The 57,671-nt window shown below is 61.3% G+C and carries 40 protein-coding genes and 6 pseudogenes (1 of these 46 only partly in view); 21 read left to right on the top strand and 25 right to left on the bottom strand.

Annotated elements, in window-relative coordinates:
* Positions 1–234: 234 nt before the first annotated feature.
* Together CUJ90_RS19735 and CUJ90_RS19740 are read right to left on the bottom strand one after the other, a co-directional pair.
* Positions 235–1,365, bottom strand: coding sequence for a porin (locus tag CUJ90_RS19735; protein ID WP_235004989.1), 1,131 nt, complete (start codon positions 1,363–1,365; stop codon positions 235–237).
* Positions 1,366–1,448: 83 nt separating this feature from the next.
* Positions 1,449–2,123: a response regulator gene (locus CUJ90_RS19740; RefSeq protein WP_073432007.1), complete on the bottom strand. Its 675-nt coding sequence runs from the start codon at positions 2,121–2,123 to the stop codon at positions 1,449–1,451.
* A gap of 607 nt (positions 2,124–2,730) precedes the next feature.
* On the opposite strand from CUJ90_RS19740, the gene CUJ90_RS19750 reads away from it, so the two are divergent.
* From CUJ90_RS19750 to CUJ90_RS19760, 3 genes are all read left to right on the top strand, one after another.
* On the top strand, positions 2,731–2,982 hold the full coding sequence (locus tag CUJ90_RS19750) for a hypothetical protein (RefSeq protein WP_235004986.1): 252 nt from the start codon (positions 2,731–2,733) through the stop codon (positions 2,980–2,982).
* A gap of 385 nt (positions 2,983–3,367) precedes the next feature.
* The gene (locus tag CUJ90_RS19755; protein ID WP_073432008.1) at positions 3,368–4,483 is read left to right on the top strand and encodes a glycosyltransferase family 4 protein; all 1,116 of its coding nucleotides are present in this window, start codon (positions 3,368–3,370) and stop codon (positions 4,481–4,483) included.
* Complete coding sequence (locus CUJ90_RS19760) at positions 4,480–5,307, top strand: polysaccharide deacetylase family protein (protein WP_073432022.1); 828 nt, start codon at positions 4,480–4,482, stop codon at positions 5,305–5,307. Before CUJ90_RS19755 ends, CUJ90_RS19760 begins: the two co-directional genes overlap by 4 nt.
* A 15-nt stretch (positions 5,308–5,322) precedes the next feature.
* Here the strand turns inward: CUJ90_RS19760 and hpnK are convergent, their stop codons facing one another.
* From hpnK to CUJ90_RS19775, 3 genes are read right to left on the bottom strand one after another with little or no spacing between them, the layout of a single operon-like run.
* Complete coding sequence (gene hpnK, locus CUJ90_RS19765) at positions 5,323–6,147, bottom strand: hopanoid biosynthesis-associated protein HpnK (protein ID WP_073432009.1); 825 nt, start codon at positions 6,145–6,147, stop codon at positions 5,323–5,325.
* The gene (hpnI, locus tag CUJ90_RS19770) at positions 6,137–7,477 is read right to left on the bottom strand and encodes a bacteriohopanetetrol glucosamine biosynthesis glycosyltransferase HpnI (RefSeq protein ID WP_073432010.1); all 1,341 of its coding nucleotides are present in this window, start codon (positions 7,475–7,477) and stop codon (positions 6,137–6,139) included. Before hpnI (CUJ90_RS19770) ends, hpnK begins: the two co-directional genes overlap by 11 nt.
* A 12-nt stretch (positions 7,478–7,489) precedes the next feature.
* Positions 7,490–7,840, bottom strand: coding sequence for a hypothetical protein (locus CUJ90_RS19775; RefSeq protein WP_073432023.1), 351 nt, complete (start codon positions 7,838–7,840; stop codon positions 7,490–7,492).
* Positions 7,841–8,200: 360 nt separating this feature from the next.
* On the opposite strand from CUJ90_RS19775, the gene CUJ90_RS19780 reads away from it, so the two are divergent.
* The gene (locus tag CUJ90_RS19780) at positions 8,201–8,860 is read left to right on the top strand and encodes a response regulator (protein WP_073432011.1); all 660 of its coding nucleotides are present in this window, start codon (positions 8,201–8,203) and stop codon (positions 8,858–8,860) included.
* The gene (locus CUJ90_RS19785) at positions 8,861–10,309 is read left to right on the top strand and encodes an ATP-binding protein (RefSeq protein WP_073432012.1); all 1,449 of its coding nucleotides are present in this window, start codon (positions 8,861–8,863) and stop codon (positions 10,307–10,309) included. It abuts the gene before it with no gap.
* On the opposite strand, the gene CUJ90_RS19790 is transcribed toward CUJ90_RS19785, so the two are convergent.
* The 9 genes and pseudogenes from CUJ90_RS19790 to CUJ90_RS19830 all read right to left on the bottom strand — a co-directional run.
* Positions 10,306–11,370 (bottom strand): lysylphosphatidylglycerol synthase domain-containing protein, encoded by a 1,065-nt coding sequence (locus CUJ90_RS19790; RefSeq protein ID WP_114163740.1) that lies wholly within the window; start codon positions 11,368–11,370, stop codon positions 10,306–10,308. The genes CUJ90_RS19785 and CUJ90_RS19790 overlap by 4 nt on opposite strands.
* Positions 11,371–11,469: 99 nt before the next feature.
* Entirely contained in the window at positions 11,470–12,630 is a 1,161-nt protein-coding gene (hpnI, locus tag CUJ90_RS19795; RefSeq protein WP_073432014.1) for a bacteriohopanetetrol glucosamine biosynthesis glycosyltransferase HpnI, read from the bottom strand.
* Positions 12,627–14,048 carry a hopanoid biosynthesis associated radical SAM protein HpnJ gene (gene hpnJ, locus CUJ90_RS19800; RefSeq protein WP_114163741.1) on the bottom strand — a complete coding sequence of 474 codons (1,422 nt, stop codon included), beginning with the start codon at positions 14,046–14,048 and terminating at the stop codon, positions 12,627–12,629. Before hpnJ ends, hpnI (CUJ90_RS19795) begins: the two co-directional genes overlap by 4 nt.
* Positions 14,049–14,229: 181 nt before the next feature.
* A pseudogene (locus CUJ90_RS19805) lies at positions 14,230–14,934 on the bottom strand (YncE family protein); the annotation flags it as partial.
* Positions 14,935–14,961: 27 nt separating this feature from the next.
* Positions 14,962–15,558 (bottom strand): plasmid pRiA4b ORF-3 family protein, encoded by a 597-nt coding sequence (locus tag CUJ90_RS19810; protein WP_073430804.1) that lies wholly within the window; start codon positions 15,556–15,558, stop codon positions 14,962–14,964.
* Positions 15,559–15,569: 11 nt separating this feature from the next.
* Positions 15,570–17,114 (bottom strand): IS66 family transposase, encoded by a 1,545-nt coding sequence (gene tnpC / locus CUJ90_RS19815; RefSeq protein ID WP_114163742.1) that lies wholly within the window; start codon positions 17,112–17,114, stop codon positions 15,570–15,572.
* A gap of 51 nt (positions 17,115–17,165) precedes the next feature.
* A complete protein-coding gene (gene tnpB / locus CUJ90_RS19820) occupies positions 17,166–17,513 on the bottom strand; it encodes an IS66 family insertion sequence element accessory protein TnpB (protein ID WP_114163688.1) in 348 nt (115 codons plus the stop codon).
* The gene (gene tnpA, locus CUJ90_RS19825; RefSeq protein ID WP_073430870.1) at positions 17,510–17,941 is read right to left on the bottom strand and encodes an IS66-like element accessory protein TnpA; all 432 of its coding nucleotides are present in this window, start codon (positions 17,939–17,941) and stop codon (positions 17,510–17,512) included. The genes tnpB and tnpA overlap by 4 nt, the downstream gene beginning before the upstream one ends.
* Before the next feature lie 71 nt (positions 17,942–18,012).
* Positions 18,013–18,363: pseudogene (locus CUJ90_RS19830) on the bottom strand (YncE family protein); the annotation flags it as partial.
* 638 nt (positions 18,364–19,001) lie between these two features.
* Between CUJ90_RS19830 and CUJ90_RS19835 the strand changes: the two are divergent.
* The 3 genes and pseudogenes from CUJ90_RS19835 to CUJ90_RS19850 all read left to right on the top strand — a co-directional run.
* Positions 19,002–19,949, top strand: coding sequence for an FkbM family methyltransferase (locus CUJ90_RS19835; protein ID WP_114163743.1), 948 nt, complete (start codon positions 19,002–19,004; stop codon positions 19,947–19,949).
* Positions 19,950–20,126: 177 nt separating this feature from the next.
* Positions 20,127–20,417 carry a hypothetical protein gene (locus tag CUJ90_RS19840; protein ID WP_208645274.1) on the top strand — a complete coding sequence of 97 codons (291 nt, stop codon included), beginning with the start codon at positions 20,127–20,129 and terminating at the stop codon, positions 20,415–20,417.
* A gap of 55 nt (positions 20,418–20,472) precedes the next feature.
* Positions 20,473–21,344 (top strand): annotated as a pseudogene (locus CUJ90_RS19850) (IS3 family transposase); the annotation flags it as partial.
* A 7-nt stretch (positions 21,345–21,351) separates the two neighbouring features.
* On the opposite strand, the pseudogene CUJ90_RS19855 reads toward CUJ90_RS19850, so the two are convergent.
* A pseudogene (locus CUJ90_RS19855) lies at positions 21,352–22,763 on the bottom strand (IS30 family transposase).
* A gap of 40 nt (positions 22,764–22,803) precedes the next feature.
* Here CUJ90_RS19855 and CUJ90_RS19860 point away from each other — a divergent pair.
* Positions 22,804–23,082 (top strand): annotated as a pseudogene (locus CUJ90_RS19860) (integrase core domain-containing protein); the annotation flags it as partial.
* A gap of 261 nt (positions 23,083–23,343) precedes the next feature.
* Here CUJ90_RS19860 and CUJ90_RS19865 read toward each other — a convergent pair.
* From CUJ90_RS19865 to CUJ90_RS32425, 4 genes are all read right to left on the bottom strand, one after another.
* The gene (locus CUJ90_RS19865) at positions 23,344–24,492 is read right to left on the bottom strand and encodes a GNAT family N-acetyltransferase (protein ID WP_161553706.1); all 1,149 of its coding nucleotides are present in this window, start codon (positions 24,490–24,492) and stop codon (positions 23,344–23,346) included.
* A 1,511-nt stretch (positions 24,493–26,003) separates the two neighbouring features.
* A complete protein-coding gene (locus CUJ90_RS19875) occupies positions 26,004–27,515 on the bottom strand; it encodes a sensor domain-containing diguanylate cyclase (protein WP_073432906.1) in 1,512 nt (503 codons plus the stop codon).
* Between the two features lie 303 nt (positions 27,516–27,818).
* A complete protein-coding gene (locus tag CUJ90_RS19880; protein WP_114163746.1) occupies positions 27,819–28,064 on the bottom strand; it encodes a hypothetical protein in 246 nt (81 codons plus the stop codon).
* Between the two features lie 109 nt (positions 28,065–28,173).
* The gene (locus CUJ90_RS32425; RefSeq protein WP_152035364.1) at positions 28,174–28,374 is read right to left on the bottom strand and encodes a hypothetical protein; all 201 of its coding nucleotides are present in this window, start codon (positions 28,372–28,374) and stop codon (positions 28,174–28,176) included.
* A gap of 233 nt (positions 28,375–28,607) precedes the next feature.
* Between CUJ90_RS32425 and CUJ90_RS19885 the strand changes: the two genes are divergently transcribed.
* Positions 28,608–29,813: a GNAT family N-acetyltransferase gene (locus CUJ90_RS19885; RefSeq protein ID WP_161553707.1), complete on the top strand. Its 1,206-nt coding sequence runs from the start codon at positions 28,608–28,610 to the stop codon at positions 29,811–29,813.
* Between the two features lie 702 nt (positions 29,814–30,515).
* On the opposite strand, the gene CUJ90_RS19890 is transcribed toward CUJ90_RS19885, so the two are convergent.
* The 5 genes from CUJ90_RS19890 to CUJ90_RS32865 all read right to left on the bottom strand — a co-directional run bounded on the left by CUJ90_RS19890 (position 30,516) and on the right by CUJ90_RS32865 (position 36,433).
* On the bottom strand, positions 30,516–31,949 hold the full coding sequence (locus CUJ90_RS19890; protein WP_114163748.1) for a tyrosinase family protein: 1,434 nt from the start codon (positions 31,947–31,949) through the stop codon (positions 30,516–30,518).
* An 807-nt stretch (positions 31,950–32,756) separates the two neighbouring features.
* Positions 32,757–34,052 (bottom strand): murein biosynthesis integral membrane protein MurJ, encoded by a 1,296-nt coding sequence (murJ, locus tag CUJ90_RS19900; RefSeq protein WP_244220096.1) that lies wholly within the window; start codon positions 34,050–34,052, stop codon positions 32,757–32,759.
* Between the two features lie 82 nt (positions 34,053–34,134).
* Positions 34,135–34,836, bottom strand: coding sequence for a hypothetical protein (locus CUJ90_RS32430; RefSeq protein ID WP_152035365.1), 702 nt, complete (start codon positions 34,834–34,836; stop codon positions 34,135–34,137).
* A 966-nt stretch (positions 34,837–35,802) separates the two neighbouring features.
* Positions 35,803–36,045, bottom strand: a complete 243-nt coding sequence (locus tag CUJ90_RS19910; protein WP_114164663.1) for a reverse transcriptase N-terminal domain-containing protein — start codon at positions 36,043–36,045, stop codon at positions 35,803–35,805.
* Positions 35,966–36,433, bottom strand: a complete 468-nt coding sequence (locus CUJ90_RS32865) for a hypothetical protein (RefSeq protein WP_167449675.1) — start codon at positions 36,431–36,433, stop codon at positions 35,966–35,968. Before CUJ90_RS32865 ends, CUJ90_RS19910 begins: the two co-directional genes overlap by 80 nt.
* A gap of 343 nt (positions 36,434–36,776) precedes the next feature.
* On the opposite strand from CUJ90_RS32865, the gene CUJ90_RS19915 reads away from it, so the two are divergent.
* The 4 genes from CUJ90_RS19915 to CUJ90_RS32870 all read left to right on the top strand — a co-directional run bounded on the left by CUJ90_RS19915 (position 36,777) and on the right by CUJ90_RS32870 (position 38,894).
* Positions 36,777–36,977, top strand: coding sequence for a hypothetical protein (locus CUJ90_RS19915; protein ID WP_114163752.1), 201 nt, complete (start codon positions 36,777–36,779; stop codon positions 36,975–36,977).
* A gap of 247 nt (positions 36,978–37,224) precedes the next feature.
* Positions 37,225–37,800 carry a TIGR01841 family phasin gene (gene phaP, locus CUJ90_RS19920; protein ID WP_114163753.1) on the top strand — a complete coding sequence of 192 codons (576 nt, stop codon included), beginning with the start codon at positions 37,225–37,227 and terminating at the stop codon, positions 37,798–37,800.
* 163 nt (positions 37,801–37,963) lie between these two features.
* Entirely contained in the window at positions 37,964–38,707 is a 744-nt protein-coding gene (gene phbB / locus CUJ90_RS19925; protein WP_114163754.1) for an acetoacetyl-CoA reductase, read from the top strand.
* 28 nt (positions 38,708–38,735) lie between these two features.
* Entirely contained in the window at positions 38,736–38,894 is a 159-nt protein-coding gene (locus tag CUJ90_RS32870) for a hypothetical protein (protein ID WP_167449676.1), read from the top strand.
* Positions 38,895–39,450: 556 nt separating this feature from the next.
* Here the strand turns inward: CUJ90_RS32870 and CUJ90_RS19930 are convergent.
* Positions 39,451–40,617 (bottom strand): GNAT family N-acetyltransferase, encoded by a 1,167-nt coding sequence (locus CUJ90_RS19930; RefSeq protein ID WP_208645275.1) that lies wholly within the window; start codon positions 40,615–40,617, stop codon positions 39,451–39,453.
* Between the two features lie 905 nt (positions 40,618–41,522).
* On the opposite strand from CUJ90_RS19930, the gene CUJ90_RS19935 reads away from it, so the two are divergent.
* The 7 genes and pseudogenes from CUJ90_RS19935 to CUJ90_RS19960 form a co-directional block, all read left to right on the top strand.
* Positions 41,523–43,724: a type I secretion system permease/ATPase gene (locus CUJ90_RS19935; RefSeq protein ID WP_114163756.1), complete on the top strand. Its 2,202-nt coding sequence runs from the start codon at positions 41,523–41,525 to the stop codon at positions 43,722–43,724.
* Positions 43,708–45,132, top strand: a complete 1,425-nt coding sequence (locus CUJ90_RS19940) for an HlyD family type I secretion periplasmic adaptor subunit (protein ID WP_114163757.1) — start codon at positions 43,708–43,710, stop codon at positions 45,130–45,132. Before CUJ90_RS19935 ends, CUJ90_RS19940 begins: the two co-directional genes overlap by 17 nt.
* Positions 45,133–45,222: 90 nt before the next feature.
* Entirely contained in the window at positions 45,223–54,909 is a 9,687-nt protein-coding gene (locus tag CUJ90_RS19945; protein ID WP_114163758.1) for an Ig-like domain-containing protein, read from the top strand.
* A 244-nt stretch (positions 54,910–55,153) separates the two neighbouring features.
* Entirely contained in the window at positions 55,154–56,506 is a 1,353-nt protein-coding gene (locus tag CUJ90_RS19950; protein WP_114163759.1) for a TolC family outer membrane protein, read from the top strand.
* Between the two features lie 546 nt (positions 56,507–57,052).
* Positions 57,053–57,379 carry a hypothetical protein gene (locus CUJ90_RS19955; protein WP_152035366.1) on the top strand — a complete coding sequence of 109 codons (327 nt, stop codon included), beginning with the start codon at positions 57,053–57,055 and terminating at the stop codon, positions 57,377–57,379.
* Positions 57,380–57,395: 16 nt separating this feature from the next.
* Complete coding sequence (locus CUJ90_RS32675) at positions 57,396–57,551, top strand: hypothetical protein (protein WP_161553709.1); 156 nt, start codon at positions 57,396–57,398, stop codon at positions 57,549–57,551.
* Positions 57,499–57,671: pseudogene (locus tag CUJ90_RS19960) on the top strand (tyrosine-type recombinase/integrase) (its annotated part continues 511 nt past the right edge of the window); the annotation flags it as partial. The gene CUJ90_RS32675 and the pseudogene CUJ90_RS19960, both read left to right, overlap by 53 nt.

A 57,671-nucleotide genomic window follows, 5' to 3' on the forward strand; every position in this document is an offset into this window, starting at 1 on the left:
GACGGCAGTCGCCCGCCGCCGCCCGTCTCGCAACATTGGCCGATGCCCCCAGCCATCCTCACGCAGTTGCGCTTCGCTCGATGCGATCAACTCGTGGCGGGACTTTCACCCACAAGAGTGCGCCCATGCTGGGCGCACAAAAAAGCGGCGACGGATTTGTCCGTCGCCGCAACCAGGAGCAGTTTTCGTCAATGAATTCGCCAGCAGGCGCGCCTTCCAGCCTCAGATCCAGGCTCAGAAACGGGTGCGGACACCCGTGGTCAGTTCAAGCTGGTTGGTCGAGCCGAAGGTGCTTCCAACCGTATAGCCACCGTGCAGCCGCATATAGTCGCCGGCGAGATACACTTCGGTACGCTTGGACAGGTGATAGAAGACCGAACCGTACAGCGTCTCCTTGAAGCCGTTGTGCAGTCCCGATGTCGGGTCGAAGGCGCCGAGATTCGCATTCGGAATATCGCCGTCGGCGTTATAGGCGGCGTTCTTCACACGCATCTGCTGATAGCCCAGTTCGTAGTCGAAAGCACCCTTCGGCGACAGTTTGAGCGACGCGGTCCACGCGTTGTCCTGGCGCTGGCCGAGCGCGCCCTGATTGCCGAGGTAACGGAAGTAACCCGCGTTGGCACGCAGGATACCGAAGGTGTAGTTGCCACCCACCGAATACGTCTGGTTGGTGATACCGGCGCGGTTCACGTGGCTATAGAAGCCCGACACGTTGAACGGGCCGCCGTTGTAGCCAAGCGCAGCCTGATACGTCGAGTTGGAGCCGAAGCTGGTCGAGTTGCCGAATGCGTAGCCGGCACTGGCGAAGATGCCATTGCTGAAGAGCTTCTTCCACGCAACACCGTTGTTATAGCGTGTGCCGGTCGGCCCGGCCGCGTAAAAAATCATCTGCTTGAAGTTGTTCGAGTTGGTCCAGCCACCCTCTTCCGTCGTCAGCCTCGCGCTACCGTACGGGTCGCCGTAAATCGCTGCCGCATCGCGGGCGATCGAGTTCTGGAACCCGGCCGTAATCTTGCCGAACGTGTCGTTCTCGATACCGACCCATGCGTCCCGGTCGAAAATCTGGCCCGGATCTTCCATCTGGCCGTTGGCGACGACGAATTCACTCTCGAGTCGGAAGATGATCTTCGTGCCGCCACCAATGTCTTCCGCACCCTTGAGCCCCCAGCGACTGCCGCTGAACCACGGCTCGCCGTCGTTGCCCATGCCGATGACATGATTGCCGTTCGCGTCGGCATGCGTCCGATAAGTCGGAAAGCTCAGGTCCATGAGTCCATAGAGCTGGACGCTCGACTGTGCGTACGCGCCGGTCACTGCAACGGTTCCCGCCGCGGCTGCGATAGCCAGATACCCTTTCTTCAAGATCGTCTCCTCAGGTTACTACGTTGAAATCTTCTTTTGCCGTCTGCTGAAACTGCGCTACGGGTGCGCTTGGCGACCGCCACCATCTACAGTGCGTCCTTGCAGCGCAGGATGTAGCCAAGCCCTCGCAAGGTCACGATCTGTGCGCTCGACCTGTAGAGGTGCCGCCGCAACCGGTGGATATAGATCTCGACGGCATCCGCGCTCGGCTCGTCGTCAAGACTGAACATCGTCTCCATGAGGGTTGCCTTCGGCACCGTCTTGCCCTTTCTCAGCATCAGCGTCTCGAGGACTGTGTGTTCACGACGACGCAAGATCAGCGGTTGGCCGTTATGACGGAATTCGCGTGTGTCGGCGATGTATTGCAGGTCGCCACAAGTCAAATGCTCCGACATTGCGCCTGATTGCCTGCGGATCAATCCCTTGATTCGTGCCACCAGTTCTCGCGCATCGAACGGCTTGACGACATAGTCGTCAGCACCCGCGTCGAAACAGTCGACCTTGTCCTCGGTCGATCCGTTGGCAGTCAGCATCAACACAGGCACGGTGTCGCCACGACGACGCAACCGTGCGAGCACGTTCGTTCCGTCCATGCCAGGTAACCGGATGTCGAGCACCACTACGTCATAGCGTTGCGTCATCAATACCAAGTCCGCGCGCTCACCGTCGAGCACAATGTCGACCGTGAAATTTTCATTGCGCAGCAGGTTCGCGACCCAGTGCGCAAGTTCCGCGTTGTCCTCCACCAGCAGCAGCTTCATCGTTTCCCCCGATCCTTCGAGCGGCGCCACGAAAACCTGAGGCTCGGCAACGAGTGGTTGCCGTCCCACAACGCGTTGGTGCCTTCCAGCGAGCGCATGTCGACGAGCACCTTTACGGCACCGGGCTTGCGCAACGCCGGCACCGTCGGCTGTCGCCATGCCCGCGGCGATGCGCTCGACTATTGAGAAGGAGGCCTAATGGCAGACGTGCAGTAAATGCTACGGCACGAGCAAAAGCCCGAGGTCATCGATCGTCTCCGTAATTGTCCGTCGCGGCGCAATGCCGCCCGGCTGCATCGATGAGGCGATTCTAGGGAAGGAAATCCTTCTGCCGACTTACACCAGAAGCCGTTTTTCATAGGGGATTTCCATGACAGCAAGACCGTCCGAAGTACGCATTGTGGAACGCTGGCGAACACGGGGATTTGTCAGACGGTGGCTCGAAGAAGTGAACGGCCAGAGTTGTAGCCGCTCACAGTCCCTGCTTAAGGTTTCCTTCAGCACCGCCAGCTAGAATCAATTGGGTCAAGCCGGGCGGGACGAGAAGTAAGTTGCGCTGATGCCGACGGTCGAAACAACGATGCAAAGGAGAACGAGAGGAAGTGCCATGACGACTGCGCGCATGATTTACATGCTGGAACTGGCTCGGGGATGCTCCCATATTGCCAGCATGCTGACGGCTGAATCCGAGCAGCGAGCCATCACCGATACCCTTGAAGAATTCCTCCGGCTGTACGGCGTCAAGGAAACCACGCTTTTCCAAGAACTCCTCGCTGACGACCTGCATCGGCGCGAAAAAACGGCTGCTGCTTCAGCCGTGCGCAACTTCAAGGCGATCACGGTCTCAAGGGGGCCCTAGCGCCGCCATGTTCTCGCAAGCAATGGTCATAAAGGCCGTGAATATCGCCGCACCGGGTGCCTAGCGATCGAACCCGAGCCGTTATCGGATTCACTTCACGGTGTGAACGTTGCTCGATGACGCAGACCGTCTTTCGACACGCGTCCTGCCGGCTGCGACGCCTTCAGAAAGCACCGGCAAAACGCGAAATATTTTGTAACAATTTGTCAACGGTTACCACCGCAGGGACGTTAACGCGTGAGACTCCACGCCCGGTCGGCGACGGCTAACGCCGCGGCCGCTCAAGCCAATTCCTTGGCTCAGAACGGATCGCGCCGGATTTAATTTCACGAAATGTCACGTCACGACTCCGTCGATAGAAAGGTTGCCAGGGGACAGTCAGCGCATGAAAGCATTAGGTGTTCTCCATAGCGAGTCATCGCGAGGTTGGGGCGGCCAGGAAGTCCGTACGTTGAAGGAAATGATCGCGCTCCGTGCGCTCGGTCATAACGTGGAACTGGTCTGCCCCGACGACGCGACACTTGGCATCCGCTCGCACGCCGAGGGTTTTACGGTCCATCACGCGCGCATGCGCGGCGGCGCCGACATGCGCTCGATGCTCACGATCCGGTCGGTTCTCGACAAGCGCCGCTTTGACGTGCTGAATACGCACAGCGGCCATGACAGCCTCGTCGCCGGGATGGCGGGCCGTCTTGCGCGAACGCCGCTCATCGTTCGGACGCGCCACCTGGCGCTACCCATCACGTCGCTGGCTACGTATAACTGGATCCCGCATCGGGTCGTCGCGGTAAGTCATTTCGTGCGCAAGTATCTGATTTCGGCCGGTGTGCCGGAAAGTCGCGTGGAAACGATTTACGATGGCATCGTCAAACCGGAGCCACTCGCGCACTCCACGCTGCGCGACGAACTTGGACTCGATTCGAGCGCGGTCATCGCGGGAATCGTGGCCATGCTGCGCGGCAAGAAGGGCCACGAAGATCTGATCGCGGCGGTGCGGCCAATCATGGCCGACCGGCCGCATCTTCACGTGGTGATGGCTGGCAGCGGCGGCGAATTCGACAGGCTCAAGTCGATGATCGACGATTTTGGGTTAACCCATCGCATTCATTTGCTGGGCTTCCGCAACGACATCAACAACGTGCTGCGCGGCTGCGATCTCTTCGTATTGCCAACCCATCAGGAAGCGCTCGGACAGGCATTCATCGAAGCAATGGCGATGGGTCTGCCGGTGATCGGCACGCATGTCGACGGTGTGCCCGAGCTGATCGACTCCGGCGTGAACGGCTTGCTGGTGCCCGCGCAAGACGTCGATGCATTGCGCGGCGCGCTCATGCGCCTGATAGACGACGCGCCATTGCGCGCGCGCTTCGGACTGGCCGCGCGCATCAAGACTGATGGCAATTTCACGGTGGAAAGCATGGCGAGCGAGACCGTGGATTTTTACCGGCGCGGCATCGATCGCGCGCGCAGGGTCTGTGACCCGTGGCGGGCCGCCGCATGACCTTCGCCAAGGCGTTACCCGTGCTGATGTACCACCATATCAGCACGTCGCCGGGTATGATCACGGTATCGCCCGAGCACTTCGCGGAGCAAATGGCGCATCTCGCCAACGCGGGTTACACAACGGTCGGCAGCGAGCGGCTATCGGCTTATCTGGCAGGAGAGCCGATACCGGGGAGGTCCGTCGTTTTAACGTTCGACGACGGCTATCTGGACAACTGGGTGCATGCCCATCCGGTTCTGCAAGCGCACGGTTTCACCGCATTGTGCTTTCTGGTGACGAGCTGGATAGGCGATGGACCCGCGCGCCCACATGCGCGCTCGGATGCCACGTTGCCTCGGCTACTCAATCATCGCGACGGCGAAATTGCGATCGAACTCGGCGAAGCCGATCGCGCGATTCTCCGATGGTCCGAGATCCATGCGATGCGCGAGGCCGGAACCTTCGAGTTTCACAGCCATACGCATCGCCACGTGCGATGGGACCAGGTGTCGGCCACAGCGGACGACAAGTGCGCCGCACTCGCGCGCGATCTCAGCGACGCGCGCACGACCTTGAAAGCACGGCTTGGCGCGGTGTCCGATCATCTGTGCTGGCCCCAGGGCTTTTATGACGATGACTACCGGCGAGTCGCCGTTCAGGCGGGTTTCCGGCATCTCTACACCTGCGAGACGGGCTCGAATTATCCGCAAAGGGACGACAATGCCGTCCGCTCGATTACCCGGCTCGAGGTGCGCGACCGGCCCGCGTCATGGCTCGCCTCGCGGCTCTGGATCCATACGCGGCCCGCGATCAGTCGCGCTTACCTCAAGATCAAGCGGTAGCGGATAACCGCGCCGCTACCGGTTCAACACATCGGCGAATCCGCCCAGCCTTGCGCCGAGTCCTCGAATCGAGCGGGCGACGTTCGGCGACAGCAGCGCCTCCAATTCGTCCGCATGCCGATAGTCGCGCATGCCGTCACTCAATACGCACTCTCCCGCAACGGCAGGATGACAGTAAATCTCCGCCACGCCCTCAGGCAGCGAAGCAAGCGCCGCCAGCCACGCCGCTTCGTCCATGCGACCGCTGCCGGCAATGCCGACGACATAATCATTGTGAAGAATGCCCGCGCCGTCGAGCCGCCACTTCACGCTCGAGATCCATGGTCTCAGCCATAGCGGCGCATTGGCCTCGAACGGCAAACGCATCGCCTTCATGCCGAATTCGCGGCCGATTTCAAGGATCAAGCCGAGCACTGTCGGATGCAGATGGAAATGCTTGTGCGTGTTGACATGATCGAGCGCGAGTCCGGTTCTGGCGAACGCCTCGAACTGCGCGCGAATTTCGCGGGCAAGCTGCTTGCGCACATGCGGCAGAAAGAAAAACCGCACGCCGTCGCGCACCATATTGCCGCCGAAGCGCCCATGCTCGTCGAGCAAGGCGGGGATGCCGGCGCGCGGGGTGACCGCATCGCCATCGGCGAGCACGAGATGCAAGCCGATGCGCAACTGCGGCAGAGCGCGGGCTCGCTTCACCGCGTCGCTTGCGGCGGGCGCACCGACCATCAGGCTCGCGGCCGTCAGCACGCCGTCGCGATGCGCCCGTTCGACCGCCTGATTCACCCGTGAATGCCGGCCGAAGTCGTCGGCGGTCACGATCAGGGCGCGCGGCCTAGCGGCCATCGGACGCCTCCATCACGCGCAGCGGCTTTGCATGCGCCGTCGAAGTCGAGCTTTCGACCGGCACGCGCGCGCCACGCCACATCACGTGCGAACCGAAAGCGCCGGCGATCCATTGGAACAGCAGCAGCGTGTCGCGCAACGGCACCAGCGGCAGATCGCGCCAGAACGAAGTCGGGGACGGGTGGCGGAATGCACGCTCATGGCGCGCGGCGCGCGCATGAAGCAGCACGCGCGCGGCCAGCCCCGCAGCCGTACTCGCTGCGCTGACGAGCACCGGCCAGCGCAGCGGACCACTGTTCGCACCTGTCGTCAGCACGTTCGTGAGCCACATGCCCGTGATGAGCCAGGGCGTCGGAAACGTGATGAACAGAAATGCAAAGCCGAGCGGATTCACCGAACGTATCGTGCGCAACCAGCGCGTTTCGCGTTGCCAGAGCGCGGCAAACGTCGGCTCGATCACGTCGGTGGCGACCATGACGCGCGAGAGCACCGTTTGCAATCCCAGCGCACGCACGTGTTCGGCAAGCCAGTAATCGTCGGCGAGGCAATCTTTCAGGGCCTCGAATCCTCCGATGCGTTCGAGCGTCGCGCGCCGCAAAGCGAGTGTGGCGCCGAAGCCGAAGCGGCGCGAGCCGGCCATATGTGCGACGCGCACCGAAGGCGCAAACCATTCGTTGACGAAGAGCGCACCCACGCGCTGCCAGAAGCCGCCCAAACCCTGCGCCACATAAAGACAGGTGACGGCGCCCACCCACGGATCCGCAAGCGGCGCGGCCACGCTGTCGAGATAGTCGGCCTCCACGGCAATGTCGCTATCGGCGATGACAAACACACCGTGACGCGCGTGCTCCGCCATATTGATCAGGTTGCTGACCTTGAGATTGCTGCCGTGCACGCGCGGATCGATAGCGAGCTCGATATCGAGCGCCGGATACGCGGCCTGCAAACGGCGCGCGACGGCAACCGCGGGATCGTCGGGAGAAGACACACCCAGCACGAGTTGAAAATGCCCGTGACGCTGCTCGCAAAACGTCCGCAGATTTTCGTAAAGACGCGGCTCAGCGCCGCAAAGCGGCTTGAGCACGCTCACGCCCATCTGCACGAACGGATAGACAGAACATGCGTCCGCCGCGTCGATGCTCGCGCCGTGCGTGAGGTTGGTGGTATCGGCTGCGCGAACGCTTCGCGCAAGATGAGCGAAACGGGACGGTGCGCCGCAGCGCAGCGTGAAGAACGGCATCGCCAGCACCGCCGCCATTGCGTACAGCGATGCGCCGACGCAGCCAGTGAGCAGAACCCATTGGCATACGGTCAATGTGTGCGCAGCCATCGGCGGATTCCGTCAGTGACTGCCCAATACGAACGGTTTACCCGTCAGGCGTAGATGGAGAATGACGAGCCGCAGCCGCGGGCAACCCGGCGCGATCCTGACAGGTCGCGCGTGAAAACCGGCCGCGTTCGCATGACGGCCTTCGACCGCATGCTCGAACGCGGCCTGAGCAAACTGGCGTGTGACGATCACGCCGCTCGCCATGACGGCGAGCGCGATCAGGCGGAAAGCCGCGGAAACGAACAGATGGTGCGCTTCCGGCAGAACGAGCACTGTCACGCAGGCAAGCACATCGGCGGCGAGAGCGGTGAGCGAAGCCACCATCAGGTGGGCTCGCAGCATATCGACGGTGAATGGCTTCATGGCTTCGTCTCCGACCTGATAAAAGCATCGCGGGGTCCGCGCGAGCAATTGACGGCGGCGGTTCGCCGCGAGCGTCAGCGCGAGGAGGACGGCCAACGCGAACGTCGTGCGTTCCATCGACGCGCTTATGATCGAGCTTCAACGAGCTATCAGCGATATACGATACTGCGCGCTCATGTCACTAACACGACTGTATGCTGTCGATGGGCGATAGTATCGAGCCAAGCTGAAGGAAACCTTAAGCAAACCCGCCATGAAACGACCCGTGAACAACGTGGCTAGACTTCGGCGTTATGGGTTCGCGCGCGTCGGCCATGCGTGCCGCCGCCCCGTCAAAACATCCAACGGAATTTCTACCCCATGCGTGTGCTCCTCGTAGAAGACGACGACCTGATCGGCTGCGGTATCGAAGCGGGTCTGCGCCAGGCCGGTTTCACCGTCGACTGGGCGCGTGATGGCCACAAGGCCAGTCTTGCGCTCGACACCACCAGCTACGAACTGCTTCTACTCGACCTGGGCTTGCCGCGTGTGTCGGGCATGGACCTGCTCAAGCGGCTGCGCGACGCCGGCAAGGACATGCCGGTGCTGGTGCTGACCGCGCGCGGCACGGTGGCCGACCGCGTCGGTGGTCTGGAGGCAGGCGCGGACGATTACCTCGGCAAGCCCTTCGACCTGGCCGAGCTGATCGCCCGTTGCCGGGCCTTACTGCGGCGCGCGCAAGGCCGCAGTGTCGAAGTGATCCGCTATCGCGATCTGACGGTCAATCCGTCGGCGCAATCGGTCGAACTGTCCGGCACGCGCGTGTCGCTGACCGCGCGCGAGTGGGCAATCCTGTTGCAATTGATCACCAATCAGGGAATTCCCCAGTCGCGCGCGCGTCTGGAAGAAAGCCTTTACGGATGGCAGGAAGAAATCGAAAGCAATGCAATCGAAGTGCATGTATCGAACCTGCGCAAGAAGCTCGGCGCGAAGCTGATTCGGACCGTGCGCAATATCGGCTATGTCGTGGAGAAAGAGTAAATGGGCGCATCCATTCGCCGGCGTCTGATGCTGCTCGTGCTTGCCAGCATTGCGCTCGTCTGGGCCATCGCACTCGCGTCGAGCTATCGTCAGGCCTCGCGCGAAGTCGCTCAGTGGGAAGAGGCCCGCCTTGCCGAACTCGCGCAGATGCTCGCACTGCTCGATCAGTCGAATCTCGCCACGCTCGCCAACGCCCACATCGACGTTCGCGAGGAAGAAAGAGGCGGCGCGACGAGCGCGAACGATAGCGACGACGACGACTCGCTTCCGCGCGACGCGCTGTTCCAGGTGCGCGCCCCCAACGGCGAGGTGATCGCGGGCAGCCCGCCATTGCGCGCGCTCAACGCATGGGATCTGCCGGTGCCGAGCGTCACCGGCACGCAAGACGTGGTGCTGAACGGCGAGATGTATCACTCGTTCACGCTGCGCGACACTGCCTTGGGCCACACGGTGCGCGTTTTCGAGCAGGCCAATACGCGCAGCGATCTGGTGAGCGGCGTGGCGAGCCGCATCGCGCGTCCGGCGCTGATTGCGTTGCCGGTGCTCGCGCTACTGGTATGGTCCTCCATCGGCTGGAGCCTTGCGCCGCTGCGGATGCTCTCGGGCGCGATCCGTTCACGCGGCATCAACCGCCTGGAACCAGTCGATATCGGTCATGTGCCCACCGAGGTACGGCCGCTCGTCGATGCGATCAACCTCCTGCTGTCGCGCCTCCTGCACTCACTCGAACGCGAACGCGCCTTCACCGCCGACGCGGCCCACGAACTGAAAACGCCGCTCGCCGCGATCAAGGTTCAGGCGCAAGTCGCGCTGGCCGAGCCCGATGCGGCGCGGCAGCGGCTCGCCATGGAGCGCGTCGTTCAAGGTGTGGATCGCAGCGCACGGCTCGCGGAGCAGTTGCTGTTGCTCGCACGCCTGGACATGCACGAGAAAATGTCGACAGCGCCGCTCGCGCCCGGCGAGGCCGCGAGAAATGCATGGATCGCGAACGAGCGCAACGCGCAGCAAAAGAACCTGCACGTTACGCTGAACTGCGATATGCGTGCCGCGATAGACGCCGAACCGGTGCTCATCGGCATCCTGTTCGACAATCTTCTGGATAACGCGATCAAGTACGGATGCGAGGGCGGCAGCATCGAGATCGCCGTGCGGACTGTGAAAGACCCGACGAAAGACGCCGTGCAGGGGCGCGTTGTGGTGAGCGTGCGCGACGACGGTCCCGGCGTTGCGCCAGCCGACCTCGCTCGCCTCGCGAACCGTTTTTTCCGCGCGACCGGCAATCAGGCAACCGGCAGCGGCCTCGGATTGTCGATTGTCGCGCGCATCGCCGAGCATTTTGGCGGACGCGTGCATTTCGGCCGTGGCATCGACGGGCGCGGACTCGCGGTCGAGGTGTCGTTTCCCGCTTATACGGCCGTCCCCGACGAGCGGTTGCAGCCGGTTGCCTAGCGGCGGTTCGTTTCACTCGCGATCACGCCGCCTTCCGCGAGCTGCGCCTGCCGCGAGCGAGGGCTCGAACGCCGCGCCGCATCCTGACCCGGAGCGCGCCTGGACGCCTCCACGAACTGCCAGGCAATCAGCCCCGGCACGAACATGAGCAGGTCGCGAATCCGCCGCGCGCCCGCCAGGGCGAGACACGTCGACGGATCGAGGCCCAATGCGCCGCCGATCAGAATGAAGCCGCCCTCCTGCACGCCCAGGCCGCCCGGCACGAAGAAGGCCGCGCTGCTGACGGCCTGAATCAACGACTCGATCACCACGGCTTCGACCAGCGTGACCTGGGCGCCGAGAAAATGCAGCGCAAGCCAGATTTCCAGCGAAGTCAGAAAGCACTGCAACGGCTGCCAGAAGAACAGATAGCGCAGCACCACGCCGCGGCGCCGCCAGATCAGCTTGATCGCCTGATCGATTTGCGCCGACTGCCCGACTAGCGCGGCAAGCTGGCCGCTCGTCATGTGGTCGAGCACGCGCGTCATGCGCTCGAAGGGATTGGCATGCTGGACCAGCGCGAACAGGACGAGGAGCGGCGTCAGCACGACTACGCCCCACGCGAGTTGCCCGGCGAGCCTCAGCGTGCCGGAATGCGCATGCGCGAACAGAAAGCCGATGCCCACCATCGTGAACAGCAACTGGCTGATCACGGTAAGCTGCATGTCGGCGATGATGCTGCCCACCGCCGTCGAGGGCCGCACGCGCCAGCGCTTGAGCATGCGAAACGACACCACTTCGCCGCCGATGCGCGCTACCGGCAGCATGCTATTCACCGATTCGCGCACCCAAACGAGATGCAGCATGTTCAGGATGCCCGGCCGGTTCGCGCCGCGAATCAGTGAACGCCAGCCTGACGCGTTGGCAATCATCGGCAGCACGTGCGCAAGCGCCGCGAGCACGAGCCCGGCCCCGGCTGCCCGCAACGCGCCGAGCACCGCGCCGGGGTTGTCCTGCCAGACGAGCCATAGCGACGCGAGCAGACCCGCCAGCGCGGCCACGCGGCCGAGATGCTTCATCATGCGGGCGCCCTGTGCAAGCGCGTCGCACGCGCGGATTGCCGTTCAAGCTTCGAATCGAGGAAAACGCGGATCATTACTGCACTCACTTTCTGTTCGTCGTCATTCGTCCGGCGCGGCCGACAGCAGGCCGTCGCCATCCACCCTGAAGCTGAAGCCACGCCACATGACGCGCGAGGACCAGAAGCTCGCGACGAATATCGCAAAGGAGACAATATCCCATAACGGCAGCAGCCATAGTCCGCCGTGCGCCTGCCGCAGGGCGCGGTCGACGGAACGCTTCAGCGCGAAACGCGCGCAGACGGCGAGCACCGCGACAAGCCACGTCCACCACGCGCCGTCTGAGAACGCCACCGCGAGCAAGGCAAGTGCAAGCGGATACATCAGCGCGGAGCCCAGATGGCCGAGCGGATCGACGCGGCGAATAGTACGGCTCCAGCGGAGCTCGTGCGAAAACAGTTGTGCCGCGTTGGTCTCCGAGCACGCATGCGCGATCGTGAATGGAGAAATCGCCACTGTCTCGCCCGTTGCGCGCACCGCTTCGCCTATCGCATGGTCTTCCGCGAGATGCCACACGAACGGCATGAGACCGCCGATCCGTTCCAGTGTGCGGCGCCGCATCGCAATCGTCTGTCCAAAGCACGGCCGTGCGAGACCGAGCGCGAGTCCGGTGACGACACCGGGCAGAAACTGATAGTTGGTCGCCTTCGCCGACAAACGCGGCCAGAAGCCGGGGTCGGGCCGCCCGCGGTACACGCAGGTCACCAGCCCCACCCCCGGACTCTCCAGCTCGCCGACGATATTGCGCAGATAATCGGGACCGACACTCACGTCGCTATCGGCGAAGATGAGCACGTCATGCCGCGCTTGCGGCAGCATATTGATGATGTTGCTGATCTTGCGGTTCGGGCCGTGCAGGCGCGCGTCGGCGACAACGGTGATGTCCGCGTCCGGATGCAAGCGCCGTAGTTCGTCGACGGCCTCCAATGCCGGGTCCGCCGTATCGTGCACACCGAAGACGAACTGCACGGGACCGGCATAGTTCTGCTTGCAGAAGCTGTCCAGATTACCGAGCAGCGCCCACTCGTCACCATGCAGCGGCTTGACGATCGTAACCGGCGGAAAACTGCCCGGCTCGGTCGCTGCTCGCGCGAAGAACCGCCCGATCAGCACGCTCGCGAGCATCGTGTAGCCGATGCCGAACACCGCGCACGCGCCGCATGCATAGGCGGGCACGGCGGCGAGCCAGTGCGCACCGCTCACGCCTCGTGAGCGCGCAGGAAGCGGAAGAATTCGACGCCTTCACGCAAGCGCCGTTTCATCATGTCCCAGCTCGTGAGCATTTCACGCAGGATTTCCCATATTTTCGACGGGCGGAAATAGAAGCGCTTGTAGAAATTTTCGAGCTGGTGATAGATCTCGTCACGCGACAGATGCGGATAGCCGATTGCCGCGAGTTGTACGCCTTCCTTGCTGACGAGGTTGATGACCTTGTTCTCTTCGAGCCAGCCGTTTTCAACCGCCTGGTTATAGAGCGTCGTGCCTGGATACGGCGCCGCGAGCGATACCTGAATAGTGTGCGGATTGATTTCCTTCGCGTATTCGATGGTCTTCTGGATCGTCTGCTGCGTCTCGCCGGGCAAGCCTAGAATGAACGTGCCGTGAATCTTGATGCCGAGCTTGCGGCAATCTTCGCTGAAGCGGCGCGCGATGTCGGTGCGCAGACCTTTCTTGATGTTCAGCAGGATCTGATCGTCGCCCGATTCGTAGCCGACCAGCAGAAGACGCAGGCCGTTTTCCTTCATGATTTTCAGCGTCGAATATGGTACGTTCGCTTTCGCATTGCACGACCACGTTACGCCGAGCTTGCCGAGTCCACGGGCGATTTCCTCGACGCGCGGCTTGAAATCGGTGAAGGTGTCGTCGTCGAACATGATCTCCTTCACTTCGGGCAGGTTGTCGCGAATCCATTTCACTTCTTCCAGCACGTTCTCGACCGAGCGCGTGCGGTAGCGATGGCCGCCGACCGTTTGCGGCCACAGGCAGAATGTGCACTTCGAGCGACAGCCGCGTCCGGTGTAGATCGACACGTACGGGTGCTTCAGATAACCGATGAAGTAGTTATCGATCTTCAGATCGCGTTTGTAGACAGGCGCGACGAACGGCAGTTCGTCCATGTTCTCGAGGATCGGCCGCGCGTCGTTGTGCTCGATCGAGCCGTCGGCCGCGCGATAGCTGAGCCCTTTGATCTGCGCAAGCGGTTTGCCCGCGGCCACTTCCTGGCACGTGAAGTCGAATTCTTCGCGGCAGACGAAGTCGATCGCATCGCTTGCCGTCAGCGAATTGTGCGGATCCACGGCAACTTTTGCGCCCACCATGCCGATTAGCACCGAAGGCTTGCGCTTTTTAAGATCCTCGGCGAAAAGCGCGTCGGTGGGAAAGGACGGCGTGCTGGTGTGAATGATCACCAGGTCGTAGTGCTGCGCGATGTCGAGGCTCGCGTCGACGGACAAGCCGTCGGCCGGCGCATCGAGTACCCGGCTATCGGGAACGAGCGCGGCAGGTTGCGCGAGCCACGTGGGATACCAGAACGAGCGGACTTCACGCCTGGCCTGATAGCGCGAACCCGCGCCACCATCGAAGCCGTCGTACGACGGCACCTGCAAGAACAGGGTTTTCATGAACGCTCCAGCGTGCCTTGAACGGACGTTTTCGGTTTTCGGTCGAAACTGGAACTCGCGGGATGGCGAGCGCGACGGCAGGATTCGCGCAAATGGTACGGAGCAAAGCTGAAGGAAACCTTAAGCGTGATGGCGTGTGGCGTGGCGTGACGGGCGCAGCGGATATCCGCTCGGTCTCTCCTCAGTCCCCTGGTTGCATGATCCGCAATGTGGGGCTTCCCTGAACATTCCTGAGTGGAAAGTAGACACGGTGCGTCGAACCGTCGACTGCGACGACATGCGCATTGGGACCGATGCGGCCATCGCCGATCTTCGACACTTTGCCCGCTTCGGCCTTGAACATCGAGACGATGCCAGCCTCACCAGCGACATAGAGCAGATGCAGTTGCGGATCGAAAGCCAGGACATCCGGATCCTGACCGGTGTCGAAGGATGAAGTGACGCGCATCGTGCGCATGTCGAGCACCAGCAGCCTGTCATTGCCTTCACACGCGATGAAAGCGAGCCGTTGCTGCGGTTCGATCAGCAACCCGTGGTTGCCCCGCGCGCCCGCCAGATCGATCCGCGCAACGATCCGGTCAGTAGCACGGTCGATCTCGACCAGTTGCCTTCGCGATTGCACATTCATAAAGATATGCCGGGAAGCCGGATCGTATTGCGTATTGCCGACTTCGCCACCCAGAGGAATCGTTGCCAAACGCGTGTTTGTTCTGACATCGATGACGGTTTCCGTCTCGCCGGTCTCGTCAGACACGTAAAGCTTGTGCGCCTCGGGGGCATAAGCCATGCCGTCCGGATAACGTCCACCCGGCATGCGCGCGACGATTTTTAGCGTTGCTTCGTCGATCGCCACGATTTCATTCGTTCCCGTTGCTGAGGCATAGTAAGCGTCAATCTGAGGCCGTCTTGACGATCAGAACTTGACCTCTGAGAGCCGCTGATTCGCGAGCACGAGATCGAAGGCGGCGGGATCGAAGCTGCCGCCACACCACTCGAGGAAGTGGTCGTGCTCCTCGTGCGTCGGATCGGTGATCGCTTCGAGGAAGTCGGCATATCCTGGCACTCCACCGACGTCTTCCGGCGGACACGCATTCTGCCCGTCCAGGCACAGCGGCCGGCTCATGTCTGGATCAGGCACCAGCGCCTTCTCGACCTTGATCCGATGCTGCCAGTTGTCACCGTAGTCGTAGATATAGGTGAATGATTTCAGCCCGCCCAGCGCCTTCGCCAGCGTGACCCGTGCTTCATTGAGCATCGGTGGATTGCTCTGGAATCCGAAGTCATCAGGTTCACCATAGTTGGTTTCGCCGAAGACGAACTCGTGCAGGTGCCCGCCTTCCCAGCCCATGGCCAGTTGCAGCACGACATGCAGCTTGTCCAGCCGGATCGAGCCGGGAACGATGATTCGTCGCCAGATCGCCGGCTTAATGTACTTCAGCTCAGCGCGCAGTACGTAATCGGGCACTGGCGCCTTGACCAGGCGCACGGCAGGTTTGCGGGGTTGGACCATCGGCTTGATTGTCAGGCGGCTTGCTGCTCGATGTGTGCAGCCGGCATCAGGCGCCACGGCAGCAACTCGTCGATGCGGTTGATGGGATGATCGGCGATGCGCTCAAACACCGTGCGCAGGTAGGCAAACGGCTCGATGCTGTTCAGGCGCGCCGTACCGATCAGCCTATAGATCACCGCCGCGCTTTGGCCACCGCCGTCGGAGCCTGCGAACAGATAATTGCGCCTGCCGAGAACCAGCGGCCTGATCGCGCGCTCCGCCGTATTGTTGTCCACCTCGACGCGCCCGTCTTCACAATAGCGTATGAGTGCATGCCAGTGTCCCAGCGAGTATCTGATCGCCTTCGCCAGCCCCGATTTCGTCGATACCTGTGACAGCGTGTGTTCGAACCAGGCCTTCAGTTCAGCGAGCAATGGGGCCGAGCGCAGCTGACGCGCAGACAGGCGCACGTCCGGCGTCTGGCCGCGAACCTCGCGTTCAACGGCATACAGCGCCCCAATGCGGCGCAGTGCTTCCTCGGCAATTGGTGAGCTGTCCAGCTTGTACAGGTCGTAGAACTTGCGCCGCGCATGCGCCCAGCACCCGGCCTCGATGACCGTGCCGTCACGATATAGCGCGTCATACCCGCTGAAGGCATCTGCCTGCAGGATTCCCGTGTAGCCCGCCAGATGTTCCCGAGGTCGTTCACCTTTGCGGTCGGGTGAGTACCTGTACCAGACCGCTGGCGGCGCGCGGCTCCCTGCCGGGCGGTCATCGCGCACATAGGTCCACAGGCGCGCCGTGCGTGTCTTGCCACGCCCCGGCTCCAGCACCGGCACGGGCGTGTCGTCGGTATGGATCTTGTCTGCGGCGCGCACGTAACCACCGAGCGCATCGGACAGCGGTTGCAGCAGCGCAGCCGCTTCACGAATCCACGATGCCAGTGTTGCCCGGTCCAGTTCGATGCCCGCGCGGCGATAGATGCCGGCCTGCCGGTACAGCGGCATATGGTCAGCGTACTTCGCGACGACGACCTGCGCGAGCAGCCCGGCACCCGCCATCGAGCGCGCTATCGGTCGCGAAGGTGCAGGCTCCTGCACCACTGCAGCACAGCGCGGGCAGCTCAGCTTCGGACGTACGTGACGCAGTACCTTGAAGTAGCCGGGCACATAGTCGAGCACCTCCGAGACGTCTTCGCCGAGCGCACGCATCTGTTTGCCGCATTCCGGGCATCCGCAGTTTGACGGCGCATGAACAACCGTATCGCGAGGTAAATGGGCAGGGAAGTGCCGCGGTTTGCGGCGCAGTGGAATAAGGTTCGTGGTGGCCGACGTATCCGCAGTCGCGTCGGCATCAGGCGCCTTCGCCGGTGCTGCCATATCTGGTTCAGGAACAGGCAGCTCACCGAGCGCGAGCTGCAACTGGTCCATCAGTTCTGTCATGCGCTCCGATGAGCGGCCATACTGCCATCGCTTCAGTCGCGAGATCTCGGCCAGCAACTGCGCGATGGTCTCGTCGCGCGAGGCGACGATGCGCTTGAGAGCGGCGATGTCATCGGGCAGATGATTGGCTGGCATGCATGCCAGTGTAAATGAAGCCCACGCGCTTGTGCGTTCCCGCACCCGGCGTTACGCGGCGTGCGTCGGCTGCCACGTCCGCTCTGGATGCCGCCAGTCAATCCCCTCGAGCAGCATCGACAGTTGGGCGGCTGACAGATGGACTGTTCCCGAGTCCGCCTGCGGCCACACGAAACGTCCACGCTCGAGTCGCTTCGCGTACAGGTTCATGCCGTCACCGCTCCACCATAAAATCTTGATGAGGTCACCGCGACGCCCACGAAACAGGAAGATGTGCCCCGAGAAGGGATCACGTCCGAGTGCTGACTGCACCAGCGCGGCAAGTCCATCCATGCCACGGCGCATATCGGTAACGCCCGCTGCCAGCCATACGCGGGTACCGCCTGGCGGCGTAATCATGCTGGCATCAGGCAGCGCAGCACGAGGCGCAGCTGCACGGGGTCGACCATGCCCGTGACGCGTACACGGGCACCGTTCAGTTCGATCTCGATGCCCGACGCTGCCGGTACGCTCTCGCGATGTGGCTCGACAGGCTGTAGAGCGAGCGACGCCGGGTCTGCGGCATCGCCGGTCGGTGCATCAGGTAGCGCTACGGGCAGCAACACCGCTGCGCTGTGCGCCACCCCTTCAAACAGGCCCGCCCGCAGTTGCCGGCGCCACTTGAACACCATATTCGGATTCAGTCCGTGCGCCTGCGCGAGCTTGGCCACCGAAATACCCGGCTCGCACGCCGCGACGGCAACTTGCCGCCGGTACTCTGGTGTGTAGTTCGGTCGGCCCTTGCGGTTCGATGATCGCGCATTCCGTGTGTCCAAAGTAGTCCCCATCACTTGAAGTAACGGACATCACTTTGGACACCGGCTTCAGCTCTGTCCATGCGGCCACGAAATGACGCTTACGAGGCATAGACGCGCGACAACTCGGGAATGGCAAGCACGCCGTGCACCGACGCGACGTTTGTGATGCGGCCAATGACACGCGACGCAGCCGCATCGAAGACGATGACCTCACCATCGCCCAGGTGAGCGATGAACAGCAGCTTGCGTCCGGGGTCGTAGCTCTCATAGTCTAGGCGCGTCGCGGCACCCGGCAACGGAATATCGGCGATGTGCTTCAAGGGCAGATCGCTCGCCGCCAACTCGTCGGACGCAGCCGATGCCCGAAGGAGGGCAGGCCCCACAGCCGCGAGCGCAACGAACAGGGAGACGAACAGTGGCAAGCCAATGGGTCCAATGCGCGGAGTGTTCATGACGTCCTCCTGTTCAGGCCCGTACGGTCGCGAGCCGGTGGAACTCAGCCGCGACAGTGGTCTAGGAAAAAATTTCCACTCGCCTTTTGCGGCGCGCTATCGCGCCGCTCCGCCCTGCGCGTCCAGTGCGGTCTTGACCGCCTACCGATGCATCGTTCCGATCAAACGCGAGAATCTCGACGCTTGGCTTGTTCCTGATCCGTCCAATCTGAAGTCGCAATGTTTCAAACCAGCAGAAACTGGCCGATGCTGCGGCGAATCAGTAGGTATCGCGGCAACTCCGGGCCCTTTAAGGTTCACTGTTTTCGGCCAATACCACACGTGTTTATGCCGCATCCGCATAATTCGCCGAGCCGATGGCTAACATTGAGCAAGTTGCGGTTCAGCGATTGATCGAGTGGCGAAGGTCGTCTGAATACTACTAATATAATGGCTGTTATGACAGCGACGGATGCAAGTATGGGCGTCGGGGCATGTATTAGCGTTCCTGTTGGACAGGGACACCGTTTTTGATCTCGTCGCGGTTAGGTTGACTGCGCGTATATTATACACGGTCCCGGACGTCGCAATCTCTGTCGGGTATCTATAAGTTAGCAGAAGAATGCGATGCGCTCAACCATCAATAGGTGAAGAGGAAAATGACCGTCGATTCCCGTGCTGGGCCACGTTTTGAACCGATTTTTCGGAAAAAGATACTGGCGAAGCGTGTTACCACGAGGAATTTTAGCTATGTAATAACGCGATTGTCGTTTCATTGGCTTAATAGGATAGCGGACGATCATCTTCAGGCACGAGGCCATAAGATGGCCGTCTTTGCGAATGAACATATAGGCGGATTTATCCATGCTTTCGGGGTTTACGAGCAGGAGGAGCTTGACGCACTTTTCAATTTCCTAGAGCCTCTACGTGATGTTTTTCGTGCAGGCATGGCGCTAGACATCGGTGCCAATGTCGGCAATCACAGCCTCTACTTCTCCAGGATATTTAACGCGGTTCAATCCTTTGAGCCAGATCCATCGACTTTTTATTTGCTCAAGTTCAACGTGAGTTTTCGCAAGAAGATCACCGCATACAACATCGGGCTAGGAGATCATAAGGGGACTTTCAGGCTGTTAGAAGTACCGAAGAACATGGGCGCCTCCACTATTGTCGCTGATCAGGTCGAAGGCAAATCCAGCACGGACTACGTCGATGTGCAGATTGTCAGGCTTGATGATCTTGACTATCGCGATGAAGGCCCCTGTTTTATCAAAATTGACGTTGAGGGTTTCGAACCAAGGGTACTCCAAGGCGGCTTAAGGACGATAACGAAGCACTGGCCACTTATAGTATTGGAGCAGCATGAAAGTGCCTTTACGGAAGGCAGTACAGAATCGATTTTCATATTGAAGAACTTGGGATATGAATTTTGTTGGCATCAAAGCGGGGTAAGATCGCGAAACACCTTTGTTCGTCGCATTTTCAACATCAAAGAGTTGTTTATTGGGCGTACGCACAAGATTATTACTGCGGAGACGATTCCAGCGGGGGATTATTCAATGCTTATAGCGGTACCTCCCCGCTTTAGAGATCTTCTCCATCTTTGACGCGGAGCAAATAGTAGTACACCGGATTATCAAATTTCACGCTCAACGCTTGTTAGTTTTCTGTCGCATTTGCGCACTGATGTAGAATTGAGCGGCGGAATTTTCGGAAGCGAACCTTGAAAAAACATATAAAAACGAAGACCGATCGAACGAAACCGCCTGCGGGGAATGCCGCCAATGACCAAACGCCGACCGCACGAGACGAGCGACAGCGCGGGTGATGGCGCCAGAAGCGCCCGACCAGCGCAGTTGACTCTGAAAGCGTGGTTGTTGCCCACGCCGATTTCGGTAGGATCGATCGCCTTGCTGCTGAGACTGAAAGAGTTTGTCGCCGTGGCCACCGAGACCATGGAGAACCTGGATCTGATGCTTGAGCATTGGAAGCTGCGCGCGGTGCTGACGGACACCCGCCTGTGTTATGCCGACGACTTCCCGGTTCGGCATGCGGCGAGCGACGTTGCCTTGTAGTGGTCCAATGACTCTGGACACCTCTAAAGGGGATAATCTCCAACCGAGGTGAGAAATGAGCAGACGGAACATAACCGACGAATTCAGGGCCGAGGCGGTGCAGCTGGTTGTCGCGCAGGGCTATTCATTTGCCAGGGCCTGCGAGGCGCTGGGCATTGGCGATACCGCGTTGCGGCGGTGGGTGGCGCAATGGCGGGCCGAGCAGGCTGAGCCTCCGCGCACCGAGGTGCAGCTCAAGGCCGACCAGCGACGTATCCGGGAGCTGGAGGCACGCGTGACCGAGCTCGAAAGGGAGCGCGAGATACTAAAAAAGTCCACGGCCTTCTTCGTCAAGGAACTGGATCGCTCCTCGAGGTGATCCGTTCGCTGAAGAAGGCCTGGCCAGTCAGCGTGATGTGCCGGTTGCTGAAGGTGCCGCGAAGCAGCTACTACACCTTTGCCGCGCGGCGGCCCGCCAGGGCTGCGGCTTCGCCGGCCCTGCTCAGGGCCGTGCGTGAAATTCACAACGAAAGCCGCGGCAGCTATGGCAGCCGCAGGATGGCTCAGGCGTTACAGCACCAGGGCCATGCGATCGGACGCTACCGCGCGCGGTCGTTGATGCGTGAGGCGCAACTGGCTGTGACGCGACGACGAACGCACCGTTACCGCAGGGCTGACGGTGAAGCGCTGGTGGCGCCCAACCTGCTTGAGCGCCGCTTCCAGCCGCCGGCGATCAATCAGGTGTGGGCGGGCGACATTACGTACGTGAGAACGCTTCAGGGCTGGTCCTATCTGGCGATCGTGATGGACCTGTATTCGCGCCGTATCGTCGGCTGGGCGTTCGCGTTGTTGCCGGATACGGTTCTGGTTATCCGGGCCTTGCAAAGGGCGCGCGAGCATCGACGCCCGCCGCCCGGCCTGATGTTCCACTCCGATCAGGGATGCCAGGGCGGATTCAACCGGTCGTCGCAACACTAGAATGTTGAACGGATTTTAGGTAGGCGTCCAGGGTTTCCGCAGGCGTCTTCCAGCCGAGCGTTTTCCGGGGCCTTGCGTTTAACGTGTTAGCAACTGCCTGGAGCTCTTGAACACTCCATCTGGACAGGTCCGTGCCCTTTGGAAAGTACTGTCTTAGAAGGCCATTGGTGTTTTCGTTCGTACCACGCTGCCATGGACTGTGCGGGTCGGCGAAGAAGACCTTCACGCCCGACTCTTCACGCCCGACTCAATAGTAAAGCGTGCGTGATCGGCCAGCTCTTTGCCACGATCCCATGTCAGTGATCGCCACAACTGAGCAGGTAAGTCCCCCACAGTCTTCTTGAGTGCGTTGGCCATCGTGACAGCTCCATAGCCGGCGAGCGCGGGCCCGTTCTTCGTGCGTGGGATCACCCCATAGCCTTTCTCGCGAGGCAAGTGCACGAGCATCGTAAAGCGGCTTGATCTCTCCACCAACGTGCCGATGGCTGATCGATTTAAACCGATAATCAGATCTCCCTCCCAATGGCCCGGCACAGCACGATCTTGCACCTCTGCAGGCCGGCTGGAAATCATCACCTCCTCGCTGACATGCGCCCATGCCTTGGCACGCGCTCTCGCTCGGGGAACGCGCAAGGCACGCCCGGTGCGAAGGCAACCCACCAGCTCCCGCTTGAGTGCACCGCGCCCTTGAATATAGAGGGCTTGATAAATGGCTTCGTGAGAGATGCGCATAGATTCATCATCCGGGAAATCGGCCTTCAATCGATTAGCAATTTGCTCGGGTGACCAGCCGTTGACCCACTTTCGGTCCCCGCGATGTGGTTTATTGCGCCCCTTGAAGGGCGCCTGCCTGGGACCTGCAATATCACGGCCATCCGCGTCACGCACCTTGCCCTCCAAACGCTCCCGTACGTATTGGAGCAGCCGTGCATTACTCGTTAGCTTCGCCGGCTTTGGTCGTTTGGCGATCCGCTCCGCCTTCCACTGCGCGACCGAAGCACGATACTCGAGGTACCCACCACGTGTCGCCGCATTGCGGGTAAGCTCTCTTGAAACGGTTGATGGACTGCGTCCGATGCGGCGGGCGATTTCGCGTACACCGATGTCTTGAATAGAAAGCAATGCTATCTCTTCTCGCTCAGCGAACGACAAGTATCGACCAGCGATAGGTTTCGACATGAATAGTGGCATGCCGCCACGATAGCGGAACCAGCGCGAGCCTACCGCCTGAGACACGCCGACCGCCTCCGCTGCTTTCTCGCTTGTAATGCCGGTTCCGATCTGTAGCCAAAAGCGACGCTCGACCTCATTTCCAAGCGACGGCGCACCCGGTGAGTACATCGCTGCTCGCCCTGTCAACTGATACACCCGCTTTGCACTTTGAACCATGGCAACACCTCCTTAGTTTAAGGTGTTGCGACGACCGGTTGAATCCGCCCAGTACACCAGCGCGCATTTCGTGAACGAACTGAAGGCAAACGGCATCATTCAGAGTATGAGCAGAAAGGGAAACTGCTGGGATAACGCGCCGGTTGAACGGTTCTTCAGAAGCCTGAAGAACGAGTGGATCGACGAGAAAGGGTACCCGGATCACGCGCAGGCCGAGCGCGACATCGGGGCCTACATCGACAACTTTTATAACTACAGGCGCATCCATTCGGCGGCAGGCGGTCTGCCACCGGCACGGTGCGAAGCTTCGTTTTTTTAAAAATTCGCCTTTGGGGTGTCCAGGTTTGCTTGACCACTACACCTTCAGTGTCCTGCTTGTCACGATGACCAACATGTTTCCCGAGGAGACCGCGAGCGATATCGGGGATGAACAGGGTTGGTGAGAGAAGAACTGGGCCTGTCCGTCACCGTGCGCTTTGGCAGATCGAGCCGCTTCGGCTGGGCCTGCTGACGTTAACCAGACCAACGTCGCTTCCTCGTTCCGATGTTCAGGAAGGTGTTCGCGTTGTCGCAATAGGCGTCACCCGCCACGTTTTAGTCGCCTCACGCGCTGGCGCATCGAACGTGATACACATCGCCCCAGATGCAGGATGCTTCGCATCGCGGCATAGTCCGCACTCGCTCGCGTGACCTCCAGCCGGGGAACCAATGTTCCCCCGAAACCGCTGAGGAACTTGAGAATGCCGACATTGGAAATGCCGTCGAAATCGAAGGTGAGACTTCTTTCCCGGGCATTGCGCATGGCGTTCCATAACAACAGGCCGATGACACCGCCGTGGGCCTCTTCTTTTCTCGACGACAGCAGGTAATACATCGTGTGCTTATCCCATATCACCGCGATGGCGGAGCACAGGCTGCCGTCCGCCTGGTAGGCGCCAAGCACCATGCCGGATCCCCTCGAGATGAAGGCATCGACGAGTTGCTTCATGACGTGCGTGCCGTACACGTTATCCCGATTCCGGCGCGTCAGATTGGCATCGTAGAAGCTGACGAACAGGTTCGCGTCCGTTATCTGACGTACGGTGTGCTGTTCGCCGGCACGGCGAATCAGGTTGCAGGTATTCGGACGAAGTCCGGCCCATACCTCCGGCTCGGCCCTGACGGGCTCGATCCGCATCGTATAGCTTACGGCGACCTCGAAGCCCAGCAACGCAAATCCAACGGCATCCGGGATGTGCGGGTCGAACCGCTGGTAGAACAGCGCGCACTCGGGCAACTGCTCGACGAGGGCTTGCGTTGCACCGAAGCAATGACGCCAGTCATCGTCGCCCGTGCCTTTTGCTGCCGGAATCACGGGACCGAGCGTGCGCGTTAGCGGGGGCAAGGTCGAGAGGCGCCAGATGCCCTTGCGCGTCACGGTGTACGGCATTTCAGCGATCAGTTGACCGCGCTCATGAACCGACGCCAGCTTCCAGTTGCCCCCGGTCGCGATATCCAGCCACCAGGGCTCATGGAAAATCGAGCGCCCGTTCAGACCGGCGCGTGCGGCGTGGACGACAGTTGCGCTGGCGTTGCTCACATCGGTGCGCATTCGGTCGAGTTCGATTCGTGGTGCAGGCATCAGCTTCACGGAGACGTCTTCGTTTACCAAGGTATCAGCGTAAATGTCGCAAGCAGCCACCCAAGGATTCAATCGGCTGGAGCGTTCGCAGATGACGAGTTTAGACACCGACATGACCCTGTGGCTTCACTCATGAAACCAAGGATGTAGTCGGCCTGTCGCGCTTTGCCGTTAAAAGACCGCTGTCGCGGTGTCATGTCAAGCTGGGATCGACAGGGCAAAGCGTAGCGGCAGTCCAGATTTGCCATCTGTGCGAGATCAAACACTCGCAGATTCAATGATACTGCACCGAATGACCGGGATTTCTCGCAGGGTCTGGTTGGGTGCCTGTCTAAGGCGGTCTTTCGAACAGCTTTCGAGCGCAGGGCAAGACTGGCAGGCGCGGTTATCTTCCAGTCTGAACCACTTGACTGCAGTGGAGCGCGAGAAGGCCATGGCGGCTTTGATTAATCTCATGTGGGCGCGTGAGACGCGTCGCTCTAACGCACGATAACTGCTCCGCTAAAGTGGGTGGCGGGAGAGACGATCCGGATGCTAGACGATAGAGCGGCTTCGCGAATTGCGAGATATCGCGCAGTCGACAAAAGTGTGTGCTCGACTTTCGCCGTACCGGAGCGCCTCGTCTTCATGCAAAAATTCAGCTTGCTCTGGAAAACTTGCAATCGCCGGAGATAACTTGTCCGGGGAAAAATGGACCAGGAGACCCTGAATCTGCACCCCATGCCGTGAAACGACAGACTCCGGCACGGAGTGACACGCACTTCGATGCAGTATCCGCGATACGGCGCGCTAGATTCGTAGGACATAGCTACTCCCCCGAACAGGTGGACCTGAACGGCGCAACCATCATGCCTGTCCTATGCGCAGGCAATTGGGAGAAAAAGCCGCTGGGGCGCGCACCTCCCTGAATCGAATATATCCGCCGGATACATTAATCATGTGTTTCGTGAGGATTAGCGTGCCATGTCGAGCCCCGCGTATTAGCGGGAGGCGGCGGTATTCGGATGCTGATCCGGCCTGTTCCGGATTAGCGACGCGTAACGCGACTGCAGCTTCCCATATGTCTCCCGCGCAAGGCGGTTCTGCACGGCTTCGATCTGTTCAACAGGTGTAACCTTCGGTGGACTCACCAAAGGTACGATGCTTCCCGGGCAAGTGCGGACGAACGCCGACAGGCAAAGGACCGGCCAGGAACGACATGGAGACTGCGGAAGTCTTTCCCTGGTTTTTACTGAAAAAATCTAATCAACAATGAGGTCGACAGCACTTACGCATTCGTCGATCTGCCCCGTTATCGAAGATCAACGGCTCGGCCTTGCCGGTCGCGGCAATGAAGTAGCCGACCTGCGCGTGATTCGCCCGCACCTTAAGGGGTTTCGTGTTTAGTTCCGATTGTTCGACATCAAGCCACCGGCGAAGTCTGCTCGAGGCTGCTGATCGGCGCGTGATCCGAAACGGCGGCACGACCTACGCACCAGCTGTATCAGCCGCCTATACGACCGCGTGGGGGGAAGAACTGCCCCGCCACGGCAACCGACACCGGCACCAGCCAGTCGCTCTGCGTGTTGCGGCAGACGACGGCCAGAGACGGCACTATATCGATACGGACACGGTAACGCTCACTTACTGAATTTCGGCACCGCCGCGACGGGGACATCCGGCGCCGCGGTGTCCGGCCCGCTGGCGACCCGGTTACGGCCACCTCCCTTGGCCTCATAGAGCGCGGCATCGGCCGCATTGATGAATGCACGAAGCGTCGCATAACGCTGCCCGACCGTGCAGGCGACCCCCACACTGATGGTCACGACGTGATGGACGCTGGCCACGTGATGACGGTCAAGCGCCTGGACGGTTGCACGAATCGTCTCCGCGATCCGGAGCGCGCCGTCCAGCGGGGTATTGGGCAGCAGCACTGTGAATTCTTCGCCGCCGTATCGGGCGGCGGTGTCGCCCGGACGCCGGATCGCCTCGCTGATACACGCAGCGACAGCCGCCAGTGCATCGTCGCCGGCCGAGTGACCGTACATATCATTGAAGCCCTTGAAGTGATCGACATCGATCATCAGCAGCGACAATGACAGGTCGCTACGCTGCGCACGGCGCCATTCCGCCTGCGCCATGTCGTCAAAGGTGCGCCGGTTGCAGAGTCCCGTGAGCCCATCGGTTCTCGCAAGCGATCGCAGTTCAGATTCCATCGCCAGACGCCGCTTCAGCTGCTGCGCGAACAGCACGGCCAGCGCAACGATCAGCAGATCGAGCGCAACCATCAGAGAACCGATGATCCACGCGCGCCGGCGCCATTCCTCATAGATGTCGTAGGTCGCGAGCGCCACGTCGAGAATCAGCGGAAAGCCGGCGATGTGACGAAACGCGTACCAGCGTTCGACACCGTCAATCGCGGCGGTGCCAAAAAAGTCGCCGCTTGGCGCCTGGGCAAAGCGCGTGTAATTGGCGGTGCCCTTCAGGCTTCGCCCGATCACCTTGCTGTCGTAAGGCCGGCGCATCAGCATGGTCCCGTCGTCCAGCATGAGTGCCATCGAACCGTTGTCGCCCAGATTCATCCCGGCGAACAGTCGACGGAAGTAATTGACGCGCATGGTCCCGACGACCACACCGGCAAAGCTGCCGTCCTGCCGTGACAGCCGGCGGCTGAGCGCAATGGTGGTGCCGCCATTGCTGAGCCGGGGCTCGAACGGGTGACTGACGTACAGACCGGCGTCCGGTCGGCCCCGATGGATCTGGAAATAGTCGCGGTCGGCGACATTCACCGGACGCGGTGTCAGATAGCGGGAGTCGATGATCACATTGCCTGTCGCGTCCGTCACCAGCAGCGAGCCGAGATCCTTCGCAAACGCCGCGCCGTCGAACAGGACCATCCGGCGGATGTCGGGCGGCAGGTCGGCCACGCCGGGTCGTCGCAGGCCATCGGCCACCGCCTGCAGGGAAAGATCGTAGACTTCGAGATTGCGCGACACGTCGCGCTCCACCAGCAGCGATACGTTAAAGGCCGCTTCCTGCGAGCGCCTGAGCGCATCGTGCCGCATCTGCGTGAGGACCCAGCCCGCGATGGCGAGAATCGCACAGGCAACGAAGACGCTGACGCCGATGATGGTGTTCGGCCGGCGGGTCATCGGTCGACCGCCACGGCCCCGGTTTCCTGAATCAACGTAGCTCCTTGTCACGAATATTTCCGCATGCCGTGTCGCGCATTAATACCCGGGCGACAGACTGCGACCGGAGGCACAAAAGTCTTGAGACTATCAGGTGTTGCTAACGGTCAATGACCCGAACAACGGTGGTTTTTACGTTTAGTCCGCTGTGATTGCGAGGTCTGCCATCACCTTGTCAAGGAAATGGTGACGGCAATATTTCAAATGCTGAAGAACAACCGGTCGTCCGCGTTTAGCGGTATATGCCGCTATATCCAGACGGGCTTATGTCACGCTGAAATGGGCTCGAACCAGACGAAGCTCAGCAACCCGGTAACAGTCCCGATCGTCCGCTCCCATCAAAACAGTCGCGAAGAAAAGCGCGGTACCTGCAAGTGACTCAAGCTCCGGCTCGCGGAGCAACGCGAGCGTCGAAGTGAACGGCAAGCCTGCAACGCGCAGCGAATCAAGCAAGACAGTGACGGTCAACGGCAAGACCTGCAGGAAGTACAGCCATTTCAATGGCTGCATCAACCGAAGCGCCTATCGCAGTCTCGGACGAATACATAAGCCAATGACCTGTGGGCTTGATTCGGGACGACGATGGATGCTGTAAAAGTTTTCGGTTCGAGGTGGGTGCTTACGGCCTGGATAGATCTGATGCCGCAGCCGACGCCGTTCCTTGGAACAAAACCGCTGGCTGAAGTGATTCCTTGACATGCAGATTGTCCTCCCCGAAACCGGAAAGAAGCGTTGCAGTGTTTTTTCGTCCGAATCGCTCTTGTTTCCATTGTGACCCAATGGCGACACGTACACGATAGGCCGAGGTGTAATCGGTCATGGGGCAATCCCGCAAGAAATGTGACCCATCCCACATCTACGCGTAGTGGACCCAGCGCAACATATATCTCCGTGAGCGGAATGCATGGCAGACACGTTCGTGTGTGGTTACGGTTCGACGACGCCAGAAGCGCGTGCCACTTCGCTGCATGGCTCATGACAGTTGCAATTCCAGCCACTCGTTGTACCGGGAGGCGATGTCGGGGTAACGGGGACAAATCGAGGAATCGCATTATGATGCAAGCATTTTTTGCGGATGTTCGTGCGCCCGCGAAGCGGACGTTTCCTGCGCACTGTCGGGACAGAACGGGTTTCCAACTCGAGATAATCACGAACCCCGTCAGATTTCGTGCATTGCAACAGGAATGGAATGATTTATGGTCCAAAGAGGAAGGCAGGTATGGCCAGGCTTTCGCCGCATGCTGGCAGTGCTGGCTATGCGTCGCACAACCGCGCGGCAGGAAGCTGTGCTGCATCACGCTGCGCGAGCAAGGGCGGCTCGTCCTCGTGTGGCCGCTTGTCACCTACCGGAAACTTTTCTGGACAGTCGTACGCCCGCTTGCGAGTGAATCCACCGATTACACAAACATCCTCGTGCAAGGAGGCGCGTCCGCACCGGCCCTGATCGAGCGCGCCTGGCATGCGGTCGAAAGGCTGTCCGGCGCCGATGTGATCCTTCTTCCTTTCACGAGCGCCGACTCGGGACTGTACGAACTGGCATCGGGCAAGCGCCATGTGATGGTCAAAACGGCTCATCCGCTGGCGGTTGCGAAACTGCGTTGCGAAAAGGACTGGGAGACCTATAGCGCCTCGCTCGGCCGCCTGTTCAGGAACAGGCCGGGTTCGCTGGAACGGCGCCTGTCAACAATGGGTGCCATGCAGATACGCATTCTGGGACCAGAGAACAAAGACGAAAACGCGCGACTGGTTGACTGGATGCTGTCCTGCAAGCGCCAGTGGGCCGCGCGCACCGGTAAAAAAGGCGGGTGGCTGTATTCCAGGGAGTATCGGGACTATCTCGTCGCGTTGCTCAACCAGACGGATGACGGGATCATCGCCAGGCTCCTCGTCCTTAGCCTTGACGGCGAGCCGATCGCAGTGAACATCTTCGGCGTTGGGAAGAACTGCCTCGACGACCTTATCGCGGGATTCGAGCCGGCCTATGCGCGACAGACGCCCGGCGCCATTGCAACGGAGCACTGCGTCAGATGGGCGCTCGAACACAATCTCGATATGGACCTCGGCGCTGGCACGGAAAAATACAAGGGCTACTGGAGCCGCCAGCACATATCGACGGTGTGGAGCCTGCAGATTGCCAATACGCTTTGGGGACTTCTCGGGTTCCACGCCGATAACCTGCGTCAACGCGTCCGTTGGCGGCTGCCCGTCGGAGCGGAGGGGTTGTGCCATGAAAGCTCGACCAGCCGGGCGACCGGATAAACCGAAGCGCGCGTGCTGGAGGGACGACCGGGTTCGAGCGTTGGACACGCCCTTTTCGGCTCAACCGGGAATCACCGACGACGACGCGACCATGGTCATCCCGAGGTCCCTTGCGACAACCCAGATCATGGTGCTGCTGCTGAACCTCCCCACGTCTGCGGTTCTTGCATATTTGACCTCCTTCCTTTCTATTATGACGCTGGCGTTCGGCGGGATGACGCCGTACAGTCGCGCTGGATTCGCCTCGCCACGGACAAGGCTCGACCTGGATAAGGTTGACGAACCTCTGCATCGCAGCGCACGACCACAGCGGCGCCGTGCACGGTCCTGGCGATGTGGGCGGAAGACGACGAAGCCACCGCCGTCGCCGTAGTGACCATGAACTGCGTTGATGCCGACGGATCGCATCGTTGATGTTGCGCGATGCGCCAATTATTTACGCCTGGATCAGTTGGCGCTGGAGTCTGCGCGATCTGTTGCGCGTCGCTGGCCGGCAGCTTGCCGTCGCGAACTTCCCTGATTAGCCGTGGAGCATGGCGGACACGCGGCCCGCTGTCCAATATGTTCCTGTTCTGCTTCCCGATCCGCGCAGAAATACCATGTAAGCGCGCGGGTAACCGGTCGCGACCGGCTACCGGCTGGTAGTGAGCGAGGTGCTGTTGGCGAGGCGACTGGACCGTCAGCGAACATCAGCGCCAGCGATCAGGGACCATCGGTTGACAGCTCGACACGCATTTCACCGACATTCAACACGTCCCCTTTTGGCGAATTGGGCCCATTGACGCGCACGAGCGATATTACGGCCTCGTTCAGATCGGCGACACCCAGATTCTGCAGCACATCGGTCAACGACAGCGTCAACGTGCGGCTGTTGTGGTGAATGGCGCCGGATGCTTCGAATGCGCCAAACGTACCGATGAAATGAGATGCCCTGGCGACATCCGCGTCGCCGCGGGCAGGCAGGTTCAGATAGATGTTGTAGTAATAGCCACCGTTTTTACCGAGCGCGGTGATCGCCAGCTTATCCAGTACAAGGCAAGGATACTTGAACGTGGTCGTGCTCGCCTGGGCTTCCGGAGCTGCGCTTGCTGCTGCCGTCGACATCGCATCCTTCAATGATGAAATGTCCGACGGTTGCAGTGGCAGACGTGCGCTGACCGATGCCTCCTTGAGCGTCACATTCGCGACGCCGCCAAGCGAGCGCCGCCTGTTTGAGATCCGGCGCGCAGCCGTATTCGGAAAGTTGCCGAATGCAGGACGGACCAGGATCGGTGCAAGCTGCGCCTGCACCCGGATGATGCGACCTTGCTGGGCGCTCTGGGGCAGCACGGTCGGCACATTGTTGGGCGCAGGGTATCGATAGTTAAGAATCTCGGGGCGATAGCACTTCGATTTCGCGATCGTGAGATTCGTCGCATAGGTGAATGACCCCGACCAGTAGGAGCTATTTTGCGCCGGCACGATAGTCGAAGCCTCAGCACACCACGCGTCCCACAGCCGATCGACATTCGCGTGATGCACAAAGAAGATCGGATCGGTAGGCGACGACATATCAGCCATCCATCCACCGATAATATTATGCACCGGGTTATGAGGAGCCGATTCAAACGACGCCTCATAAGAGTTTGACGTCCCGCGCTGCATATTGATGATGCTTGACGCATAAGGCGCGAGCGTCAGCGCACCATAAACATCGGTATTGACCCGCCCGGATATATATAACGGGTTTCCGCTGGCCGGATCGGTGAATTCGCTCGGCATGTCAGGATACTTGTAGTAGTCCCAATATGGCAGTGTGAGCGCACTGTCTCCCGACACCGTTCTCAACTGCTGTTCGAAGTAGTACAGATAGCCTCGATGCCAGGCGAAAAAGTACGGCACCATGTGCGGACAGTAGTTGAGGTGCACATCGACCCAGTACGCCCATGACGTCGGTTTGGTGGCATCGGTCGCGGCTTTCATCAATTTCAGTGCATTCAGAAAGGACGCATATTGCGGCGTCGTTTTGAATACCTGCCATTCCATCCGCGTGGGCAAGGCTGTCTGGCTAACCCCCGGTACGGGTAGCGACATAAGCGCAGCGGCCGAGGCGGATCCTTTGAGAAAAGAGCGACGGTTGAACTTATTCGTTGCCATTCAAAGTCTCCTCCAGTTGGAGATACTGGCGTGGATTTATCTGTGAGAATGTCTCGATGGCGCCCGGCGATGCGATTCGCTTTTCGTTTCTGGAAAATCACGCGCCGGATAGATACACGATAACCCAGCGATTCGTGAAGGCGTCGCGCTATCAGATGAGAACTGTGCGCAATCCCACATCCCTTCATGGCCTGGTCGGCGAAAGAGATGCATATGCCTTACTGAAATCGAATCTTTTTTGACAAGTCTAATCGAACAGCCATCGACGAATATTGCCGGTCCAACGGTAAAACTCAATGTTGCACAACGCACGACATGGGCGTGAACATCCAACGCCCGCTCTTTTACGGCCGCTTATTATTTTCTCCGATGCTATGGGAAGACTGTGAAATCAAGCCCGCAGGAGTAAAGCGCGGATTTCCGGGCCCTTTTTCTCCGAAGGAGCACGCAGAATGGATGCGTCTGACACAGCCCTTCATGGGCAGAATTCGACGGCAGGTACCCGGTTGTACATGGCATTTGAAGTGGGCGAGACAAGCTGGAAGTTCTCAGTAGGTCGATGATTGGTAAGAAAACAAATGATGAGATCCGGCCTGCTGTTGCAAAGCAATTGCGCAATATGCGCAGGCGCGCCGCATGACCACGCAGCCCGGAGCGCTTCCGCCCCGCGAGGTAAGCGAGATAGATTTGCCGTACCTGGCTCGTGAGCGTATAGGATCAGGTGCCCCGCCGCCATATGCGATGATGAAGTCGATGCAACGCGTTCCGCGCCGCCCGTGCCCATCGAACTCACGAGAAGAACGATATTCATGGCTGCCCGGCCGCCGTCGTGGCGGTGCCCGTTGGCCAGCCTTGCACGTAGACGAGATAGTAGATGAGCGTCGTCGCGTGCATCAGCGCGGTGGCCGCGAAAATGCCGGGAATAGCCAGCCAATGCGTCATGACGACGTTGGCGACAACCTTCACGACAAAGCTCATCAAGGCGATGATGGCCATTTCCCGGTAACGTCCCGCGCTCGCGAACAGCGTCAATAACACGAGGCCGGAGAAATAGAACGGCACCTGCATTTGCCCCCAGCGAAAAAGCTCCGCCACGGCCGCCGTATCCCGCGCGGTGAACGCGCCGCGCTGGAACAGTAGCGCGACGGCTTGCGGAGCAAGCAGCCACGACACCAGCGCCACGCCCGTGCCGAGCAGAAACATGAGCAGCGTCCACTTCAGCGCGGTATGGCGGGCGCGCGACAGATCGCCGACGCCGATGATATCCGACAGGATCGGCAGGATGGCCTGGCCGATTGCGAGCGCGCCCATGCTGAGCAGCAGCGAGAGAATGCGGTTCGTGTAGCCGACCGTGGCGACCGCGCCATCGCCGTAGGCGACCACGAAGAACTGATCCAGTATCGGCGTGCAGCACATGACCACCTGGCCGAGGGCGAGCACCCGCACCGCCCGGTACACCCGCTGCCATTGCGGCGCCTTCAGCGTCAGACGCAGTCTGTAGCGAATCGGGTCGACCTGCACGGACAGCATTCGCAATATCAGCGTTTGCACGATGTACCCGCCGACCGTGCCGCCTATGAGCGGTAACGCCGAAACCTCGCCGCCGGCCGACAGAACGAGGCCCAGCACGAAGCCGGCGGGCAGACCTTCGAGCAAGGTGTTGATGTGGCGTTCGCGCGATTGCAGCCGTGCCGCGTAGGCGCTGGACACGAGCATGAGAGCACCGATCGGTCCCATCGTCACGATCATCTGCCGGCAGATCGCGCGCGTTTCCGCCGACAGGTTCGTCGCGCCGATATGCAGCGCGAGCGGCCAGCACGCATAGAGCAATAGCGTCAGCATCGCGCCGACCACGATGGCCCATCCTTCGAGCTCACCCAGAAAGCGGGTCTGATCCGCAAGCGGCTGCGCGCGCAACTCGACAAAGACGGGTACCAGCACTATCGAGAATACCGTCGCGATCACGACAGGCAGCCAGCCCACCAGCGTCATGGTCAGCTGGTATGCATCGACTATCGGCCCCGTGCCATAGCGATACGCGACCGCCATTTCCTTTAGTGCGCCCGCGCAGCGTCCGGCCAGCACGAAAACCGAAATGCGCATCGCACCGCGCGCGATGCGCATATGATCGGGGTGGAATGGCGGAATCTTGCTTCGTAACGTGCCGAAGTACGGAAACACGCGCTCACCCCGCCGTCATGTGAATGGCTTCATTGAAGCCGCGAGCGTCGTCGCCGAGCAGCCGATCAGCGTTCCCGACGTTGGCCTGTGAATGCCGGATGTCGCCGTCGCGCGCAGGGCCATAAGCGGGACGGTGCCCACGTCGCTGAACGTCATGGAGCCCGAGCGTCGCTTTCAGATAGTCGTACAGTTGATTGAGCGTGATACGGTCATCCATCGCAACATTGTAGATGACCTGCAAACGGGCGAGTTCTTCGCGATCGACCGCATTGGCAAATGCGGTAGTCTGCCGGAGAAAATGGCTGTGCGACGCGTGAGCGCCGGTGAATTCGCACTCTGCCCTGCCTGAATGCGTTATGAAATCTTCGGAAGTGGCGTCGCTGCTGGCACAACAGCTGCTGAATTTTTCGAACTTCATGTTGCCGCACATCATCCCGAGCCCACTCGCTTCGTGGATGACCAAAAGTAACAGATGGGAGTCGACCGACTTCAGTGAATTGCCGAGATGGACGCCCCGCTGAGCGGTACGCGAAGCGCCTCCCGTCCGGTCGTGCGGCAGCGGTTCACTCCCGACCTTTCCAGCATTACTGCGTTGCGTTTTCTGGCCGCCAAGAGTCAGTGCAGGTGTTGGCGGGGACGGAATCCACTTGTCGGTCGCGGACAGGAGCGTTGACGCGTGGTTGGACGGACGCGTTGGCACGTTCATCGTAAGGCTCTCTTGGGAATCCTGCGTCGCGCGCCGAAAGATGCCATTCGGGCAACGTGTGCTTGAGCGCAAATGCAAATAACTTATCAGATGCGGGCGAGTCTCACTTCACACCTTGTGCTTACGGCGTTCCGTTCGATGACACACATTCCTATGAATCCAGTTTTTGGCATTCGACGGGCCTTCTCGGCAGCCCCCCTGATTTGCGCGCTGGGCGCTGGCGGCAATTGAACGTCGCGCTGTCGTGCCTGCCGGTAGCGCATCCTGGGCGCGGAATGAGCAGATAGCCACGTGCCCACGAGCCGTCCGGCATTTCAGCGCGCTAGATTCGGTCTGTCGCGGGGTGAGGCAATTTTCGACCAGGCGGTCGAGGTTGCCACGAACTCGGTGTAGACACGGCGGGGCATCTCATCGAACACACGCTCGCTTCAGTTGCGGGCGGTTTGTGCGGTCGAGGCATACGCAAATTCGCGGTGACAGGCGAGAAAAAGCCGGGTGCTGCCATCCGTACCTGACGTGCAAACTTACGCATTGGCGCACAAGTCGATCCCTGTACACCCGCAACCCAATCGATTGGAGAATTCCGGTCGCACTGGCGTTAAAGTCCGGCAATTTCGATGTGCCTGACTTCTTCAGGAAAACGTCCAGACGTCTCGACCGGATGAAAACCAATATTTTCACGACCGGGAAAGATCGTCTGATTGCACCTCCAACGACACGATTGAATTGCGTCGCCGCGACGATTTGCGCTCCACGTTCGTAACCCGTAGCCGTACGACCCGAAAGAACCCTGGAACGACGCTGAATGGTCAGGCAGCGCGGGCGACGTGACCGTGCGAATTCATTGCGATCGGTGGAAGCACAACGGCCGTTGGGCCGATCGAAAACGACCACCACGTCGCGTTCGCGCTGTCCCGACTCGATCCGGCCCGCTTCCGAAGTGGCTCCATTCGAGGGCTACTTGATTCAGGGATGGCCGTTCAGACCGGGAGTCCGTTTATCCTGATTTTCAGTCACCCGTCTCACGGCGAGTACCTTGCCGCTAAACGAGTGGGCCCGCAACCACTGCAAAGCTTCACCTTGCCGTCCTGTGTCCGTCTTCACGATACGAGCCTGCAGCCTTCGAATCTCACGATAGCATCGTGCCCAATCGGCACGATTCCAATGCATTGCGTGATTGGAGGACGCGCTGGTGCCGGCTTGCTGCATTGTCGTTTGCTGCTCCTCCTTTGAAGGCTCGTCCAACTCTTTCGTGACAAAAAACCATGTGGAAGTCTTTTTCAGCACCAAACCCGTCTGTCGCGACAAACAACAAGACAGGACTACATATCGAGTCAGTTTGGCACAAGCCCATGCCGCAGTCCTGGAGTCGGGGAGGTGTAATGATCTGCATTCGATGAACATCGTTGGCAACGATAGTTCCAGGCAACGGGTGTGCTTGCCCGATGGTGGTTTTGCCGGCGATACAATTTTTCCTCACCCCTTTGCGACCGCGAAAAACAACGATTTTTGATTCTTTGCAATGATTGAAACTGCGAAAATAAACAATCCGCGCATGCGGTAATAAATTTCTCAATATCAGCTTATAAGCGGCCATGCCAGACAATGCGGCTATAAATAGTCCATTTAAATATGAATACGTCGGCTGCCGGTTCCATGGGTCCCCCTCCAGGTCGGGCTGCGCAAACCTGTCACGACTTCCATGGTCCTCGTGCCAGCACTACGAAGGACGGCCATTTTCGATATGCAGACTTAATAATCAGACGAATCAAAAAGATACTCCCGCATATTGCAATCGAAAATCGAGCGGTTATGATGACATCTCCGTAAGGATTTCCTGAACGCTTGCTTCGCAAACGAGAGAGAAGTATTTGCCGCATTCGCCGTGGAGACGGTAATTAATGCCTCCGACGCAGACAGACTAAAACGAGGAGACAAATATGCTGAGTCCCCATGAATTCGCCACCCTGATGCTCCTCAGGGACGCGCCCGATCAGATCGACCTCGAGCGCGCCGAGATCGACACGCTGCTGGAGCGTCAACTCATATCACTGGGGGGTCTCGCCTCTGGCCATTCACGTCCTCATGTCACGAGCGAAGGCGCGTCCATTCTCAAGGCCGTCGCGCGCAGGCGTTATTGAATTGCGGCGTGTGCCGCCGCGCCACGCGGCGAGCGCGCCGAAGAAAGTAAGCGAAGTGGCTTTAGTTGGACTTTAATGTGTAAGTGCCCCTGGTTTTAACGACCCGCCGAAGTATTCGTGACGCATGCTGCCTGGCAGGCGTCCGTGCGCTTCGGTTCATCCATCATCGCTATTCGTCGTGCGGCATCCGGTCCTATCCGATCGATCGGGCGTTGTGCGGCGAATCGAATCCTGAGGAATTTCAATAATGGTTCTATCGAGTCCCGAGCAAATCGCCGCATCGCAGAAAGCTGGCCTCGACGCATTCTTCGGATTGACCGGCAAGGTCTTCGAAGGCGTCGAAAAACAGGTTGCGTTGAACCTGCAGGTCGTCAAGTCCACGCTGGCGGAATCGCGGGAGAGCCTGAGCAAGGCGCCCGGCACGCCGGAGCCGCAGCAGTGGTTCACGCTGCAAGCCGGTTTCACCGCGCCGCTCGCGGAGAAATCACTGACATACAGTCGTCAACTCTTCGACATCGCGTCAACCACGCAGGCGGAGGTCGCGCAACTCGCGCAGACGCAATACGAGCGGTATAACGCGAACCTGCAGGCACTCATCGGGGAAGCGGCGAAGAGTGCTCCCGCCGCCGGTTCCGAAGCGGCGATCGCCGCGTGGAAGTCCGCGATCAGCGCGACCGCCACGCTGTGCGAATCGTTGCAGAAGACGGGTCAGCAGGCCGTGGAAATGGCCGGGACCAATCTCGAAGCCGTGACGGCCTCGGCGTCCAAGTCAGCCAAACGTAGTGCCGAGTCGGCTATCGTGGCCGCGAGCGCGAAGCGTTAAGACCCACGCGGGCAGCAATGCCCGCGTTATCGGTTCCAACTTTATTGACAGCATTCCTTTTAGCCACTCTGGCGAGGAATCCGGGCATTCCCATACATCCCATTTGACTGAAGGCGGTGTTGCTCCCGACAGGCACGCCGCCGGTAATTGCGAGGACGATTCAATGGCAAAGCAGATCGCGTTGGTAACGGGTGGCATGGGTGGACTGGGCGAGGCGATCAGCATCAAGTTGCATGACGCCGGTTACGCGGTCGCCGTCACCTATTCGCCCGGCAACACCGGTGCGAACGAGTGGCTCGCACGCATGGAAGCCGAGGGGCGACAGTTCCGCGCGTATGGCGTCGACGTCGCCGACTACGACTCCTGCGAAAAATGCGCGGCGCGGATCAAGGCCGAAGTCGGACCGGTCGACATCCTGATCAACAACGCCGGCATCACGCGCGACGCCAGCTTCAAGAAACTGGACAAGGTCAATTGGGACGCGGTCATCCGCACCAACCTCGATTCGGTGTTCAACATGACGAAGCCCGTGTGCGACAGCATGGTCGAGCGCGGCTGGGGCCGCATCATCAACGTGTCGTCGATCATCGGCTCCAAGGGTGGGTTCGGCCAGACCAACTATGCGGCGGCCAAGGCCGGCATGCATGGTTTCACGAAATCGCTGGCGCTCGAAGTGGCGAAAAAAGGCGTCACGGTCAACACGATCTCGCCCGGCTATATCGCCACGAAAATGGTAATGGCCGTGCCCGAGGAAATCCGCGAGACGAAGATCATTCCGCAGATTCCGGTCGGCCGGCTCGGGCAGCCGGACGAAGTTGCCGCGCTCGTGCTCTACCTGTGCTCGCGCGAAGCGGGCTTCGTGACCGGCGCCAACATCGCGATCAACGGAGGGCAGCACCTGCAGTGAACCCGGGAGATCAGCAATGGAGGTTCCGATGAGTGAAGCCGTGGCAATCGTCGTAGGTTCATTCGTGCTGGTGACGGCAACAGCGTTCGTCGTCGCTCACTATCGCCGGGAGCAAATGCGCCGAAAACTGCTTGGACGGCTGGCTTACCATCGCGACGGATACGGCCTGGGCAGCGCCCGGCGTTGAGCTTCCGCTCTCGCTAGCCTGTCATGCTACCGGGGGTAATCGTATTCAGGTCTGGTTGCCGGAACACGCGGTTCACTCGCAACGCGCACTCATAACACCTGCGCGGTGGCCGCGCCCGGATTCTTCTGATCCTCTCAATCAGCAAATTCCCTAGGCAAGGCATTACCGCCTTGGCTTTTTTGTCGATGGATCGGATTGAGAGGCCAGCGCAATGAACGGCCCCGGGCCAGTTCGAGTAGGTAGACCGCTCGGGCAGCAGCGATGCTGGCGCCGCCAGTTTTTCCTTTTGGCATGGGGGTCACCTCCCGTTCGTGCTGCGTTGCTCCGCGCTGGGTTCGTGGATTCTGCTGTTAAGCAGCGCAAGCCACGAGCTTGGTCAATTTAGCATGCAAACCTGAGGGGAAACCTAAGTGACCGGCGAAGCGGAACGAGTGATTTGCGGATTTGCGCTCGTCGTGCAGGAAGACATCGCTCAATAACCGGGGCCTCGTGACCGGAAAATCGACAGGTGATGCGATGAGGGAACGTGTGCGCCGCAGCGAGATCCGAGACGTGTTCAATACGTTTTACGCAAGGCCTGCGGGGTTCCCTTCGCATGCGACATCACCTCATGCTGCAGGTGTAGGGCACGGACTCCCAGGCACCCCCACGGTGAACTGACAGTCCGTAGCGTCCAGACGCTCGCGAGGTTGCCGCGGGCCCAGCATTCCTTGAATTGCTCCGTGCCTGCACCGAAATCGAGGTCGAACTGTCGGTCGAACGCCCATTGCACAACGTATTCGAACGCCAGCAAACCGGGTGAAAGGTTCCGGTACGCCTGGTTGAAGCCTGAAATGATGGTGCTGGCGCAGCGGTTGTCGATGCTGAACACCAGCGCCGCGAGCGGCGCGCCGTCAAGCGCGACAACGAGCAGATGGGCTTCAGTTGTGAATGGCGACGATAGCCACTCGACGAGGAAGTTCCGGTAGTGAACGGACGTTATCCACTGCCCATGCTTGCCGACACGATCGCTCCAGTCACGCTTCCATTCAAGCATCAGGTCGATGGCAGACGCAACGGCGCACTTGTCTGACGGGTCTACCAGCCACGCATCCAGCCGCCCTTTCTTCGCCAGACGGCGCGCGATGGAACCAGGCTTTTTGCTTTGCTGGAGCGCGGTCAGCGAATCGCAGAACGATGTCCAGTCGTGCCGTCTGCATTCCATGCTGAGCTTCGCGACGTATGAAATGTGGCGCTGCCGCATCACGAGCGACCGGTCATGCCCCGCGATGCGGTAAAGGTCCGCCGACTCATGGAGGTATGGCAGGTGCACGAAGTCGGCACCGCAGTGCCCAGTCGCGATACGCCAGGCGCCTTCAATCCACGGGAGAGTCCCGGCACGCGCTTCCATGAGTATGTCCGAGTAATCGGCGGCCTCCGGGGACAGCGGTACCAGGCTGGCCCATATGAGTCGGTGATGCAGGGCAAGCGGCCATACCATGGCAAGCCTGCCTTCGTCGCGCCGGATAATGCAGCGCAATGTTCTGCCCTTCGGCTTCGCTACCTGCTGCCACGCAGTCCAGCAGAACACGAACGACAGGTAGTACCGTCCCGCCGCGCGCTTCCACAACGCGTCCCAGTCGGGTTGCAATCCGGCCAATGCACGTTCGTCGGTGATGATCTCGTACCGGGAATCCCGGTCCGTCATCGCTGCCTCGCCAGAGCCGCATGAATGACCCGTCATCAGGTCATCCCGGAAGATACACCCGCATGCTAGCGGCATGCGTGCGAGGGCGGACGATTGAAGGCGCGGTGAAAGGAAAGGCACGTCAAAATCGCTCCTTCGCGGCGCCAGGCACTGAGAAAGTATTGCTGGCGCGTGGCAGCGGGCGGCCGATATTTTCGGGCGCAGACCAAAGACATCGTCGACGACCGGAAGCTCACGGCACAATCGTGACCCACCCCGAGATGCTTCCATTGGACAATTCGATCGCTTCTGATGCCTGCCATGCTGTGTCGCTCGCATATCATCGCCACCGCGATAGCCAAGTCGTTCCGATCTCCAACAGAGCGTTTCAAAAATGCAACGTGCCCTTTAACAGGCGGGCTCCAGAAACACCCATCACGTTGCAGCGGGCGCGCGCCGCGACAGACGGAGGTTGGTGCCCGTTAAGTGCCGGTTGCGCGGACACCCATCAGGTGGGGCCGGAGGTGCGCCACGCAAGACGGATGTCTCAAAACTGGCACGTCCAGGACGCCGACTCGACTGTCGCCGCACTCATTGCTTATTCGGCCAGTTACCCCGGTTTCCGCAGCTGGCGATGGAAGTCGCGACGCCGCGCTCATAGCGGCTCTGTCGCTCTGCATGGGGAGAGCCGTCTCACTTCCGAGACCAGCATGCCTTCCTTTTTCATTCGCCACCTCTATCCATAGCTCGACGTTGTGTCTCACGCGCTAGCCACGGCACATGGTCCAGTACTTGCATCTGCCTTCGACACAAGGATAAGCAATCGTGCAGAACAACGCACACAGAAAGACACCACCGGGGGGGACATCATGAGGAAGACCAAGCGCCTGACAGCGGGGACTTCAGCGCCTATCGGGCTACCGCGTCAATCAGACCGTCACCAGCGTACTGGCGTGCTGTAAATGCATTCCGCCGCAACAGAAGCCGCCGCGGAACCAGTGGGACAGCGTGCCACACGAGGGTGGGACCTGCCACCAACGTCCGGTATCGACAACGATCCGTTGCTCGGTTGCCTTCTCATCCTGACTCGACTGTTCAACGAGCCGGTGGGGGCCGACACCCTTATCGCCGGCCTGCCGCTGATAGACCACCGGTTGACGCCAGCGCTCTTCATTCGGGCAGCGGCTCGCGTGGGCATGTCCGCCCGGCTTTCGAGGCGTTCGCTACAAGGCATCTCCGACCTGGTCCTGCCTGCAGTCCTGCTGCTGAACGACAGGCAGGCATGCGTGCTGATACGCAGGAACACCTGCGGAAGCATGCAGATCATCCTTCCCGAAACAGGCGCCGGAGAAGAAGAGGTCAGCCTGGAGGATCTGGAGCGACGTTATGCGGGCCATGCGCTATTCGCCCGCCGCGCTCACCGGTTCGACCAGCACAGCGCGGAGAGTACGGTGCCTCGCCCATGCCACTGGTTCTGGGGCGTTGTGGGGCAGTCGTGGCCGATCTACGCCGAAGTGATGGTTGCTTCGATGCTAGTCAATCTGTTTGCGTTAGCCATGCCGCTTTTCACCATGAACGTCTATGACCGGGTGGTGCCGAACCACACGCTTGAGACGTTGTGGGCGCTGGCGGCAGGCATCGTGCTGGTGATCGTGTTCGATTTGCTGATGCGTACATTGCGCGGCTACTTCATCGACGTCGCGGGCAAGAAAATCGACGTGATCCTGTCCGCCAACATGTTCGAGAAGGTACTCGGCATCCAGATGACCGTGCGGCCACCTTCCGTCGGCGGGTTCGCTTCCCACATACAAGAGTTCGAAGCCGTACGGGAGTTTCTCACTTCGGCCACTGCGGCTGCCCTGATCGATCTTCCGTTTTCGGTTGTATTCGTCGTGGCGATGTTCTGGGTCGGCGGCGCGCTCGGATGGCTGCCATTGATGGCATTGCCTCTCGTGATCGGCGTAGGCGTTGCCGTGCAAGGGCCTCTTGCACGGGCCGTGCAGGCCAGTCAGCGCCACGCGTGCCAACGGCAAGCGCTTCTTATCGAAACCCTGGTGGGGCTCGAAGCGATCAAGGTCGCTGGCGCGGAAGGACCGATGCAAGCCAAGTGGGAACAGTTGCTCGGCCAAATGGCGAGGCTCGGACTCCGGTCACGTTTTCTGTCGGGATGCGCGGTCAACTTCGCCGTGTTCTCCCAGCAGGCCGCCTATCTCGCGGTGGTTTTGTGCGGCGTCTACATGATCGCTGACGACAAGCTCACCACAGGCGGCTTGATCGCCTGCACTATTTTCACTGGCCGTGCGTTGTCACCCATGAGTCAGGTGGCGACGCTCCTGACCCGCTATCATCAATCCCGCAATGCGCTGGCATCGATCGATGGGTTGATGAAACTGCCCGGCGAGCGTCCGGCCGACAAGAGCTTCGTGCATCGTCCGAAGTTGCGCGGCGACATCGAGTTCAGGAACGTCAGCTTTTCATACCCCGGCCAGAGTGGCGTGTCGCTCGATGCCGTGTCGTTCCGCATCGCCGCGGGTGAGCGCGTCGGCATCATCGGACGCGTCGGCTCGGGCAAGACCACGATCGAGAGGCTCATCCTGGGACTGTATCCGCCCAGTTCGGGAAATGTGCTCGTTGATGGCGTCGAGCTGCGTCAGTTCGACCCTGCGGCGCTGCGCCGGGGCATCGGACACGTGCCTCAGGATGTCATGCTGTTCAACGGCAGCGTGAGAGAGAACATCGTACTGGGTGCACCCAGTACGGACGACGCCGCCGTGCTGCGTGCCGCGCAAATTGCGGGCGTGAGCGACTTCGTCAACCGCTTGCCGAACGGCTTCGACCTGGTCGTGGGTGAACGCGGCGAAGCGTTGTCGGGCGGTCAACGGCAGGCGATCGCGATTGCCCGCGCAGTGTTGCTTTCGCCACCGGTGCTGGTGCTCGATGAACCCAGCAGCGCGATGGACAACCGCTCCGAAGAGTTGTTCAAAGCGAGACTCGCGACCGAGCTCGAAGGCCGCACGCTGCTGCTCATCACGCATCGCGCGTCGCTGCTCACCCTGGTCAATCGCCTGATCGTCATGGATCAGGGCCGCGTCGTCGCCGATGGGCCCAAGGAACGGGTACTGGCTGCCCTTGCAGGGAGGAAGCTCCATGTCGCTACCGGCTAAGCCTGAAGGCAGGGATCCATCGCCGGCGTGCCGCCGCCTTGGGCTCAAGGAGCTGGCCGGCCGGATTGGCGCAGCCATCAAGCCACGCGCGGACGACACGGCGTTCATGCGAGAGAGTTGCGCAGCGGCCATGGAAGGGCCGCGCTATTTCACCCACTGGATTCTCTGGTCGACGCTGGCCTTCTTCGTCACCGCGTTCATTTGGGCTGCGGTCACGAACGTGGACGAAGTGACCGTTGGAGAAGGAAAGGTGATTCCGTCCAGCCGGGTGCAAGTGGTGCAGAACCTGGAGGGTGGCATCGTCTCCGAAATCATGGTCCGCGTAGGTCAGGTCGTTCAAAAGGGCCAGCCGCTCATGCGCATCGACGATACGCGTTTTACCTCGTCGTACAAGGAGGGGCAGGCCAAGGATTCTGCCTTGATTGCCCGAATTGCGCGCCTCACCGCGGAGGCGAACAATACCCCCTTCGTTGCGCCTCGCCAGTTGGAGCAGACAAGCCCAAAGCTGCTGGAAGAAGAAAGATCGCTGTACGACTCCCGCCAGCGCGAATTGCAGGCCAATCTGGCCGTGCTGAAGCAACAGACTGACCAACGTCGCCAGGAACTCGCGGAAAAGCGCTCACGTGAAGCGCAACTGCAGCAAAGCTACGGCCTGGTCGCAAAGGAACTGGCGTTGACGAGCCCGCTTGTGCAGAAGGGAGCAGTGTCCGATGTCGAAGTCCTTCGGCTCGAACGCCAGGCCAACGACATGAAAGGCGACCTCGATGCGACGCGGCTCGCGATGCCGCGGCTGGACGCCGCCTATCGCGAGACCCGCCAGAAGATCGATGAATTGACTGCGCACTTCCGTGCCGATGCGATGAAGGACCTGAATCAGGCCCGTGCCGAGCAGACGGCTCTGAGCGCGGCCAATATCGCGCTGGAAGACCGTGTCACGCGCACGCTGGTGCGGGCTCCGCTGAGGGGCATGGTCAAGCAGATCAAGATCAATACCGTCGGCGGCGTGGTTCAGCCCGGCATGGATCTGCTCGAGATCGTCCCGCTCGGCGATACGCTGTTGATCGAAGCGCGTGTGCGCCCGTCGGATATCGCGTTTCTGCATCCAGGGCAGGATGCCACCGTCAAGCTCTCCGCCTATGACTTCTCCATTTATGGAGGCTTTCCTGCGACCGTGGAGGACATCAGCGCCGACACGCTGATGCCCGAACGACCCGGCGAGAAAGCTGACAGTTATTACCGAATCCTGGTTCGCACCAGGCAGAACAGGCCCAGTGGACAAAGTGAGCCGGTCACGATCGTGCCGGGCATGATCGCTACGGTCGATATCCGGACCGGGCGCAGGACCGTGCTGCACTACCTGCTCAAGCCTGTGATCAAGACCAGGGAAACGGCGCTGCGCGAGCGCTGAGAAGACTGCGGGCGAAGCGCGGCACTGCGGCACCGCACGCGACGGGCATCTTACGCTGAGACGAATTAACGATAAGGGGACGGGGACATCATGACAACCATTAGCAATGGAATTACGGTTTCCATCAGCAACACGCCGCAAGCCAACAATGACCTGTTTACGTCGGCTCAGACCGGACTCACCGACAATGCGCTCGGTGTCGTCTACCTTAACGTAATGGCCAACGATCTCGGCGGAGCGGCCAAGACGCTCTACTCTATCGACTCCGGTACCGAAGCCACGACAGTGCTCGAGCAAACAGCCCTGCTGACCCAGGACAACGCCAGGGCGGAAGCGGTCAGCACGGACTACAGCGCACACGGTGCGCACCTTTGGATCACGTCCGACGGAAAGGTGGGATATGACGCGAGTCACCTGGACTCAGCCTGGCTCTCGAACAGTTTCAACACTGTCGGATATGCGCAAGACAGTTTTACCTATGCGATTCGGCTCGGCAACGGCACCCTGAGTTGGGCGACCGCCTATGTCGACATTGCGCCGCCTGCGCCCGTCGTCACACTGGCGCATGACACTGGCGTTTCGGCCGCGGACCACGTCACGTGCGATAGCGCGCTCGCGGTCAGCGGGCTCGCGCACGGAGCGACGGTGCAGTACAGCTGCGATAACGGGGCTCACTGGAGCAGCAGCTTCGGCTCGATGGAAGGCGCGAATAGCGTGCAGGTCCGGCAGATCGATGTCGCCGGGAACGTGTCGTCTGCGGCGACCTTGAATTTCACGCTCGATACGGTAGCCGGCGCGGCGCCGGGTGTGGTGCTGGCGCTCGACTCGGGCAGCAGTGCCAGCGATCACGTGACCAATGTCGGCACGCTTGCGGTGAGCGGTGTGGGGAGTGGCGCGACCGTCCAGTACAGCGTCGATAACGGGGCGCACTGGAGCAGCAGCTTCAGCGCCGTCGAAGGAGCGAACACCGTCCAGGTGCGGCAGACCGACGTCGCCGGCAATGTGTCGGCCGCGACCAGCTTCAGCTTCACGCTCGACACGGCGGCTGTCGCACCCGGCGTGGCGCTCGCCGCCGACTCGGGCAGCAGCGCCACCGATCACGTGAGCAGTGTCGGCACGCTGACGCTCGGTGGTATCGAGAGCGGCGCGACCGTCCAGTACAGCATCGACAACGGGGCGCACTGGAGCAGCAGCTTCAGCGCCGTCGAAGGGGCGAATAGCGTGCAGGTCCGGCAGACCGACGTGGCCGGCAATGTGTCGGCCACGACCGGCTTCAGCTTCACGCTCGACACGGCGGCTGTCGCACCCGGCGTGGCGCTCGCCGCCGACTCGGGCAGCAGCGCCACCGATCACGTGAGCAGTGCCGGCACGCTGACGCTCGGTGGTATAGAGAGCGGCGCGACCGTCCAGTACAGCATCGACAACGGGGCGCACTGGAGCAGCAGTTTCAGCGCCGTCGAAGGCGCGAATAGCGTGCAGGTGCGGCAGACCGATATCGCCGGTAATGTGTCGGCGGCGACCGGCTTCAGCTTCACGCTCGACACGGCCGCGGCGGCGCCCGGCGTGGCACTCGCCACCGACTCGGGCAGCAGCGCCAGCGACCACGTGACCAGTGCCGGGACGCTGACGCTCGGTGGTGTCGAGAGTGGCGCAACCGTCCAGTACAGCGTCGACAACGGGACGCACTGGAGCAGCAGCTTCAGCGCCGTCGAAGGGGCGAATAGCGTGCAGGTGCGGCAGACCGACGTCGCCGGCAATGTGTCGGCCGCGACCAGCTTCAGCTTCACGCTCGACACGGCGGCTGTCGCACCCGGCGTGGCACTCGCCACCGACTCCGGCAGCAGTGCCAGCGATCACGTGACCAGTGCCGGCACGCTTGGCCTCAGTGGTGTCGAGAGTGGCGCGACGGTCGAATACTCGACCGATGGCGGCCATACGTGGAATACCGGCTTCACCGCTGCGGAAGGGACGAATAGCGTGCAGGTCCGGCAGACCGACGTGGCCGGCAATGTGTCGGCCGCGATCAGCTTCAGCTTCACGCTCGATACGGCCGCGGCGGCACCCGCAGTGGCACTCGCCACCGACTCTGGCAGCAGTGCCAGCGATCACGTGACCAGTGTCGGCACGCTGACGCTCGGTGGTATCGAGAGCGGCACGACCGTCGAATACTCGACCGATGGCGGCCATACGTGGAATACCGGCTTCACCGCCGTGGAAGGGACCAACGATGTGCAGGTCAGGCAGACCGATGTGGCCGGTAACGTCTCGGCGGCAACGGAGTTCAGCTTCACACTCGACACGGCCGCGGCGGCACCTGGCGTAGCACTTGCCACTGACTCCGGCAGCAGTGCCAGCGATCACGTGACCAGTGTCGGCACGCTGGCACTCGGTGGCATCGAAAGTGGCGCAACCGTCCAGTACAGCGTCGACAACGGAGCCCACTGGAGCAGCAGCTTCAGCGCCGTCGAAGGGGCGAACACCGTCCAGGTCCGGCAGACCGACGTGGCCGGCAATGTCTCGGCCACGACCAGCTTCAGCTTCACGCTCGACACGGCCGCGGCGGCACCCGGCGTGGCACTCGCCACCGACTCCGGCAGCAGTGCCAGCGATCACGTGACCAGCTCCGGCACGCTCACCCTCAGCGGCATCGAAAGCGCCGCAACCGTCGAATACTCGACCGATGGCGGCTCTACCTGGAGCACCGGCTTCACCGCCGTGGAAGGGACCAATGATGTGCAGGTCCGGCAGACCGACGTGGCAGGCAACGTCTCGGCGGCAACGGCCTTCAGCTTCACGCTCGACACGGCCGCGGCGGCGCCCGGCGTGGCACTTGCCGCCGACTCGGGCAGCAGCGCCAGCGATCACGTGAGCAGTGCCGGCACGCTGACGCTCGGCGGTGTCGAGAGTGGCGCGACCGTCGAATACTCGACCGATGGCGGCCATACGTGGAATACCGGCTTCACCGCTGCGGAAGGGACCAATGACGTGCAGGTCCGGCAGACCGACGTGGCCGGCAATGTGTCGGCCGCGACCGGCTTCAGCTTCACACTCGATACGGCCGCGGCGGCACCCGGGGTGGCGCTTGCCGCCGACTCGGGCAGCAGCGCCACCGATCACGTGACCAGTGTCGGCACGCTGACGCTCGGTGGTATCGAGAGCGGCGCGACCGTCGAATACTCGACCGATGGCGGCCATACGTGGAATACCGGCTTCACCGCCGTGGAAGGGACCAACGATGTGCAGGTCAGGCAGACCGATGTGGCCGGTAACGTCTCGGCGGCAACGGAGTTCAGCTTCACACTCGACACGGCCGCGGCGGCGCCCGGCGTGGCACTCGCCACCGACTCGGGCAGCAGCGCCAGCGACCACGTGACCAGTGCCGGGACGCTGACGCTCGGTGGTGTCGAGAGTGGCGCAACCGTCGAATACTCGACCGATGGCGGCTCTACCTGGAGCACCGGATTCTCGGCACAGGAAGGCCTGAACAGCATCGAGGTCCGGCAGACCGATGTCGCCGGCAACGTCTCGGCGGCAACGGACTTCAGCTTCACGCTCGACACGGCCGCGACGGCACCCGGCGTGGCACTCGCCACCGACTCCGGCAGCAGTGCCAGCGATCACGTGACCAGCTCCGGCACGCTCACCCTCAGCGGCATCGAAAGCGCCGCAACCGTCGAATACTCGACCGATGGCGGCTCTACCTGGAGCACCGGCTTCACCGCCGTGGAAGGGACCAATGATGTGCAGGTCCGGCAGACCGACGTGGCAGGCAACGTCTCGGCGGCAACGGACTTCAGCTTCACGCTCGACACGGCCGCGACGGCACCCGGCGTGGCACTCGCCACCGACTCCGGCAGCAGTGCCAGCGATCACGTGACCAGCTCCGGCACGCTCACCCTCAGCGGCATCGAAAGCGCCGCAACCGTCGAATACTCGACCGATGGCGGCTCTACCTGGAGCACCGGCTTCACCGCCGTGGAAGGGACCAATGATGTGCAGGTCCGGCAGACCGACGTGGCAGGCAACGTCTCGGCGGCAACGGAGTTCAGCTTCACACTCGACACGGCCGCGGCGGCGCCCGGCGTGGCACTCGCCACCGACTCGGGCAGCAGCGCCACCGATCACGTGAGCAGTGCCGGCACGCTGACGCTCGGTGGTATCGAGAGCGGCGCGACCGTCCAGTACAGCATCGACAACGGGGCGCACTGGAGCAGCAGTTTCAGCGCCGTCGAAGGCGCGAATAGCGTGCAGGTGCGGCAGACCGATATCGCCGGTAATGTGTCGGCGGCGACCGGCTTCAGCTTCACGCTCGACACGGCCGCGGCGGCGCCCGGCGTGGCACTCGCCACCGACTCCGGCAGCAGTGCCAGCGATCACGTGACCAGTGCCGGGACGCTGACGCTCGGTGGTATCGAGAGCGGCACGACCGTCGAATACTCGACCGATGGCGGCCATACGTGGAATACCGGCTTCACCGCCGTGGAAGGGACCAACGATGTGCAGGTCAGGCAGACCGATGTGGCCGGTAACGTCTCGGCGGCAACGGAGTTCAGCTTCACACTCGACACGGCCGCGGCGGCACCTGGCGTAGCACTTGCCACTGACTCCGGCAGCAGTGCCAGCGATCACGTGACCAGTGTCGGCACGCTGGCACTCGGTGGCATCGAAAGTGGCGCAACCGTCCAGTACAGCGTCGACAACGGAGCCCACTGGAGCAGCAGCTTCAGCGCCGTCGAAGGGGCGAACACCGTCCAGGTCCGGCAGACCGACGTGGCCGGCAATGTCTCGGCCACGACCAGCTTCAGCTTCACGCTCGACACGGCCGCGGCGGCACCCGGCGTGGCACTCGCCACCGACTCCGGCAGCAGTGCCAGCGATCACGTGACCAGCTCCGGCACGCTCACCCTCAGCGGCATCGAAAGCGCCGCAACCGTCGAATACTCGACCGATGGCGGCTCTACCTGGAGCACCGGCTTCACCGCCGTGGAAGGGACCAATGATGTGCAGGTCCGGCAGACCGACGTGGCAGGCAACGTCTCGGCGGCAACGGCCTTCAGCTTCACGCTCGACACGGCCGCGGCGGCGCCCGGCGTGGCACTTGCCGCCGACTCGGGCAGCAGCGCCAGCGATCACGTGAGCAGTGCCGGCACGCTGACGCTCGGCGGTGTCGAGAGTGGCGCGACCGTCGAATACTCGACCGATGGCGGCCATACGTGGAATACCGGCTTCACCGCTGCGGAAGGGACCAATGACGTGCAGGTCCGGCAGACCGACGTGGCCGGCAATGTGTCGGCCGCGACCGGCTTCAGCTTCACACTCGATACGGCCGCGGCGGCACCCGGGGTGGCGCTTGCCGCCGACTCGGGCAGCAGCGCCACCGATCACGTGACCAGTGTCGGCACGCTGACGCTCGGTGGTATCGAGAGCGGCGCGACCGTCGAATACTCGACCGATGGCGGCCATACGTGGAATACCGGCTTCACCGCCGTGGAAGGGACCAACGATGTGCAGGTCAGGCAGACCGATGTGGCCGGTAACGTCTCGGCGGCAACGGAGTTCAGCTTCACACTCGACACGGCCGCGGCGGCGCCCGGCGTGGCACTCGCCACCGACTCGGGCAGCAGCGCCAGCGACCACGTGACCAGTGCCGGGACGCTGACGCTCGGTGGTGTCGAGAGTGGCGCAACCGTCGAATACTCGACCGATGGCGGCTCTACCTGGAGCACCGGATTCTCGGCACAGGAAGGCCTGAACAGCATCGAGGTCCGGCAGACCGATGTCGCCGGCAACGTCTCGGCGGCAACGGACTTCAGCTTCACGCTCGACACGGCCGCGACGGCACCCGGCGTGGCACTCGCCACCGACTCCGGCAGCAGTGCCAGCGATCACGTGACCAGCTCCGGCACGCTCACCCTCAGCGGCATCGAAAGCGCCGCAACCGTCGAATACTCGACCGATGGCGGCTCTACCTGGAGCACCGGCTTCACCGCCGTGGAAGGGACCAATGATGTGCAGGTCCGGCAGACCGACGTGGCAGGCAACGTCTCGGCGGCAACGGAGTTCAGCTTCACACTCGACACGGCCGCGGCGGCGCCCGGCGTGGCACTCGCCACCGACTCGGGCAGCAGCGCCACCGATCACGTGAGCAGTGCCGGCACGCTGACGCTCGGTGGTATCGAGAGCGGCGCGACCGTCCAGTACAGCATCGACAACGGGGCGCACTGGAGCAGCAGCTTCAGCGCCGTCGAAGGGGCGAATAGCGTGCAGGTCCGGCAGACCGACGTGGCCGGCAATGTGTCGGCCACGACCGGCTTCAGCTTCACGCTCGACACGGCGGCTGTCGCACCCGGCGTGGCGCTCGCCGCCGACTCGGGCAGCAGCGCCACCGATCACGTGAGCAGTGCCGGCACGCTGACGCTCGGTGGTATAGAGAGCGGCGCGACCGTCCAGTACAGCATCGACAACGGGGCGCACTGGAGCAGCAGTTTCAGCGCCGTCGAAGGCGCGAATAGCGTGCAGGTGCGGCAGACCGATATCGCCGGTAATGTGTCGGCGGCGACCGGCTTCAGCTTCACGCTCGACACGGCGGCTGTCGCACCCGGCGTGGCGCTCGCCGCCGACTCGGGCAGCAGCGCCACCGATCACGTGAGCAGTGCCGGCACGCTGACGCTCGGTGGTATAGAGAGCGGCGCGACCGTCCAGTACAGCATCGACAACGGGGCGCACTGGAGCAGCAGCTTCAGCGCCGTCGAAGGGGCGAATAGCGTGCAGGTGCGGCAGACCGACGTCGCCGGCAATGTGTCGGCCGCGACCAGCTTCAGCTTCACGCTCGACACGGCGGCTGTCGCACCCGGCGTGGCACTCGCCACCGACTCCGGCAGCAGTGCCAGCGATCACGTGACCAGTGCCGGCACGCTTGGCCTCAGTGGTGTCGAGAGTGGCGCGACGGTCGAATACTCGACCGATGGCGGCCATACGTGGAATACCGGCTTCACCGCTGCGGAAGGGACGAATAGCGTGCAGGTCCGGCAGACCGACGTGGCCGGCAATGTCTCGGCCGCGACCAGCTTCAGCTTCACACTCGACACGGCCGTGGCGGCGCCCGGCGTGGCACTTGCCACCGACTCCGGCAGCAGTGCCAGCGATCACGTGACCAGCTCCGGCACGCTCACCCTCAGCGGCATCGAAAGCGCCGCAACCGTCGAATACTCGACCGATGGCGGCTCTACCTGGAGCACCGGCTTCTCGGCACAGGAAGGCCTGAACAGCATCGAGGTCCGGCAGACCGATGTCGCCGGCAATGTGTCGGCCGCGACCAGCTTCAGCTTCACACTCGATACGGCCGCGGCGGCGCCCGGCGTGGCACTCGCCACCGACTCCGGCAGCAGTGCCAGTGATCACGTGACCAGTGCCGGGACGCTGATGCTCGGTGGTGTCGAGAGTGGCGCGACCGTCCAGTACAGCGTCGATAACGGGGCTCACTGGCGCAGCAGCTTCAGCGCCGTCGAAGGGGCGAATAGCGTGCAGGTCCGGCAGACCGACGTGGCCGGCAATGTGTCGGCCACGACCGGCTTCAGCTTCACGCTCGACACGGCGGCTGTCGCACCCGGCGTGGCGCTCGCCGCCGACTCGGGCAGCAGCGCCACCGATCACGTGAGCAGTGCCGGCACGCTGACGCTCGGTGGTATAGAGAGCGGCGCGACCGTCCAGTACAGCATCGATAACGGGGCGCACTGGAGCAGCAGCTTCAGCGCCGTCGAAGGCGCGAATAGCGTGCAGGTGCGGCAGACCGACGTGGCCGGCAATGTGTCGGCCGCGACCGGCTTCAGCTTCACGCTCGACACGGCCGCGGCGGCACCCGCAGTGGCACTCGCCACCGACTCCGGCAGCAGTGCCAGCGATCACGTGACCAGTGCCGGGACGCTGACGCTCGGTGGTGTCGAGAGTGGCGCAACCGTCCAGTACAGCGTCGACAACGGGGCGCACTGGAGCAGCAGCTTCAGCGCCGTCGAAGGGGCGAATAGCGTGCAGGTGCGGCAGACCGACGTCGCCGGCAATGTGTCGGCTGCAACGGCCTTCAGCTTCACGCTCGATACCACGTCTCCAGCGAACCTGTCGTGGAGCTACAGTGGGAACAAGCTGACTGCCGCCACCGACACTTCCAACGTTTGGAAAGTCGGGGTCCACGACAATAGTAATTCGGCCGACTACTCCGCGACACAGCAGAGCGGTGGAACGTGGGTCCTATCCCAGTCGGGACTAAATAATCACAATTTGACAGTGACCGAATGGGACCTCGCAGGCAATACCAAAACCTCCACACACGCAGCCCCCGCCGGCATCGCCGGTTCCGAAATCAACCTTGCGCTAACCGATCTGTCCAGCCATCCGGCCGACCTCACGGTAACGATTGCCGGCATCCCCTCCGGCTGGCAATTGAACGCCGGAACCGATCTCGGCAACGGCGCATGGCTCGTCCCGACGAACGATCTCAGCGCTCTCACGGTCACGCCGCCGGCGTCCTTTACCGGCGCCACGGTGCTCACCGTCACCGAGAACTGGACCAACACGGACGGTAGCCATGCGAGCGTCACAGTTGCCGACAATGTGGAGGCCTACGCGGCAAACTCACCGATCTTCGCCTGGTCGGGCGACGATCACCTGACGGGTTCTGCCGGCCATGACTTATTCGTTTTCGCACAACCCATCGGAAGCGACACGCTGCACAATCTCGACCTCGCGGCGGACAGGATCGATCTCGTCGGCTTCACGGGCATCACGAGTTTCAGCGACGTCCAGACGCACATGACCGACGATGCCAGCGGCAATGCAGTAATTGCACTGGGCGCCGGCGAAACGCTTACGGTCATGGGTGTCCATTCCGCAGACCTCACCGTCGACAACTTCGTGTTTGACCAGGAGCCAGTCATGGTCAACTCGGGCGTCATGACGGTGAACGATGGCGCAATGCTTCCCCTCGGCGGGACGATCAACAACACAGGTACGATAGCGCTCGCGTCAACGGGCGACGGAACCGACCTCGAGGTCCTCGTGAAGAGTGCATCGCTTGAAGGCGGCGGACACCTTACACTCTCCGACGACAGCCACAACGTCATATTTGGCGGCAGTCCCGACGCGACGCTCATCAACGTCGACAACACGATCGCCGGTGCCGGCCAGATTGGAGCCGGCCAATTGACGCTTGTCAATGAGGGGACGATTGTCGCCAACGGTACTAACGCGCTAGTCATCGACACAGGAAGCAACGTCATAGTCAACACAGGCACGCTTGAAGCAACGGGCAGCGGCGGCCTCGTGATCGACAGCGCAGTGGCGAATGCGGGCCACCTGTTGGCCAATAACGGCAGCCTGGCGATACACGGTGATGTCACCGGCAACGGCCACGCGACGATCAGCGGTGCCGCGACACTCGAGTTCGGCGCTGCATCCATGGAAAACACGACGTTCGCCGACGGCGCCACGGGCACGCTCAAGCTCGATCAATCAGGCAACTTCACCGGTACGGTTTCCGGGTTCGGCGCCGGCAACACGCTAGATCTTGCGGACGTCTTGTGCAATGACCATACGACACTCAGCTTTACGGCCAATGATGCGGGAACGGGAGGCACGCTGACCGTCAGCGACGGCGTTCACTCCGCTCAGCTCGCGCTGCAAGGCGGGCTGTCTGCCGCCGGCTTCCAGTTCACGCATGATCAGGGCACTGGCACCGCCGTGACTTACGTTACGCCAGCGCTGCCTCACATTCAGGAGTATTAGGCGGCCAGCACACCCCGCGAGCAACGCTTGAACTATTCATCGAGCATTCAAATGCGTTCCTCGCAGGGTCATACTTCTCAATGCATTTCCCGCGACACCATCCGGTGAGCGGGGATACGTCAATTGAAAGCGCAACACATCTCCAGTAACATGCGTCGGCCACATGGTTCCGAGCATCGCGAATGTCTGTTTGTGCTTGAGCGGCAGTGAATACAAGCCACCGTCGGGTTACAGGAAATGCGCAATGAATAGAAGAAGACCATGGCTAGCCATGCTTGTACTGGCATCGGCGATTGCGGGTTCACCTTCGCTCGCGGGCGCGCAAAGCCTCCAGGAAGCAGTCGAACAGGCGATAAGAACCAATCCCGAAGTACTCGCCACCACTCATCACCGACAGGCGGCAGACCAGGGCCTGAAGCAGGCGCAGGCCGGTTACTGGCCCCGCCTGGACGTCGACACGGCCATCGGCAGGGAACGGCGCGACGACGAAGAGACGCGCCTGCTCGGCTTGAATCGGACCAGCTTCACGCATAGCACCGCCAACGTGACGCTGTCGCAAATGCTGTTCGACGGCTTCGCGGTCAAAAGTGAAGTGGCGCGTCAAAGCGCTCGCATCGATTCCTCGGCCTATGGCGTAGCCACTACCGCGGAGGACGTGGCGTTGCGTGTGGTGGGCGCCTACCTTGAAGTTTTGCGCCGCAAGGAGACGACGGCCGCCGCCGAAGACAACATCGAATCCCACCTCCGGATCTACGATCAGATCAAGCTACGCAGCGACCGCGGCGTCGGACGCCGCGCCGATCTTTATCAAGCAGAAAGTCGTCTGGCTCTGGCCCGGGACAATTTGCGGTCCGAGCAAAGCAGCCTGAAAGATGCCGAGGTTGCCTACGCCCGTCTGGTGGGCATGCCGCCGGATGCTCTCGCCAAGCCGGTAGCACCGGAGAGCGAGTTGCCGCAAACCGAACGGCAAGCGCTGGACACGGCGTTGGCCAACCACCCTTCGCTCGCGGGCGCCGAGGCGGACGTCGCTCAAGCCCGGGCACAGTACGACGTCGCCAAGTCGGCTTTGTGGCCACGTCTTGATCTCGAGCTCAGCTCGACTCATGACCGGGAGGGCGTTCTCGGGCCAATCAACGATCGCCGCGTGATGCTGCGCCTTCGCTACAACATCTTCCAGGGCGGGGCTGATAAAGCACGAATCGGGGAGACGCATGCCCAGATCCGGGAAGCCGAAGAAGTGCGCAACCGTACGCGTCTCGAGATACAGGAAAGCGTCTCACTCGCGTTCAATGCGTACCTCACGGCACGCGATCGGGTAGTCGTGCTCAAGCAATACGTCGATTCCAGTGCGGCAACCAGGGAGGCGTATTTGTTGCAGTTCGGAATCGGGCAACGATCGCTGCTCGATTTGCTCAATGCGGAGAACGAGTATTACAGTGCACGCATTGCCTATGTTGGCGGCCAGTATGCGGAGGTGGCGAGCGCCTACCGCGTGTTCGCCGGCATGGGGCAGTTGCTGGGCATATTGCATATTGGGCTGCCGGCAGAGGCTTGGTCGTTACACAGCGCACAAATTCCGTTTGTACCGAACCGCTGACGTAGTAATAGCAAGAAAGCTGAGATGTTCAACAACACCGATCATCGGTTCATTCTCGACCTGGCCGCTCATACCCGCAACACTTAGGGCAGGCGATTTGATATTCGCAATACGGTTTTTCACGGCCGCTTAACATTGCTTGCCGAAATCGCCAGAATCCGGTCGACGCATCAACGGGTGCCGGGGACAGGTAGCGAAACGTAGCTTCGCCCACCACCCCGAAATCCGAGACACAGGAAATGAGGACGCGCGACCCCGTGAAAAACATCCCATGCGGCTCGCATTCCTCTTGGAAGACTGACCGTTGACGGGTCGCGAATGGCCCGGTCGGCTCGACCGTCTCCCACCGTTCGTTGTGCGGATCAGTCAATCGGAGAAACTGATTGCGCCCCGACCCGCATAGCTGGTTCGTCCTTTCTGCCCATCTCGCCCGGCGCCATGCCAGGCAGACCTCACCGGTGACGACATGACAGCGTCCGGACTGCTGTCGCCCCGTCAACTGACATCCGAGGAAGCCGAAGGGCGTCAGCGGCATCAGATCAGGTTTTGGCGAAGAAATCAAGCTGCCGGTGCTGGGCGAAGTTGATGCTCGCTGAGCGGTTTCTACCTAGTCTGTTCGATCAGATTGCTACTGTTGCGGTGACAGATTCGAAGAAGCACTGCGCGGATCTGGCGATGTTGGAAAAGGTCGACACGCCCGAGAGCTCCAAATCACCCGCAAAGACCAAACAGGCGGATGCGACTGAGGCCAATAGTGGCGTGGTGCAGGCCAAATCAGAAAGCGCGTTACTCGCGGAATGGAAGTCGTCAGACGCCATCCTTGCTTGGGCTCGGGTGCTGCCTTCCGTGGCGGACATCGATCTACGGCCGTAGGCATAAGACTGTGTACATGACTAGTAACAAGCAAGAAGTGATGGAAGTATTGAGGGGGCCGCAGCGTCAGCGGCGCTGGTCGATGGACGAGAAACTGGCGATGGTGCGGGAGAGCTTCGAGGCAGGAAAAGCCGCGTATCACACGCTATCTGTCGCCCGAGCTGTGGCTTGAGGTCAAAACCTGGATTCAGGCGGTGCCGAAAGAAACGGACCGCGAACGCGAGCATTACTCGCGCACGTGTTGGCTGTCACCCTGCTCTATCTGGATGGCTTACGGATCACTCAAGTGGGT

The organism is Paraburkholderia terricola, from assembly GCF_003330825.1.
Lineage (GTDB): Bacteria > Pseudomonadota > Gammaproteobacteria > Burkholderiales > Burkholderiaceae > Paraburkholderia > Paraburkholderia terricola.

What these genes read in the sequence shown, in the direction of transcription:
- CUJ90_RS19775 (WP_073432023.1), bottom strand. Translation starts at nt 7,840, where the DNA reads ATGAAGCCATTCACCGTCGATATGCTGCGAGCCCACCTGATGGTGGCT.
- CUJ90_RS32870 (WP_167449676.1), top strand. Translation starts at nt 38,736, where the DNA reads ATGAGTGAAGCCGTGGCAATCGTCGTAGGTTCATTCGTGCTGGTGACG.
- CUJ90_RS19755 (WP_073432008.1), top strand. Translation starts at nt 3,368, where the DNA reads ATGAAAGCATTAGGTGTTCTCCATAGCGAGTCATCGCGAGGTTGGGGC.
- CUJ90_RS19875 (WP_073432906.1), bottom strand. Translation starts at nt 27,515, where the DNA reads ATGACCCGCCGGCCGAACACCATCATCGGCGTCAGCGTCTTCGTTGCC.
- CUJ90_RS19880 (WP_114163746.1), bottom strand. Translation starts at nt 28,064, where the DNA reads ATGCAGCCATTGAAATGGCTGTACTTCCTGCAGGTCTTGCCGTTGACC.
- CUJ90_RS19890 (WP_114163748.1), bottom strand. Translation starts at nt 31,949, where the DNA reads ATGGCAACGAATAAGTTCAACCGTCGCTCTTTTCTCAAAGGATCCGCC.
- CUJ90_RS19835 (WP_114163743.1), top strand. Translation starts at nt 19,002, where the DNA reads ATGACCGTCGATTCCCGTGCTGGGCCACGTTTTGAACCGATTTTTCGG.
- CUJ90_RS19810 (WP_073430804.1), bottom strand. Translation starts at nt 15,558, where the DNA reads ATGGTCCAACCCCGCAAACCTGCCGTGCGCCTGGTCAAGGCGCCAGTG.
- hpnI (WP_073432010.1), bottom strand. Translation starts at nt 7,477, where the DNA reads ATGGCTGCGCACACATTGACCGTATGCCAATGGGTTCTGCTCACTGGC.
- CUJ90_RS19930 (WP_208645275.1), bottom strand. Translation starts at nt 40,617, where the DNA reads ATGACGGGTCATTCATGCGGCTCTGGCGAGGCAGCGATGACGGACCGG.
- CUJ90_RS19935 (WP_114163756.1), top strand. Translation starts at nt 41,523, where the DNA reads ATGCATTCCGCCGCAACAGAAGCCGCCGCGGAACCAGTGGGACAGCGT.
- CUJ90_RS19945 (WP_114163758.1), top strand. Translation starts at nt 45,223, where the DNA reads ATGACAACCATTAGCAATGGAATTACGGTTTCCATCAGCAACACGCCG.
- CUJ90_RS19785 (WP_073432012.1), top strand. Translation starts at nt 8,861, where the DNA reads ATGGGCGCATCCATTCGCCGGCGTCTGATGCTGCTCGTGCTTGCCAGC.
- CUJ90_RS19910 (WP_114164663.1), bottom strand. Translation starts at nt 36,045, where the DNA reads ATGCAGCAAGCCGGCACCAGCGCGTCCTCCAATCACGCAATGCATTGG.
- tnpA (WP_073430870.1), bottom strand. Translation starts at nt 17,941, where the DNA reads ATGGGGACTACTTTGGACACACGGAATGCGCGATCATCGAACCGCAAG.
- CUJ90_RS19750 (WP_235004986.1), top strand. Translation starts at nt 2,731, where the DNA reads ATGACGACTGCGCGCATGATTTACATGCTGGAACTGGCTCGGGGATGC.
- CUJ90_RS32865 (WP_167449675.1), bottom strand. Translation starts at nt 36,433, where the DNA reads ATGGCCGCTTATAAGCTGATATTGAGAAATTTATTACCGCATGCGCGG.
- phaP (WP_114163753.1), top strand. Translation starts at nt 37,225, where the DNA reads ATGGTTCTATCGAGTCCCGAGCAAATCGCCGCATCGCAGAAAGCTGGC.
- murJ (WP_244220096.1), bottom strand. Translation starts at nt 34,052, where the DNA reads ATGCGCATTTCGGTTTTCGTGCTGGCCGGACGCTGCGCGGGCGCACTA.
- CUJ90_RS19790 (WP_114163740.1), bottom strand. Translation starts at nt 11,370, where the DNA reads ATGATGAAGCATCTCGGCCGCGTGGCCGCGCTGGCGGGTCTGCTCGCG.
- CUJ90_RS19915 (WP_114163752.1), top strand. Translation starts at nt 36,777, where the DNA reads ATGCTGAGTCCCCATGAATTCGCCACCCTGATGCTCCTCAGGGACGCG.
- phbB (WP_114163754.1), top strand. Translation starts at nt 37,964, where the DNA reads ATGGCAAAGCAGATCGCGTTGGTAACGGGTGGCATGGGTGGACTGGGC.
- CUJ90_RS19950 (WP_114163759.1), top strand. Translation starts at nt 55,154, where the DNA reads ATGAATAGAAGAAGACCATGGCTAGCCATGCTTGTACTGGCATCGGCG.
- hpnK (WP_073432009.1), bottom strand. Translation starts at nt 6,147, where the DNA reads ATGGCCGCTAGGCCGCGCGCCCTGATCGTGACCGCCGACGACTTCGGC.
- CUJ90_RS32425 (WP_152035364.1), bottom strand. Translation starts at nt 28,374, where the DNA reads ATGACCGATTACACCTCGGCCTATCGTGTACGTGTCGCCATTGGGTCA.
- CUJ90_RS19740 (WP_073432007.1), bottom strand. Translation starts at nt 2,123, where the DNA reads ATGAAGCTGCTGCTGGTGGAGGACAACGCGGAACTTGCGCACTGGGTC.
- hpnJ (WP_114163741.1), bottom strand. Translation starts at nt 14,048, where the DNA reads ATGAAAACCCTGTTCTTGCAGGTGCCGTCGTACGACGGCTTCGATGGT.
- CUJ90_RS19760 (WP_073432022.1), top strand. Translation starts at nt 4,480, where the DNA reads ATGACCTTCGCCAAGGCGTTACCCGTGCTGATGTACCACCATATCAGC.
- tnpB (WP_114163688.1), bottom strand. Translation starts at nt 17,513, where the DNA reads ATGATTACGCCGCCAGGCGGTACCCGCGTATGGCTGGCAGCGGGCGTT.
- CUJ90_RS19840 (WP_208645274.1), top strand. Translation starts at nt 20,127, where the DNA reads ATGACCAAACGCCGACCGCACGAGACGAGCGACAGCGCGGGTGATGGC.
- CUJ90_RS19940 (WP_114163757.1), top strand. Translation starts at nt 43,708, where the DNA reads ATGTCGCTACCGGCTAAGCCTGAAGGCAGGGATCCATCGCCGGCGTGC.
- CUJ90_RS19885 (WP_161553707.1), top strand. Translation starts at nt 28,608, where the DNA reads ATGATGCAAGCATTTTTTGCGGATGTTCGTGCGCCCGCGAAGCGGACG.
- tnpC (WP_114163742.1), bottom strand. Translation starts at nt 17,114, where the DNA reads ATGCCAGCCAATCATCTGCCCGATGACATCGCCGCTCTCAAGCGCATC.
- CUJ90_RS32675 (WP_161553709.1), top strand. Translation starts at nt 57,396, where the DNA reads ATGACTAGTAACAAGCAAGAAGTGATGGAAGTATTGAGGGGGCCGCAG.
- CUJ90_RS19780 (WP_073432011.1), top strand. Translation starts at nt 8,201, where the DNA reads ATGCGTGTGCTCCTCGTAGAAGACGACGACCTGATCGGCTGCGGTATC.
- CUJ90_RS32430 (WP_152035365.1), bottom strand. Translation starts at nt 34,836, where the DNA reads ATGAACGTGCCAACGCGTCCGTCCAACCACGCGTCAACGCTCCTGTCC.